At 44.5% G+C, this 57,671-nt stretch carries 52 protein-coding genes, 1 pseudogene and 1 other annotated feature (1 of these 54 cut by a window edge); of the genes and pseudogenes, 43 read left to right on the forward strand and 10 right to left on the reverse strand.

Annotation, left to right across the window (positions count from 1 at the left end):
• Positions 1 to 146 precede the first annotated feature (146 nt).
• The 6 genes and pseudogenes from purE to FY534_RS04445 all read left to right on the forward strand — a co-directional run bounded on the left by purE (position 147) and on the right by FY534_RS04445 (position 6,310).
• Positions 147 to 647, forward strand: coding sequence for a 5-(carboxyamino)imidazole ribonucleotide mutase (gene purE, locus FY534_RS04420; protein WP_203115294.1), 501 nt, complete (start codon positions 147 to 149; stop codon positions 645 to 647).
• On the forward strand, positions 631 to 1,809 hold the full coding sequence (gene purK / locus FY534_RS04425) for a 5-(carboxyamino)imidazole ribonucleotide synthase (RefSeq protein WP_203115295.1): 1,179 nt from the start codon (positions 631 to 633) through the stop codon (positions 1,807 to 1,809). The genes purE and purK overlap by 17 nt, the downstream gene beginning before the upstream one ends.
• Before the next feature lie 16 nt (positions 1,810 to 1,825).
• Positions 1,826 to 2,872, forward strand: a complete 1,047-nt coding sequence (gene pheS / locus FY534_RS04430) for a phenylalanine--tRNA ligase subunit alpha (RefSeq protein WP_203115527.1) — start codon at positions 1,826 to 1,828, stop codon at positions 2,870 to 2,872.
• 23 nt (positions 2,873 to 2,895) lie between these two features.
• Positions 2,896 to 5,364, forward strand: coding sequence for a phenylalanine--tRNA ligase subunit beta (gene pheT / locus FY534_RS04435; RefSeq protein WP_203115296.1), 2,469 nt, complete (start codon positions 2,896 to 2,898; stop codon positions 5,362 to 5,364).
• Between the two features lie 162 nt (positions 5,365 to 5,526).
• Positions 5,527 to 5,753 (forward strand): annotated as a pseudogene (locus tag FY534_RS04440) (cell division protein ZapA).
• Positions 5,754 to 5,785: 32 nt separating this feature from the next.
• Positions 5,786 to 6,310 (forward strand): CvpA family protein, encoded by a 525-nt coding sequence (locus tag FY534_RS04445; protein ID WP_203115297.1) that lies wholly within the window; start codon positions 5,786 to 5,788, stop codon positions 6,308 to 6,310.
• Positions 6,311 to 6,447: 137 nt separating this feature from the next.
• On the opposite strand, the gene FY534_RS04450 is transcribed toward FY534_RS04445, so the two are convergent.
• Positions 6,448 to 6,798: a phage holin family protein gene (locus tag FY534_RS04450; protein WP_072872699.1), complete on the reverse strand. Its 351-nt coding sequence runs from the start codon at positions 6,796 to 6,798 to the stop codon at positions 6,448 to 6,450.
• A 225-nt stretch (positions 6,799 to 7,023) separates the two neighbouring features.
• Between FY534_RS04450 and FY534_RS04455 the strand changes: the two genes are divergently transcribed.
• Positions 7,024 to 9,378, forward strand: coding sequence for an endonuclease MutS2 (locus FY534_RS04455; protein WP_203115298.1), 2,355 nt, complete (start codon positions 7,024 to 7,026; stop codon positions 9,376 to 9,378).
• On the opposite strand, the gene FY534_RS04460 is transcribed toward FY534_RS04455, so the two are convergent.
• A complete protein-coding gene (locus FY534_RS04460) occupies positions 9,353 to 11,611 on the reverse strand; it encodes a transglycosylase domain-containing protein (RefSeq protein ID WP_203115299.1) in 2,259 nt (752 codons plus the stop codon). The genes FY534_RS04455 and FY534_RS04460 overlap by 26 nt on opposite strands.
• Before the next feature lie 108 nt (positions 11,612 to 11,719).
• Positions 11,720 to 11,950 (forward strand) — a binding site (T-box leader).
• Between the two features lie 72 nt (positions 11,951 to 12,022).
• On the opposite strand from FY534_RS04460, the gene tyrS reads away from it, so the two are divergent.
• From tyrS to yajC, 17 genes are all read left to right on the forward strand, one after another.
• Positions 12,023 to 13,261, forward strand: coding sequence for a tyrosine--tRNA ligase (gene tyrS / locus FY534_RS04465; protein ID WP_203115528.1), 1,239 nt, complete (start codon positions 12,023 to 12,025; stop codon positions 13,259 to 13,261).
• Between the two features lie 44 nt (positions 13,262 to 13,305).
• Positions 13,306 to 14,052, forward strand: a complete 747-nt coding sequence (locus FY534_RS04470; protein WP_072872695.1) for a sporulation protein YunB — start codon at positions 13,306 to 13,308, stop codon at positions 14,050 to 14,052.
• 73 nt (positions 14,053 to 14,125) lie between these two features.
• Positions 14,126 to 15,925 carry a methyl-accepting chemotaxis protein gene (locus FY534_RS04475; RefSeq protein WP_203115300.1) on the forward strand — a complete coding sequence of 600 codons (1,800 nt, stop codon included), beginning with the start codon at positions 14,126 to 14,128 and terminating at the stop codon, positions 15,923 to 15,925.
• Positions 15,926 to 16,026: 101 nt separating this feature from the next.
• Positions 16,027 to 16,602 carry a LysM peptidoglycan-binding domain-containing protein gene (locus FY534_RS04480; protein WP_203115301.1) on the forward strand — a complete coding sequence of 192 codons (576 nt, stop codon included), beginning with the start codon at positions 16,027 to 16,029 and terminating at the stop codon, positions 16,600 to 16,602.
• A gap of 101 nt (positions 16,603 to 16,703) precedes the next feature.
• On the forward strand, positions 16,704 to 17,687 hold the full coding sequence (locus tag FY534_RS04485; protein WP_203115302.1) for an aminoglycoside phosphotransferase family protein: 984 nt from the start codon (positions 16,704 to 16,706) through the stop codon (positions 17,685 to 17,687).
• Between the two features lie 102 nt (positions 17,688 to 17,789).
• Positions 17,790 to 18,695 carry a nitrilase-related carbon-nitrogen hydrolase gene (locus tag FY534_RS04490; protein ID WP_238413659.1) on the forward strand — a complete coding sequence of 302 codons (906 nt, stop codon included), beginning with the start codon at positions 17,790 to 17,792 and terminating at the stop codon, positions 18,693 to 18,695.
• Positions 18,692 to 19,543 carry an NAD+ synthase gene (locus tag FY534_RS04495; RefSeq protein ID WP_072872690.1) on the forward strand — a complete coding sequence of 284 codons (852 nt, stop codon included), beginning with the start codon at positions 18,692 to 18,694 and terminating at the stop codon, positions 19,541 to 19,543. The genes FY534_RS04490 and FY534_RS04495 overlap by 4 nt, the downstream gene beginning before the upstream one ends.
• A 3-nt stretch (positions 19,544 to 19,546) precedes the next feature.
• Positions 19,547 to 20,272: a YebC/PmpR family DNA-binding transcriptional regulator gene (locus tag FY534_RS04500; RefSeq protein ID WP_203115303.1), complete on the forward strand. Its 726-nt coding sequence runs from the start codon at positions 19,547 to 19,549 to the stop codon at positions 20,270 to 20,272.
• Positions 20,273 to 20,350: 78 nt separating this feature from the next.
• Entirely contained in the window at positions 20,351 to 20,728 is a 378-nt protein-coding gene (locus FY534_RS04505) for a hypothetical protein (protein WP_203115304.1), read from the forward strand.
• A gap of 116 nt (positions 20,729 to 20,844) precedes the next feature.
• Positions 20,845 to 21,369 (forward strand): crossover junction endodeoxyribonuclease RuvC, encoded by a 525-nt coding sequence (ruvC, locus tag FY534_RS04510; protein ID WP_072872766.1) that lies wholly within the window; start codon positions 20,845 to 20,847, stop codon positions 21,367 to 21,369.
• Positions 21,366 to 21,968 carry a Holliday junction branch migration protein RuvA gene (gene ruvA / locus FY534_RS04515; protein ID WP_072872687.1) on the forward strand — a complete coding sequence of 201 codons (603 nt, stop codon included), beginning with the start codon at positions 21,366 to 21,368 and terminating at the stop codon, positions 21,966 to 21,968. The genes ruvC and ruvA overlap by 4 nt, the downstream gene beginning before the upstream one ends.
• 71 nt (positions 21,969 to 22,039) lie before the next feature.
• Positions 22,040 to 23,071 carry a Holliday junction branch migration DNA helicase RuvB gene (ruvB, locus tag FY534_RS04520; RefSeq protein WP_203115306.1) on the forward strand — a complete coding sequence of 344 codons (1,032 nt, stop codon included), beginning with the start codon at positions 22,040 to 22,042 and terminating at the stop codon, positions 23,069 to 23,071.
• 46 nt (positions 23,072 to 23,117) lie between these two features.
• Complete coding sequence (gene sigI / locus FY534_RS04525; RefSeq protein ID WP_238413660.1) at positions 23,118 to 23,900, forward strand: RNA polymerase sigma-I factor; 783 nt, start codon at positions 23,118 to 23,120, stop codon at positions 23,898 to 23,900.
• A gap of 14 nt (positions 23,901 to 23,914) precedes the next feature.
• Positions 23,915 to 25,195, forward strand: coding sequence for an anti-sigma factor domain-containing protein (locus FY534_RS04530; protein WP_203115307.1), 1,281 nt, complete (start codon positions 23,915 to 23,917; stop codon positions 25,193 to 25,195).
• A gap of 114 nt (positions 25,196 to 25,309) precedes the next feature.
• Positions 25,310 to 26,377: a tRNA preQ1(34) S-adenosylmethionine ribosyltransferase-isomerase QueA gene (gene queA, locus FY534_RS04535; protein WP_072872684.1), complete on the forward strand. Its 1,068-nt coding sequence runs from the start codon at positions 25,310 to 25,312 to the stop codon at positions 26,375 to 26,377.
• Positions 26,374 to 27,510, forward strand: a complete 1,137-nt coding sequence (gene tgt / locus FY534_RS04540) for a tRNA guanosine(34) transglycosylase Tgt (protein ID WP_072872683.1) — start codon at positions 26,374 to 26,376, stop codon at positions 27,508 to 27,510. The genes queA and tgt overlap by 4 nt, the downstream gene beginning before the upstream one ends.
• A gap of 74 nt (positions 27,511 to 27,584) precedes the next feature.
• The gene (gene yajC / locus FY534_RS04545) at positions 27,585 to 27,986 is read left to right on the forward strand and encodes a preprotein translocase subunit YajC (RefSeq protein ID WP_165611915.1); all 402 of its coding nucleotides are present in this window, start codon (positions 27,585 to 27,587) and stop codon (positions 27,984 to 27,986) included.
• Between the two features lie 94 nt (positions 27,987 to 28,080).
• On the opposite strand, the gene FY534_RS04550 is transcribed toward yajC, so the two are convergent.
• Positions 28,081 to 28,497, reverse strand: coding sequence for a TIGR04086 family membrane protein (locus FY534_RS04550; RefSeq protein WP_203115308.1), 417 nt, complete (start codon positions 28,495 to 28,497; stop codon positions 28,081 to 28,083).
• 200 nt (positions 28,498 to 28,697) lie between these two features.
• On the opposite strand from FY534_RS04550, the gene FY534_RS04555 reads away from it, so the two are divergent.
• Both FY534_RS04555 and FY534_RS04560 read left to right on the forward strand, forming a co-directional pair.
• Complete coding sequence (locus FY534_RS04555) at positions 28,698 to 30,878, forward strand: sensor domain-containing diguanylate cyclase (protein WP_203115309.1); 2,181 nt, start codon at positions 28,698 to 28,700, stop codon at positions 30,876 to 30,878.
• 87 nt (positions 30,879 to 30,965) lie between these two features.
• Positions 30,966 to 31,697: a DUF421 domain-containing protein gene (locus FY534_RS04560; RefSeq protein ID WP_238413723.1), complete on the forward strand. Its 732-nt coding sequence runs from the start codon at positions 30,966 to 30,968 to the stop codon at positions 31,695 to 31,697.
• Here FY534_RS04560 and spoVB read toward each other — a convergent pair.
• Positions 31,659 to 33,242 (reverse strand): stage V sporulation protein B, encoded by a 1,584-nt coding sequence (gene spoVB, locus FY534_RS04565; protein WP_203115310.1) that lies wholly within the window; start codon positions 33,240 to 33,242, stop codon positions 31,659 to 31,661. The genes FY534_RS04560 and spoVB overlap by 39 nt on opposite strands.
• Positions 33,243 to 33,434: 192 nt before the next feature.
• On the opposite strand from spoVB, the gene FY534_RS04570 reads away from it, so the two are divergent.
• The 9 genes from FY534_RS04570 to FY534_RS04610 all read left to right on the forward strand — a co-directional run bounded on the left by FY534_RS04570 (position 33,435) and on the right by FY534_RS04610 (position 43,019).
• Positions 33,435 to 33,725 carry a post-transcriptional regulator gene (locus tag FY534_RS04570; RefSeq protein ID WP_165611914.1) on the forward strand — a complete coding sequence of 97 codons (291 nt, stop codon included), beginning with the start codon at positions 33,435 to 33,437 and terminating at the stop codon, positions 33,723 to 33,725.
• A 66-nt stretch (positions 33,726 to 33,791) separates the two neighbouring features.
• Complete coding sequence (gene secD / locus FY534_RS04575) at positions 33,792 to 35,054, forward strand: protein translocase subunit SecD (protein ID WP_072872679.1); 1,263 nt, start codon at positions 33,792 to 33,794, stop codon at positions 35,052 to 35,054.
• Positions 35,051 to 35,959, forward strand: a complete 909-nt coding sequence (gene secF / locus FY534_RS04580) for a protein translocase subunit SecF (protein ID WP_203115311.1) — start codon at positions 35,051 to 35,053, stop codon at positions 35,957 to 35,959. Before secD ends, secF begins: the two co-directional genes overlap by 4 nt.
• On the forward strand, positions 35,956 to 36,867 hold the full coding sequence (locus tag FY534_RS04585) for a cation diffusion facilitator family transporter (RefSeq protein WP_238413661.1): 912 nt from the start codon (positions 35,956 to 35,958) through the stop codon (positions 36,865 to 36,867). The genes secF and FY534_RS04585 overlap by 4 nt, the downstream gene beginning before the upstream one ends.
• Positions 36,848 to 38,866 (forward strand): single-stranded-DNA-specific exonuclease RecJ, encoded by a 2,019-nt coding sequence (gene recJ / locus FY534_RS04590; protein WP_203115312.1) that lies wholly within the window; start codon positions 36,848 to 36,850, stop codon positions 38,864 to 38,866. The genes FY534_RS04585 and recJ overlap by 20 nt, the downstream gene beginning before the upstream one ends.
• A gap of 46 nt (positions 38,867 to 38,912) precedes the next feature.
• Positions 38,913 to 39,440 (forward strand): adenine phosphoribosyltransferase, encoded by a 528-nt coding sequence (locus FY534_RS04595; RefSeq protein ID WP_072872761.1) that lies wholly within the window; start codon positions 38,913 to 38,915, stop codon positions 39,438 to 39,440.
• Between the two features lie 57 nt (positions 39,441 to 39,497).
• Positions 39,498 to 41,666: a RelA/SpoT family protein gene (locus FY534_RS04600; protein ID WP_203115313.1), complete on the forward strand. Its 2,169-nt coding sequence runs from the start codon at positions 39,498 to 39,500 to the stop codon at positions 41,664 to 41,666.
• A 27-nt stretch (positions 41,667 to 41,693) separates the two neighbouring features.
• Positions 41,694 to 42,143, forward strand: a complete 450-nt coding sequence (gene dtd / locus FY534_RS04605; RefSeq protein ID WP_203115314.1) for a D-aminoacyl-tRNA deacylase — start codon at positions 41,694 to 41,696, stop codon at positions 42,141 to 42,143.
• A gap of 300 nt (positions 42,144 to 42,443) precedes the next feature.
• Entirely contained in the window at positions 42,444 to 43,019 is a 576-nt protein-coding gene (locus tag FY534_RS04610; protein WP_072872673.1) for an NYN domain-containing protein, read from the forward strand.
• A 16-nt stretch (positions 43,020 to 43,035) separates the two neighbouring features.
• Here FY534_RS04610 and FY534_RS04615 read toward each other — a convergent pair whose 3' ends face one another.
• Complete coding sequence (locus tag FY534_RS04615) at positions 43,036 to 43,680, reverse strand: DedA family protein (protein ID WP_203115315.1); 645 nt, start codon at positions 43,678 to 43,680, stop codon at positions 43,036 to 43,038.
• 173 nt (positions 43,681 to 43,853) lie between these two features.
• On the opposite strand from FY534_RS04615, the gene lgt reads away from it, so the two are divergent.
• Together lgt and FY534_RS04625 are read left to right on the forward strand one after the other, a co-directional pair.
• Positions 43,854 to 44,654 carry a prolipoprotein diacylglyceryl transferase gene (gene lgt, locus FY534_RS04620; protein WP_072872671.1) on the forward strand — a complete coding sequence of 267 codons (801 nt, stop codon included), beginning with the start codon at positions 43,854 to 43,856 and terminating at the stop codon, positions 44,652 to 44,654.
• A gap of 36 nt (positions 44,655 to 44,690) precedes the next feature.
• On the forward strand, positions 44,691 to 45,845 hold the full coding sequence (locus FY534_RS04625) for a sensor domain-containing diguanylate cyclase (protein WP_203115316.1): 1,155 nt from the start codon (positions 44,691 to 44,693) through the stop codon (positions 45,843 to 45,845).
• Between the two features lie 29 nt (positions 45,846 to 45,874).
• Here FY534_RS04625 and FY534_RS04630 read toward each other — a convergent pair whose 3' ends face one another.
• The 3 genes from FY534_RS04630 to FY534_RS04640 form a co-directional block, all read right to left on the reverse strand.
• Entirely contained in the window at positions 45,875 to 46,111 is a 237-nt protein-coding gene (locus FY534_RS04630) for a hypothetical protein (RefSeq protein WP_083573966.1), read from the reverse strand.
• A 151-nt stretch (positions 46,112 to 46,262) separates the two neighbouring features.
• On the reverse strand, positions 46,263 to 47,456 hold the full coding sequence (locus FY534_RS04635; RefSeq protein WP_203115317.1) for a cation:proton antiporter: 1,194 nt from the start codon (positions 47,454 to 47,456) through the stop codon (positions 46,263 to 46,265).
• Between the two features lie 146 nt (positions 47,457 to 47,602).
• A complete protein-coding gene (locus FY534_RS04640; RefSeq protein WP_238413662.1) occupies positions 47,603 to 48,376 on the reverse strand; it encodes a TSUP family transporter in 774 nt (257 codons plus the stop codon).
• A gap of 124 nt (positions 48,377 to 48,500) precedes the next feature.
• On the opposite strand from FY534_RS04640, the gene FY534_RS04645 reads away from it, so the two are divergent.
• The 4 genes from FY534_RS04645 to FY534_RS04660 all read left to right on the forward strand — a co-directional run bounded on the left by FY534_RS04645 (position 48,501) and on the right by FY534_RS04660 (position 52,438).
• Positions 48,501 to 49,070 carry a GNAT family N-acetyltransferase gene (locus FY534_RS04645; protein ID WP_203115318.1) on the forward strand — a complete coding sequence of 190 codons (570 nt, stop codon included), beginning with the start codon at positions 48,501 to 48,503 and terminating at the stop codon, positions 49,068 to 49,070.
• Positions 49,071 to 49,143: 73 nt separating this feature from the next.
• Complete coding sequence (locus tag FY534_RS04650; protein ID WP_238413663.1) at positions 49,144 to 50,112, forward strand: AAA family ATPase; 969 nt, start codon at positions 49,144 to 49,146, stop codon at positions 50,110 to 50,112.
• 9 nt (positions 50,113 to 50,121) lie between these two features.
• Positions 50,122 to 51,216, forward strand: coding sequence for a DUF58 domain-containing protein (locus FY534_RS04655; RefSeq protein WP_203115319.1), 1,095 nt, complete (start codon positions 50,122 to 50,124; stop codon positions 51,214 to 51,216).
• 25 nt (positions 51,217 to 51,241) lie between these two features.
• On the forward strand, positions 51,242 to 52,438 hold the full coding sequence (locus tag FY534_RS04660) for a hypothetical protein (RefSeq protein WP_203115320.1): 1,197 nt from the start codon (positions 51,242 to 51,244) through the stop codon (positions 52,436 to 52,438).
• On the opposite strand, the gene FY534_RS04665 is transcribed toward FY534_RS04660, so the two are convergent.
• Complete coding sequence (locus FY534_RS04665) at positions 52,372 to 52,908, reverse strand: methylated-DNA--[protein]-cysteine S-methyltransferase (RefSeq protein WP_203115321.1); 537 nt, start codon at positions 52,906 to 52,908, stop codon at positions 52,372 to 52,374. The two genes, FY534_RS04660 and FY534_RS04665, sit on opposite strands and share 67 nt — an antisense overlap.
• Positions 52,905 to 54,542: a hypothetical protein gene (locus FY534_RS04670; protein WP_203115322.1), complete on the reverse strand. Its 1,638-nt coding sequence runs from the start codon at positions 54,540 to 54,542 to the stop codon at positions 52,905 to 52,907. The genes FY534_RS04665 and FY534_RS04670 overlap by 4 nt, the downstream gene beginning before the upstream one ends.
• A 241-nt stretch (positions 54,543 to 54,783) precedes the next feature.
• Between FY534_RS04670 and FY534_RS04675 the strand changes: the two genes are divergently transcribed.
• Both FY534_RS04675 and ltrA read left to right on the forward strand, forming a co-directional pair.
• Positions 54,784 to 55,941, forward strand: coding sequence for a C40 family peptidase (locus tag FY534_RS04675; protein ID WP_238413724.1), 1,158 nt, complete (start codon positions 54,784 to 54,786; stop codon positions 55,939 to 55,941).
• Positions 55,942 to 56,441: 500 nt separating this feature from the next.
• Positions 56,442 to 57,671 carry the 5' portion of a group II intron reverse transcriptase/maturase gene (gene ltrA, locus FY534_RS04680; protein WP_203115324.1) on the forward strand. 186 nt of this gene lie beyond the right edge of the window, so 1,230 of the gene's 1,416 nt are visible here — the first part of the coding sequence; its start codon is at positions 56,442 to 56,444; its stop codon lies off the right edge, out of view.

Genomic DNA, 57,671 nt, shown 5'->3' on the forward strand with positions numbered 1-57,671 from the left:
GCGCCTGATCGCCACAGCGACAGGCTTTTTTTATAGACGGAAAGCTATTCTTTGCCTAAAAAAGATACCGTTTGTTTGGTATGATACACTGTAGAGCAGTCGAGGATGATAAAGAACGAAACAGGTTGTGGAGGAAGATTATACATATGGCACAGCCATGGGTTGGAGTGATTATGGGAAGCCAGTCTGACTGGGAGACCATGGAACATACTTGTAAATATCTGGGCGATCTCGATATTCCCTATGAGGCCAAGGTTGTCTCTGCCCACCGTACGCCGGATGAAATGTTTCAATATGCTGAAACTGCCGCAGAGCGCGGTCTGCAGATTATCATAGCCGGTGCAGGCGGTGCTGCGCATTTGCCGGGAATGGTAGCTGCTAAGACCGATTTGCCGGTCATTGGTGTACCTGTGCAATCCAAAGCATTGAATGGGTTGGATTCCTTGCTCAGCATTGTTCAGATGCCTGGTGGCGTCCCGGTTGCTACGATGGCCATTGGCAAAGCAGGTGCCCAAAACGCAGCCCTCTTTGCTGCACGCATCTTAGCGGTACATCATCCAGAGTTGGCTGAAAAATTGGTCACTCGCAGAGAACTCATCCGGCAAAGCGTGGTGGAAGGAGGTCTTCCCCATGTCCAGCGCGGCTAAACATGTGATATTGCCAGGTCAAACCATTGGTATACTGGGTGGCGGTCAACTGGGACGCATGATGGCATTGGCTGGACGAGCTATGGGCTACCGATTTGTGGTGCTCGATCCTGCTCCTGATTCTCCTGCTGCCCAAGTAGCCGATGCACAGGTTGAGGCAGATTACAGCGATGTGAAGGCAGCTCGCCAGTTGGCTAAAGAGGCTGACATTATTACGTATGAGTTTGAGAATGTTGATGCGCAAGTGGCTTCCATTCTTAGCGATGAGGCGTATATGCCGCAGGGTAGCCATCTGCTCTTTATCACCCAGCATCGCATTCGTGAAAAACAGACGATGGAGAAGGCTGGCGTACCAGTGGCAAAGTGGCGTGCTGTTTTCACATTCAATGACTTAAAAACCGTCTTTCAAGAATCGGGACAGCGCGGAATATTGAAAACAACTCGCGGCGGTTATGATGGTAAAGGACAGTGGAGAATTGTACCAGAAAGTCGGTTGGAGGATATTTGGAATGAATGCCAGCCGTATTTGCAGGTGCATGGACAAGATGAAGCTGGCCCTTTAATTTATGAGTGGCTGGTACCGTTTGTGCGTGAAATATCAGTCATTGTTACGCGAGGAGTCCAGGGGGAACAATCGCTTTTTCCTGTCATTGAAAATCACCACCAAAACGGCATTTTGTACATGTCTATCGTTCCCGCTCGTATTCCTGAAGAGGCTGTTCGTTTGGCTCAACAAGCTGCGGTGAAAATAGCTGATCAATTGCAATTGGTAGGAACACTCGCTGTGGAAATGTTTCTCACGGAGAGCGGTGAGGTGTTGGTGAATGAGTTAGCCCCGCGTCCTCACAATAGCGGCCATTTAACCATCGAAGCTTGTGCTACTTCACAATTTGAACAGCATATCCGAGCCATTTGCGGACTGCCTTTGGCGGAGAATCGATTGCTTACACCAGCAGTTATGGTCAATGTGCTTGGTCAACATCTTCATCCTTTGCTTGAGCAAATCGACCGTTTTCCGCGTAATGTAAAACTGCATCTTTACGGGAAACGCGAGCCTAAAGTTCATCGTAAAATGGGGCATCTCACATGTCTTGGAGATATCGATACAGCTTTGCAGTTTATCGGATCGTCCAAAATATGGGCAACCGATTCTGAAAGGTGAGGAAAATTGCATGGATATGGATAAGCTACAGCGCGACATTCCCGACTTGCGGAGCAAGGCGCTGGCCGAACTGTCAAGCCCTGAAGACCGCCGGACTTTAGATGCTTGGCGTGTAGAGTATTTAGGCAAGAAAAGTGAGATTGCACAGTGGATGAAAATGCTTGGCAATCTTAGTCCAGACGACCGACGTATGGCAGGGCAGCAAATTCACACGCTTCGACAGACTTTGGAATCCGCGTTTACTGAACGTATGCGGGAAATGGATGAATTAGAAATCGAGCGGAAGCTGCGAGAAGAGACACTGGATATTACTTTGCCAGGCACACCCCAGGCCATTGGCCATTTGCATCCTATTACTCGAATCTTAATGGAGATTGAAGATATTTTTGTCAAAATGGGATTCGCGGTTGTAGAAGGTCCGGAAGTTGAAACGGACGCCTATAATTTTGAGATGCTGAATGTCCCTAAAGATCATCCAGCTAGAGACATGCAAGACACTTTTTATTTGTCGGAAGAATTGTTGTTGCGCACGCATACATCGCCTATGCAAGTGCGTGTAATGGAGCAGATGCGGCCCAATATTCCAGTTAAAGTGATTGTTCCAGGGCGTGTTTATCGACGCGACGAAGATGATGCTACCCACTCGCATGCTTTTCATCAAGTGGAAGGACTGGTTGTAGATAAAAATATTCGCATGAGTGACTTGAAAGGGACGCTTGAAGAGTTTGCCAAAGCTTTATTCGGTCCGGAACAAGCTGTGCGATTGCGACCCAGTTTCTTCCCATTTACAGAACCTAGTGCTGAGGTTGACGTGCGTTGCATTCATTGCAAGGGCCAGGGATGTCGTGTTTGCAAGCAAACAGGCTGGATTGAAATACTTGGTGCAGGCATGGTGCATCCGAATGTTTTGGCCGCCGCTGGCTACTCGCCCGATGCTTATACCGGATTCGCGTTTGGCATGGGTCCAGAAAGAATTGCCATGCTAAAATATGGAATCTCCGATATTCGTTTACTCTATCAAAACGATCTGCGTTTTTTGCGGCAATTTTCGCAGTTGCGTTGATGGCCTGGAGAGGATGATGGGTTTTGCGGGTTTCTTATCAATGGTTATCTGAATATGTCGATTTAAATGATGTCACACCTGAGCGTCTGGCTGAACTTTTAACTTCCGGTGGCTTGACGGTCGATGCTGTAACGACGCGCAATCAAGGTGTAGAAGGTGTAGTTGTGGGAGCGGTTCTTGCTTGTGAGCAACACAGCAATGCTGACCGTTTGAAAGTATGCCAAGTGGATGCGGGTACAGGTGAAATTCTGCAGATTGTATGCGGCGCAGCAAACGTACGCGCTGGTGTTCGTGTTCCCGTCGCTTTGGTTGGCGCCAAGCTTCCTGGTGGCGTGGAGATCAAGCGCGCTAAATTGCGCGGGGTAGAATCGAGTGGTATGCTCTGCTCCGCAAAGGAATTGGGTCTTGAGGTTCGACTTTTGCCCACCGAACAAACCAGTGGGCTGTTTCTCTTGCCAGAGGATACTCCGATTGGGCAATCGATTGTAGATGTACTGCATTTGGATGACGCTGTGCTCGATCTCGATTTGACGCCCAATCGTGGTGATTGCCTTTCCATGCGTGGTCTGGCCTATGAAGTGGCTGCTTTACTGGGTCGCCGTTCTCATTTTGAGGAGAAGGCAGAGGGGCATCATCTCGATGTAAGTGATACACCGCAAGTGCGTGTGCGCATTGAAAGTTCAGGTTGCCACGCTTATGCAGGACAAGTGCTTCAACTCACAGGCAACCATCAACCTTCTCCGCTATGGATGCAAATGCGGCTGCTTGCTGCAGGCATCCGTCCCATCGATGCGATTGTCGATGTTACCAATTATGTCATGTTGGAGTGGGGTCAACCACTTCATGCTTTTGACTTTGCCACAGTTGAAGCTGGACAGATTATTGTGCGTGATGCTGAGCAAGGAGAACTGATAGAAACGCTGGATGGGCAAAAACGTGTTTTAGCTGAGGGCATGACATTAATTGCTGATCCGAAAAAAGCATTGGGCATAGCGGGAGTGATGGGCGGTGCCAACAGCGAAATCAGCGTGGGTAGTCGCTCCGTATTGCTCGAATCTGCCTTATTTGAGAGAAGCCATGTACGCAGAACGGGTCAGAAACTAGGTTTACGTTCAGAGGCTCAGCAACGTTTTGAACGTGGTGTAGATCCGGCAGTACAAATTCCTGCACTGAAACGTGCAGTTGCACTCTTGCAACAAATTGTTGGCGCAACGCCACAGGGAGGCGTATGTCAAGTCACGTCAGACAGCATGCCAAGCATGCTGGCGCATGAAGTCTGTTTTTCGCCCGCACGATGCAATCAAGTGCTTGGCACAAGTTTTCAGGCCAGTGAAATGAGAAATGTTTTTTCCCGGCTAGGATTTACGGTTATTGGTCAGGGAGAGACAGAAAATTGGCGAATTATGGTTCCTTCAAGACGAGCGGATATTCAATTGGAGGCGGATTTGGTTGAAGAAGTAGCTCGTCTCTGTGGTTACGATGCTATTCCTGCTACCTTGCCGATGCTGGCCAATGCTCCAGGGCGTGTCGGAGAAAGTTATAAGTTGCAGAAGATGACACGCAGTCTTTTCACGAATTGTGGTATGGACGAAGTGGTGACCTACGCATTTGGTCATCCAGAATCGATATCCTGTTTGCGATTGCCTGAAAATCATTCTTTGCGACAGAGCATTCCACTTCTGTTGCCTATGTCGGAAGAACGTTCCCATTTGCGCCGACATCTTTTGCCTAGTTTAGCGCAAGTTGCTCTTTACAATTTGAATCATGGTGTGAAGGGCGGAGCCATTTTCGAAATTTCTCGTGTTTTTCACCCATACCAGTTGCCACTTGTTCAGCAACCGGAAGAAAGACACTCGCTCGGGGCTCTTTGGTTTGGACATACGGATATAGAACTGGGGCGTCCGACGCGCGCCTATACATTTTTTGATGCAAAAGGCGTGTTGGAATATTGGCTGATGATTCTGGGACTACAAGAAAACTTGCAATTTACGCGTTCTCATTTGCCATGGTTACATCCAGGACGAAGTGCGGATATCCTTGTGAATGGCGTCACGATAGGCTCATTGGGTGAGTTACATCCGGAGAGCGCTTTACAGTTAGAGTTGCCGCGGGCTATTTGGGCCGAGATCGACCTGACAACAGTAGCGTCGTTACCTGTACACGCTTGGCAGGTTCATCCTGTATCCCGTCAACCATGGTCATATCGGGATTTAGCTGTTCTGGTAGACCATGAAGTACCGGCCGAGTCTTTGCTTATTCAAGTTCGGAAAAATGCATTGGCCGTCATGCCTCATTTACAGTTGACAGCAAAAATCTTTGATGTGTACAGTGGCAAGGGTATACCTGTGGGCAAAAAAAGCGTCGGTATTTCCATTTCTTTGGGTCTTGAAGACGCAACTTTAGATGACGACTCTATTCAGCGGATTATGGATGCTATTCTTCATGGCTTGCGTTTGGAATATGGAGCGGAATTGCGTGGGCAGGATTCTTAAAGTCAGACGAGAACATTCTTAACATACAGGTTGGCATCATTTTGTAGAGAAGGCGCTCGAAAACGGGGGGATAAAGACATGGAAGACGCGCATCACAATCGAGTGAAGGTTGAAATTTTCGGAACAGAATATACGTTGCGCGGTGATGCTTCCAGTCAACATATGCGGCAGGTGGCTCAGCGTGTTGATCGGTTGATGGCTGCAATTTCCAGTGCTATCCCCATCTGGACGAGCGCAGAGTGGCGGTTCTTTCTGCAGTTAATATGGCTGATGAATTGATTCAAACTGAAAATAAGTTAGAGCAATTACAGGCGCAGTATGAAAAATTAGAAAAGGAACATAGAGAACTTTTAGAATTGCTGGATGAGCAAACGAGACAGAGCAACTGATAGCAAGTCAATCTTGCTGGACGGGAAATGTGGTGAACAGTTTGGACGCGTTAGATATCATCATGCTGCTGGTGTTGTTGCTTGGGGCATGGAACGGTTATCGGACAGGTTTCATTCGCCAGGTAACGCGGCTTTTTGGTGGAATTATCGCTTATGCGGTTTCTTATTGGTTGCGCCCATATGTTGCTCCAGTCATTGAAAAATGGCATATCTTGCCGAATATACCGCAAGGTTTTGCTACTGAGATTTTTGGGAACTTATCGGGTGCTGTCGCTTTCCTGCTGATTTTTGTAGTGACTTATATAATTTTGCGATACGCAGCAGGGTTGCTGGAAACTCTCTTTTCTCTGCCTGTGCTTTCGTTTATTAATCGTCTGGCTGGATTGGCAGCTGGGATATTATTGACGTTGCTCTTTCTGTATATTGCTGTGCTGGTACTTCATTACATTCATAATCCAGCCTTACAAGCCCAGTTGCGCCATTCCCAGTTTGCTGCTTGGCTAAGTGGCAAATCGTTGGAAGAAGCGCATTCCATTACCATAGATTTTCACACGTAATGGATAAAAGTTGCCAATCTGTCCGCATAGGATGTGGAAGGGTTACTGATGAATTTGGCGCGGCTCAAAAAGCCGCGCCCCAACTTTGTGGGTATGTTATAGAAGAATTTTTAAATGTATATGCTTTGTCTCTTTTGTCAATCGTGTAATCGGCTGCGCCGAAACTCAGTAGGTACAAACAGATCGATAATGCCAATGACCAGGGAGGCCAGCAATGCTCCAAGAATTGTCACTCGCATACCTGGTACAAATAATTGGGCAATGTAGAGGACGACTGCGCCAGAAATAAAACCAACGACGCCTCTTCCATAGGGAGAGATGTGGTGCCCAAAAATAGCTTCAATGACCATTCCCAATAGGGCAATGACCACAGCAGCAACAAGAGCCCAACCAAAAGAAGCCACAGCGAATCCTGGTACAATGAAGCCTACAAACATAAGAACAAGTGCGGAAACAATAAAACGAACAATCGTGCCGATCCAATTCATGCGTATGCCTCCTCGTCGCAAAAAAGTTAAGTCTTAGGGTGCAAAACTAGAGCAAAGTGGTTCCTTACAGTTCGTTATGCGGTCGGTTGACGAACCTGTCCTCAGTTTGCCCGATATGACCTGAATCCTATCCGTCCACTGGGTTTTTTCTTTCTCCATAGGATTATGTTACATTGATTGAAGTTTATTTGTTGATTTCTGGGGCTGCGAAACGAGGGATTACATGTGTTGGAAAAATCGCTAGCCACGCTCGAATTTTTCAAAGTTAGAGCGCAAATAGCGAAATTTGCCGCTTCTGCTTTAGGACAAAATCGATTGGAAGAACTTTCTCCTTATACCCTGTGTACAGAAGCAGAGCAGGAACTCGAAGCTGTAGATGAGGCGTTTGTGTGCATACAGCGTTTCGGTCAACCTGCTTTTGGGGGTATCAGTGATATTCGAGATGCCTTGAAAAGAGCACAGTTAGGAAGCGTGCTCAATATTGAACAACTATTGGCGATTCGTCGTTGTATTGAAGGTACAGCGAATCTCAAGCAATATATCAGAAATGCAGTTGGGCAATACGAGACAGCAGAAGGTTTGGGAACATCCAATATCTTTCCTCACGTCCGTGAATTGAGTGAAGCGCTGTTTGACGCACGGAGATTGGAAGTGGAAATTGCCAGGATTATCTTGGATGATGCCACGATTTCCGATCACGCTAGTCCAGAACTGCGTCAGTTACGCATTGAAAGGCGCACGGCAGAAGCTAGAGCCCGCAAAATATTAGAAGATTTGTTGCGCAAAGAAGCGCGTCACTTGCAAGAGCCAGTGATTGCTCTACGCGGACAATCTCTCTGTTTGCCAGTTCGGGTGGATGCCAAACACCAGATACCTGGAATTGTGAGAGATACGTCTGCTAGCGGATCGACCGTATATGTTGAACCGCAAGCTGTACTCGAGCAGGGAGAAAAAGTACGGGAATTGCTGGTTCGTGAAGAACGGGAAATTGAAAAAATTTTACAACAACTGAGCGCTTTGGTAGCTGAAGTAGCGGACGAATTGCGAGAAAACTGTCAGCTTCTCAGTAACTTAGACGCCTGGTTTGCCAAAGCTCGCTATGCATTGAAGCATCATTGCAGCAAACCGAAATTGAATTCGGATGGATACTGGTTATTGCGTAGTGCCCGTCACCCACTTCTTGATGAGAAACAAGCGGTCCCAATTGATCTGGAATTAGGCCGCGAATATCGCATGCTTATGATTACCGGTCCCAACACTGGGGGCAAAACGGTCACTCTCAAAACTATGGGTTTGCTAACGCTTATGGCTATGGCGGGCTGTTTTATTCACGCGAATGAAAATAGTGAAATCGCTTTTTGCCGAACTATTTTTGCGGATATTGGTGATGAGCAAAGTATTGAACAAAGTCTTTCCACCTTCTCCTCACATTTAAAAAATATAATTCACATGCTTCAACAGGTTCATGAGCAGGATTTAGTGCTGCTGGACGAACTGGGGGCAGGGACTGACCCGGGAGAAGGGGCAGCGCTTGCCGTCGCTATTTTAGAAACATTAGCCGAATGTGGAGCGCGCGTTGTAGCTACCACTCACCATGCAGAGCTTAAAGCGTTTGCTTTTCGAGAACCGGCCGCCATCAATGCTAGCATGGAATTTGACGTGCAAAGTTTACAGCCAACGTATCGATTGTTAATTGGTGTACCTGGTCGATCCAACGCTTTTGCGATTGCTCGACGTCTCGGTTTACCGGAAAAAATTATAGAACGAGCGTCCCGCTATATTTCCAATGAACAGGAAGAAATGGATCGGTTGATTGGTGAAATGGAAAAAGCTCGCAAACAACATTTGGAGGCCTTGGCGGCAGCTGAAGAAGCGCGAAACAAAGCGCAGTCTTTGGAAGAACAGTACCAACGCGCTTTGGTCGAATGGGAAGAAGCATCTTCCAGAAAAGAAGAAGAGCTTCTTCAGGAAGCGGAACGTGTACTGGTAAACGCTCGCCAAACTGCGGAACGCGTTATTCAAGAATTACGCAGGGAACGAAAGGACTGGAAAGATCACGAGTTTGTCGAGTTGCGTAAATCTTTAGAAGAGGCACTGCCAACACGAAAAAACATTCAGAGAGCCAAGAGTGGCAACAAAAAAGCTATTGCTGTCGGACAAGCCGTGCGCGTGCTTTCGCTTGGACAAAAAGCGGAAGTGATTGAGCTATCTGGCCAATATGCGACTGTCCAAATGGGGCCATTGCGAAGCAAAATTGATGTAAGAGATTTGGAGCCTATTGAAGGCGCAAGTAAGCCAACCGTTCAAGGCGTTCGTGTGAAAGGCGGCGAGAGCATACGTATGGAAATCGATGTACGCGGCGAAACAGTCGAAGATGCCTTGTTACGTATCGATCGTCACCTAGATGCAGCAATGCTACAAGGTCTAGGTCGTATTGTAATTATTCACGGTAAAGGTACAGGTGCTTTGCGTACCGCCATTCGCCAACATTTAAAGCACCATAAAGCTGTTAAGTCGTTTGCTTCCGGAAGCCTTGGCGAAGGCGGCGATGGGGTTACGGTTGTGTCAGTCCAGGTATGAGGTCCGGTGGTTGTGATGCTTCAGGCCATAAATCATCAGGTAAAGGAACTGGCAAATTCGACGGAATTTGCTTGGATTGAGTCTGTATAGGCGAATGTATGCGAGAACAAATTTTGTCTGGCACGCTGCCACGCTCAAAATACTCCTTGACTGCTCGATGAGTCATAAGGCATTGTAGATTGGCTAATTCTCCAGTATCTTTGCATATTAAGGCGCTGGTCACAGTTTCTGGTACTGGAAAATTTGCTTGTGCGTTCAAAAGAGGTTTCATCATTGCTTCCCAAAGTTTCATTTTCGTCTGATAAACTCGCATGGGAATGGATTGGTTGTGATTGTAGCCAGTCCACACTCCCAATGTGTAATCAGGCGTATAACCAATAAACCAGCCATTTTCCTCATTGTCTGTGGTGCCTGTTTTTCCGGCTATATTAATATGTGGGTAAGTTTGATGAATATGCCATCCAGTTCCCCGCTTCACTACATCTTCAAGCATAGAAGTGACAATAAACGCTGTGGAGGGACGGAAAACTCGACGTGATACAGGTTTCGCTTGATATAGCAGATGTCCATTGGCATCCGTGATTTTTTCTATGAGATAAGCTTGCCGCCAAATCCCTTGATTGGCGAGCGCGGTGTAGGCGTCCGTCAGTTGTGTGACAGAAAGACCATGTGTCATACCGCCAATGGCGCTGGCTAGTTGCACATCCTTTTCCACCAAGCTGGAGCCACCAGTCAAAGTCTGCGCGCCAATAGGTAGACCTAGACGCTCAAGATAGGCAAAACCTAATTGTGGAGAGATTTTTTGCAATGTTTCGACGGCAGGTACATTGAACGAATGAATCAGCGCTTCGCGAACAGAGACGTCGCCACGAAATTTTCCATCATCATCTTTTGGAGCAAATAAAGGTTTTTTGGAAAAGATCGTAGGTCGGTCAGAAAGAATGCTGGCTGCTGTAAGCTGACCACAATCGATAGCTGGCGCATAATCAAGAATTGGCTTGATGGCCGATCCCGGTTGACGGGCCAAGTTTGCATGGTCAATTTGATCGTCACGGTAGTCGCGTCCTCCACTCATAGCCAGGATGCCTCCAGAATGGTTGTCAATCAGCGTCATACCGGCTTCCAGTAAATCGTATTGTTGTGGATGTACAGGATTTGGCAAATTACAATTGGATAAACTCGGGTTATTTGCAAGAATGTCTTCTAAACGATTTTGCAGATGTGCATCCACCGTAGTATAAATTCGTAATCCAGAGAATGGCAGTGCGTTGATGGCGGATTCTCTATTGGCATATAAACCGTGATCGACCAATAACTGAGCGACAAGTGGCTGAATGTCATCGAGCATTAAGTAAGGGTGATTGCCAAACAGAGGCATGTTGGGGTGCTTCAATTCTTTTAAAATCGGCTCATTCAGCGCCTGTTGATATTCTGCTTTGGAAAGTGTGCCGCAACGGTACATTTCCCCTAGAATCCAATGACAGCGAGTCAAAGTGGCGTGCGGATGTTGAATTGGATGAAACTCGCTTGGATTGTTCGGGATTGTTGCCAAAAAGGCTGCTTCTGCAGGTGTCAAGTTTTGCAAGGATTTACCTAACATAATGTGTGCAGCTGCCTTGACACCATAAATTTGTTTACCATCATACTTGCCGAAATACACATGGTTTAAGTAATCAATTAAAATTTCTTGTTTGCTAAGAAAATGATTGGCTTCTATGGCCAGAACCGCTTCTTCTAATTTGCGCTCTAGTGTGCGTTGTTGCTCTGGAAAATAGACTAGTTTAATGGTTTGTTGGGTAATCGTACTTGCTCCGCTGACAATATGATGCCATACGACGTCTTGATAACAGGCGCGCAATAGTGAAAGCGGTGCAATCCCTGGATTTTTAAAAAAAGTTTTATCTTCAGCGTCTACATACGCTTGCACCAGTAAGGGCGACACTTCTTGAAGAGAATGAATGCTTTCAAAATCTTCGCTGCGGGCAAAATTGCCAAGCCATTTTCCGTTTCTGTCGTATACTTCTGTAATGTGTGGCTGTGATGCCAGGCGATTGACATCAAGCGTTGGCAAATGGTGGGCTGCTACATAGCTGTAACCGCCAGCTGCGCCAATCAGAAAGAGAGCGGTACTGACACAGACACCTGCTACAATTGAACTGACAAAGCGCATTCCTTTTTGCCAGCGAACCACTTTGGAACGGCGTTTTTGGCGATGCTTGTATCTCTTTGTCATGACCGCAGGTCTCCTCTCTTTCTATACATCATGCATCAAACTATGGACAGTTATGAGAGCCATTGACAGCAGATTGGCTTCTGTTATAGATTGAATCAAAATCATTGTTTCATGCTGTTGACGCAGAATCAGTAGGCAGGAAGAATAAAAAGGTCCAGAGAGTCGGCGGTTGCTGCGAGCCGAACCTGCTTCCAGGCTGAACTTACAACTGCTGAGGTTGTGTTTGCACTTTTGCAAAGACACGGATGGGTCCGTTATCGCCTGGAGTGGCTGAAGTGTTTTGAATGGATTCTTCAGCAATTCAGGTGGTACCGCGGGGAATAACACCTCGTCCTGTAGTAGGATGAGGTGTTTTTTATGATTCCTGGGAGGTATAACTTCCCATTTTATTTGATGGAGGTCGATCTCGATATGACGGCTGCGCATGTGCCGGTTGAAATTGAAAAAGAAGTGGAAAGACAGTTTGCCATGATTGCTCAAGGTACGGCGGAAATCGTTCCCGAAACAGAATTGAAAGACAAGTTGCGCAAATGTCTGATGGAGAACCGTCCTTTGCGTTTGAAATTGGGAATGGATCCTACAGCTCCTGATATTCATCTTGGTCATGCCGTTGTTTTGCAAAAAATACGGCAAATGCAGGAATTCGGCCATCAAGTTCATTTGGTGATTGGTGACTTTACTGGCCAAGTGGGCGACCCTACAGGAAAGTCGGAAACACGCACACAACTGAGCAGAGAACAAGTTCAAGAAAACGCCAAAACTTATGTCACTCAGGTTTTTAAAATTCTCGATCCGAAACGGACAGAGATTGTCTACAATTCAAGCTGGCTTTCAGCGCTGACATTTGCGGATGTGGTTCGCTTGGCTTCCTACGTGACGGTGGCACGCATGTTGGAACGGGACGATTTTCATAAACGTTATGTAGAAAATAGACCTATTCACATTCATGAGTTTTTTTACCCGCTCATGCAGGCTTATGACTCAGTTGCATTACAAACCGATATTGAATTTGGCGGTACGGACCAAAAATTCAACCTTCTCATGGGGCGCACCTTGCAGAAAGAGTTTCAACAGGACATGCAAGTTGTTTTGATGATGCCGCTTCTCGAAGGGTTGGACGGCGTGCACAAAATGTCCAAAAGTCTCGGCAATTATGTAGGTGTTAATGAAGATTTACACACCATGTTCGGCAAATTAATGTCGATTCCAGATGAATTGTTGCCAAAGTATTACCTTCTGCTTCTCACTCCAAATCAAACGGAATATGAGAACTGGCTCCAAAGTTTAAAAAATGGCACTCTTCATCCCCGTGATGCCAAAATGCAAGTGGCTGCTGAACTAGTAAGACGTTTTCACGGTGACGACGCAGTACAAAAAGCGATTGAACATTGGCAACAGGTGTTTCAAAAGCGAGAACTGCCATCCGATATTCCAGACGTATCCGTGTCTGAATCTCTGATCTGGGTGGTGAAAGCTCTGACAGAATTAGGGCTTGCCAAGAGCAATGGAGAGGCTCGCCGGCTGATTGAGGGCGGTGCGGTTCGTTGGAATGGAGAAAAAATTGACAATGTAGACGCTGAGTTGAATTTTTCTGATGGGGATATTTTGCAAGTGGGCAAGCGGCAATTTGTGCGCATTCGCCTGTCCTAGTTTTATTTTTCGATGCATACAAGAAGCATGGGGGGTGCGCATCCATGCTGCGTCGAAAATTTCACGCGCGCCGCTCTGCCCGCTCTTCCTCCGTGGAAGTGCAGGCAGGCGCAAAATTTTTTTTGCGGCTCAGATTACCGATGGTTATCCTTTTATTTACTGCTGCACTAGTATCTATGATGTTTTCTGCAGAACGACGTCTTCAACCCGTCATGGTTAGCCTGGCTGCTACAGAGGCGCGTCATGTTGCTTCAGAGGCGTTGACACAGGCACTCGATACTGAACTGCTCAAAATTTCAGATGCTGATGAACTTGTCAGTCTCTCTCCAGCGCCGGGACAGAGTAATTTAACAGTTGCTCGGTTCCATCTGCACGCTCTCACAGAAATTCAAGCAGATGCTACTCAAAGAGCTAAACAGCTAATCAATCAGGTTAATCACACTACAATCTCTGTACCGATTGGCCAAGCCATTGGTGGACCGCTTTTCTCTTTGGCTCGCATGAGCGTACCTGTACACCTTATTTTACTTGGAAATGTTCATTCCACTTTGTATATCGATTCAAGTAATACAGGACTTAACCAAGCCGTCCATGTTTTAAAATTGCGTTTAGTAGCAGATGTCAACGTGATCGCTCCATTTGTCTCTTTGCCTCTTAGTGTACAGTCCGACGCACCTCTGGCTGTCATTGTTATGTCAGGTCCGGTTCCTGGGGCTTACGCTGCTGGCGGGTGGAACAATTATAGCCATTCAAACGGACAAAGTTCGACAAAATTTTCCGCTCCCCGATAGGAAAACTCATGCTGGAAGTCGAATTCATCTCTGTCATTTTGACTAGGGTATAGGAGATGGGGGCGAAGTTCAGTTGAGTTTGGAACCACAATTACAAAATTCAGAGCTGCCCAATCGCAGTTCGTCACCACTACACAAAGTACGAGATTGGTACAGGAAAAAAGTTCCTTTTTTATCCATTCAAATTAAAATTGGTGGAACATTTGGCATCATTTTACTGAGTATTATCGTGATTGGCGTGGTCAGTACGGTGCAATTGTTAAACATGCGCAGTCAAATACAGACGGTAGCCACAAAAGATGTAGAAATCTTGCAGGACGGGCACCGACTACAGGAAGATCTGCTATCTATGGATTCAACCATGCACAGCTATCTTATGACGAATAACCAAAATCTATTGAACAATGGCTTTTACGATAAATCGGGCGATTTTATAAACACTTACCATGTACTCGAAAACTTGCTGGCCGATAATCCAAAGAGCCTTGCAGAACTTGAGAATGCCAAAGCTCAATTTGTCAATTATTCTACCGAAGCGAATGAATTGGTAACGTATATGATGGACGATGAAGGGAAACAAGCATTGCAGTTGGTTGCAGAGGGCAAAGGCACACAAAGATTAGCCAATGCTTCTGACTCCATCAATGAATTTTTAAATACGGTGCAAACTTCCGCCAATCGTTCTGCTTTACACCTCAAACAAACTGTCAATGTTACTTTTGTAGTATTGGGAGTCCTTATTTTATTCACTATTCTCATTGGCCTTATTTTTGGAATTCCTGCAACGTTTCAAACTCCCCGCAATATTAGACGAGTTACGCGAATTCTCGATCAAATTGCCAGTGCAGATGGGGATTTGCGCCGACGTATTGAAGGGGTGCACAGCCGTGATGAGATTGAAAAATTAGCTGAAGCCACCAATCGGGTGTTAGCCTCGGTTGCTGATTTAGTGCGCAAAGTTGTGCAGACAGCCAATACGTTGGCGTCCAATGCACAAGATTTGACAGCTTCCACGGATGAGACAGCCCATGCTGTCAATGAAATTGCTGAAACGGCTGGCGAATTTGCACTTTTAAGTGAAAAGGCCGTTCTCTCCTTGAGTGACATGAAAGAAGGAATGGCACGCGTGGAGGAACAGGGGAACGCTACTGCTAGCCGTGTACAGCACGTGCTTCAAGCTGTGGATGAAGTGGTGAAAGCGACGGAACAGGGAGAGGCAGCTGTCGTACAAGCAGAAAGTACCATGCAAACTGTCGCTGAAATTGCTGCTAAAACCAATGAGGAAGTTTCTCGCTTGGCTTCATCATCAAAAGAGATTAACCGTATTCTGGATACCATCCGTGACTTGGCTGATCAGACAAACCTTCTTGCGCTCAATGCTGCGATTGAGGCTGCACGTGCTGGTGAAGCAGGACGCGGCTTTGCGGTTGTTGCTCAAGAAGTGCGCGCATTAGCGGAACAAAGTCGCTCTGCGACCTTGGAAATCGACGAGATTGTTCGGCAAAACGCCGAACTCACTGAACGGGTTACCGAAGTGATGCAAGAAGGTGTAGTTTCTGTTGAGGCCGGTAAGGCAGCAAGCGTGCAAACCAAATCTGTACTGAATGGTATTTTGCAGGCTGTGAAACAAGTGGTTCCCACAACAGACAGTATCGCAGAAAGTGTAGAAAAAACCCGTGCAGTTGTACAAAGTTGTCTGAGTGTCATTCAAACTTTAAATGCTTATATGGAACAAGTGGCTGCCGGTTCACAAGCTAACGCCGCTAGTACAGAAGAAAGTTTGGCAACGGTTGAAGAAATATCCGCAGCCTCACACGAATTATCTCATTTAGCCCAGGAACTGCAATCCTTAGTGGGTACTTTCAAAGTCTAAATTTCCTTTCATTCTTCTCTGACATTCGACTGGGCGCCTGCATATACTGCCGCAGACCGTGCGCGGAAAGTCTGACTTTCGCGCAGAGGAGGGAATCGGTAGTGAAAAAATATGTTGTGCGCCCAGGAGACAGTCTTTACAGTATCGCCAAGAAAACTGGCGTACGAATTCCACTCATCCTAGCAGCCAATCCAGAAATAACATCTCCAGCCAAACTTATTCCTGGCATGACACTCAGTATCCCGGAACTTGGTAAATCATCTGCCGGTGGGCAGAAAAAAAGTAAAACCAGTAAAGCAACCGTGAAAGTGCCCAGTTATTTTGGGTTTGTTTGGCCGCATGTGGTGCAAGAAGGTGAAAACGTAGAATCGCTTTCTGAACTCTACAACGTTTCAGTTTTAGAACTTTGTCATTTAAACGGAATGAGCCCAAGCGATACACTGGATCCCGGACGTGTGGTCTACATTCCCAGTGCTGCACCTCCCAAGAACATGATGAAAGATAAAACGGTGATGCCAACCGGATCGGAAGAAAATATAAACGACTGGGAAGGCCCCCACACACATACAGGAGGATTGCGCAAAGATATAGGCAGTCCAGCGGCTGCTGAAAGCAGTTATGATTTGTCTTCTTGGTCTGATATTTTGACAGATACGCGGGGCAATCAGAAACAGTAGCCTTCAACAATGATTTGCCTGCATCCGGCAAGACTCCTGTGGGTGGATTAGATGATGAGGGATGGTCAGATACCATTACCTATGACAAGGGTTGACTACACATGGCTCTGCTAGCAGAGGGTGCTATTCGTGAAATCGCATCCTATTACAGGCTCAATGTTATTGCCAGTATAGAAAGACGAACTGTGACAGGTTTGATTACCGCAGATGGGCAGAACTATGTCTGGAAATTTGCAGAGGAGAAAGACAGTGAGAAACGTTTAGCAGCGTTGTCGAAAGTCTCTCAACTTTTGCAGGAAAAAGGTATACGTTTTGCTGTAGCTTTGCCTAATCAGAATCATGTATATTTAACCAGACTTCACACCATTCCATCTCTCGGCTATTTGCAACCTTGGTTACCTGGACGGCATTTGAATCTTGGTTTGCCGAATGAACGAATGGCGGCTATCCATGCGCTGGCCCAGCTTCATCAAATTCCAGTCCAGCGCATGGACGCCTCTGTTCTTTCTCACCATACGCCATTGCAGCAGAGAATATTTCTCAAGGCAAGAGCACTCTCCGGTGTCTGGAAGGATGCTTGCGAACGCTGTCCGCCACTTGAACCTTTCTCGGTTGGTGTGCTGAAGCAGGTTGCCCAGGTGCTGGAAGAGCCGGCTCCGTTTTATCGTCAGCTTGTAGAATTTCGCCAGCTATCCTTCTGCCACCGCGATTTAGCTCCCCATAATCTTCTTTTTGGACCAGCGCAGGAGGTACAGTTGATTGATTTTGACCAGTCAGGTTTGGACGATCCGCTTTATGACGTGGCTCAAATAGCTAACCACAGTTTATTTCTTGGGAATCTTCAAGCTGGCGATTGGCGGAAGATGATGGATGCTTATGTGGAGGCTGCGCATTTGTCGCCTTTGCGAGAACGACTTCTTTGGCGGATTTTGGCTTGGCCGGATATTCTGGCTCGGTCTCTTGTGGAATGGGCGAAACGAGGCTATCCGGCTGACGATTGGGCGCGTGTGCATTACGCACTCAAATGTGAATCAAAAAGGCGTCAACTTCTATACAGTGACAGTCCTTATCCGATTCGCATGTAGTTCTCAGCTTGCATTCGTCAGGTGCCTAGGTATACTAAGCCTAGGATTAAGCAGACGAAAGCAGGTCTGTATAGGACAGTAATAGATAGGAGAGTTGCGATCGTGGATCGCCTACAAGTGGTTCTTGCCCAGTTGAGTCCAAGACTGGGCGACTTTGAATGGAATCTGGACAAGCATCATGAGTGGATTAGGGAAGCTCGGGCGCGTGGGGCGCAGTTAATTATTTTTCCTGAATTAGGATTGACAGGTTATCAAGTGCAGGATATGACACTGGACATTGCCAGACCTCTCGTTCATCCGCAAATACAATCTTTAATAGAGGCTAGCCGCGAAATCGATATTGTCTTTTCTTTTGTTGAAGAAACATCACACCATTTGTTCCATGTCAGTGCTGTTTACGCATCTGAAGGAAAAGTACGAGCTGTTCACCGCAAAGTATACCTACCCACTTATGGGATGTTTGATGAGCGAAGGTATTTTGCGCCAGGAACACGTTTTCAAACATTTTCTGGTACGCCTGCTGGGTCTGCTGGAATGCTTCTCTGTGAGGATGCCTGGCATGTCACCAGTCCATATTTGTTGGCTTTAGGCGGTGCAAATTTCATGATTGTTACAGCTTCTTCTCCAGCTCGTGATGTGACAGACGCTCATTATTTTGGCTCACAACGTTTTTGGCGTGAACTTTTACGAGTATATGCACAAACGTATGGCTGTCCTATCGCTTTTGTGAATCGAGTAGGTGTGGAAGATGGTATTTCCTTTTTTGGGGGCAGCGGTGCAGTCAGTCCTGAGGGTGATTGGCTGTTTACTGCTCCTACGGTGGAAGAGGGAATGTTCTCAATTCAACTCGATTTGCGATCGGTACGGCGAGCTCGCTTCAGTACGCCTATCTTACGAGATGAAAGACCCTTGTTGGTTCAGCGCGAGCTGGAGAGAATTTTGCGTCAACGAGAAGAAACTCAGTGTGATTGGGCGCCAAACAGTCAGCCAGAGGGGGAGCGAACATGAAACCTGAAGTTGCCAATCGACTGCGTCTGAATGAGGATTTAACACTGGCGCTGCTAGAACGATTTATTCGAGATGAAGTCGATAAGTCAGGGTTTCAACGAGTGGTCTTTGGTCTCTCTGGCGGCATCGATTCGGCGTTGGTTGCTTATCTTGCAGTTCGCGCGCTTGGTCGTGATCGGACGCATGCCGTTTTAATGCCTTATGAGACGAGTAGCCCAGCCTCTTTGACGGATGCGTTTGCGGTTGTCCATGATTTACAAATGCCGCATACGGTCGTTCCTATTACAGCGCCAGTAGACGCTTATTTTGCTCAGGTTGATGCTCTGCTTGGCAGTCCAGCGACACCGCTCAGGAAAGGCAACCGTATGGCGCGCGAGCGCATGTGTACACTCTTTGACTTTTCAGCCCATTTAGCTGCACTTGTTCTTGGGACAAGTAACAAGACAGAGTTGCTGCTTGGCTATGGCACTCAATTTGGCGATATGGCTTCAGCGCTGAATCCCATTGGTGATTTATACAAGTGTCAGGTGCGTCAACTATCCAACGCTGTTGGTGTGCCACGGTCGATTTTAGAGAAAGCGCCAAGCGCTGATTTGTGGGAAAATCAGACAGATGAACAGGAACTTGGATTTACATACGATGACGCTGATGAAGTACTTTATTACTTGGTAGATGAACGGTATTCATTGGACGAGACCGTGGCGCTCGGCTATTCGGAGGCTCTTGTTTCGCGGGTGATTCAACGGGTAAGGCGCAATCAGTACAAGCGCAAACCACCTGTGATTGCCAAAATATCGCCGCGTACGGTTGGTATTGACTTCCGATATTTGCGAGATTGGGGGAATTGAAAGATGTCAGGCCACTCTAAATGGCATAACATACAGCGTCGCAAAGGCAGGCAAGATGCCATTCGGGGGCAGTTGTTTACGAAACTGTCCAAGGATATTTATCATGCAGCTAAAGAAGGCGGCGGCAATCCGGATACCAATTTTCGTTTAAAAGTGGCAATTGAAAGAGCGAAACGAGAAAATTTGCCAGCAGACAGCATTGCTCGTACAATTGCTAAAGCTACCGGATCGTTGCAAGGAGCACATTATGAGGAAGTACTCTACGAAGGATATGGTCCAGGCGGAGTAGCCATCTTACTGGATATTGTCACAGACAATCGCAATCGAACAGCAGCGGATATTCGTCATATCTTTAAAAAACGAGGCGGCAATCTTGGTGAAAGCGGAAGTGTTGCCTGGATGTTCCGGCGGATTGGCCGTATCACGCTCAAAAAAGATACGCTTTCTTTGAATGTTGACGAACTGATGCTTCAGGCTTTGGATGCTGGTGCAGACGATTTACGTGAAGATGAAGATGAATGGGAAATTGTCACTTCACCTGAAAACTTTACAAGTGTTCGAGATCATCTGGAAAAACAGGGCTTGACTTTAGAAGATGCAGAATATACTTACGAAGCGGTAACACCCATGGAAGTTGATCCAAGTCTGACAGAAGAAGTGCTCGATTTATTGGAGTCATTAGAAGCGCACGATGATGTGCAGAGTGTCTATACTAACGCTGAACTATAAAATACAGAGTCTTATCGGCGGTTTTGCATAAGAACTGCCTTCCTTGGCATGATAAGAGTGACTTGGAGAACAGTTTTTATGGCAAATGAGGTGATTTTCATGCATTGGCGTTTATCTATCGCTGCTGTCTTTGCGCTGCTTTTTTGCACCACAGAAGTCATGTCTACAGTGCAGTGTAAAGCTGCAACTCATATATCTCAGAATGATTTTCAGCAAGTGAAAGAAAAATCGGGTCATTCAGCAACACGCGCTAAGCGTTTGGCTCTTTATTGGACAGTGGACGATCGCGGTCAACAGACGTTGCAAATGGCTTCGATGGGCGATGGAAGTGTCAGTGCTTTTGCAAACAATGCTTCCGATTGGAAGTTTAATCCATTGCTTTGCGGCTTTTTTGGCGTACCAGTTTTTGAGCGTCATTTGCAGGCATCTGGTACAGCAGAGTCAGAATCCGTTTAATGACTGTTTTTGTCAAGTAGGAAAACGTGTGTACTATGGCGAACCTCTTTTATGGACACGAGTCTGTCTCGTTCACAGTCTCGCGATTTATAAAGGAGGCTTTTCTTTTGTCATCCTTGCGCGTTATGGGGATAGACCCTGGACTTGCTCGTATGGGGTATGGCATCCTTGATTCTTATGGAAATCAGCTACGCGCAGTCGTTTTTGGCTGTTTGGAAACACCAGCCAATACTCCTTTGGCAAAGCGTTTATCCATTTTGTTTCATGGTTTGCAAACGTTATTGGAGCAATATCAACCTCAGGTCATGGCGGTAGAAGAATTGTTTTTTAACCGCAATACCACTACAGCATTTACAGTGGGTCAAGCTAGAGGTGTAGCGATTTTGGCCGGTTATGAGCATCAGGTTCAACTAGCAGAGTACACGCCTATGCAAGTGAAACTTGCCGTCACTGGATATGGCCGCGCGGATAAAGTCCAAGTGCAGACGATGGTTAAAACTTTACTCAGTCTCCCAACCGTCCCTAAACCAGACGATACAGCAGATGCTCTTGCTGTTGCTATAACGCATGCTCATATGGCACCCTTTGTGGCGCAGGAAGAACGGATTCGTCGCGCGCTTTCTGGAGGTACAACGCCATGATTGTGTTTTTGCGCGGCAATGTTTTTGCTATTCATGAAAATGCGGTCGATCTCGATGTCAATGGAGTAGGTTATCGCGTCTTTGTGGCCGAACGTGTTCTTCATGCGCTCAGTCTGCATAAATCGGCTTTTCTTTATACTTATCAACATTTGCGTGAAGATACACAGGAATTGTATGGATTTTTACAGGATGAGGAACGCGGTTTATTTCTGAAGCTATTGGCCATATCTGGTGTTGGTCCCAAAAGCGCTTTGGCCATGGTGGGCAGTACGGATGCAGAGACATTCATCCGTTGGATTGAGTCGGAAGATGTTGATACCTTGTGCCGTTTACCGGGGATTGGGAAAAAAACAGCTTCTCGATTGATTCTGGAGTTGAAGGGAAAATTGGTCGTTCCCATCAGTCCGTCAGCCAATGTGTCGACTCCAACAACTATTTCTTTACCTGCCATGGATAAAGAAGTAGTGGAGGCACTCATTTCTTTGGGATACAGTGAGAGAGAGAGTCTCGATGCCCTAGCCAGTGCTAGGGCAGAATTGCCTGACGCCTCTGTAGAGACATTGCTCAAAGCAGCACTCCAAAAATCTTTTCGTGCTTAACATCAAGAAGTTGAGCGTTTCGATATAGTTATGCAAGACTCTAGCAGTTTTAAGAAGAGGGGGACACAGGTGTGGAACATCGAGTGGTTTCAAGTGAATGGGCCCCAGAAGACCCTGCGCTTGACAGTGTTCGCCCGCGGTTTTTGGAAGATTATATTGGTCAGGATGGCGTTAAAGAAAATTTGCGCATTTTCATTCAAGCTGCCAAAGATAGAGGAGAATCGCTCGATCACGTATTGCTGTATGGCCCTCCAGGTTTGGGTAAGACTTCTTTATCAATGATTATTGCGAATGAGCTTGGCGTCAATATTCGCATTACATCAGGCCCAGCTATAGAACGTCCAGCGGATTTGGCTGCTCTCTTGACCAATTTACAAACAGGTGACGTTCTTTTTATTGACGAAATTCACCGTCTTTCACGTTCGGTTGAAGAAGTACTTTATCCGGCTATGGAAGATTTTTCGCTGGATATTATGATTGGCAAAGGGCCGAGTGCACGCAGCGTTCGACTGGATTTACCTCCTTTTACGCTGGTTGGTGCAACGACCAGGGCAGGTTTGCTTTCTTCACCTTTACGTGATCGGTTCGGAGTGATACTCCATCTTGATTATTATTCGATAGATGATTTAGCTCAGATTGTCACTCGTACCAGCCGAATTTTACGCCTTGTAGTGGACGATGAAGCAGCTAGAGAAATCGCCAGGCGTTCACGCGGTACGCCGCGTATCGCCAATCGTATTTTGAAACGGGTTCGGGATATCGCTCAAGTACAAAAGGCGTCTGTGGTGACCGAAGATATTGCTCGACAAGCGTTGAGTCAGTTGCAGGTAGACAGACTTGGTCTGGATCAGACAGATGTTCGCTTGTTAAAAACCATCATTGAAAAATTTTCCGGCGGTCCCGTAGGACTGGATACACTTGCTGCTGCTATAGGAGAGGAAGCTGGAACAATAGAAGAAGTTTATGAACCATTTCTTTTGCAGCAAGCACTTATTCAGCGGACACCGCGGGGGCGCATAGTAACACCTTTGGCTTATCAGCACTTTGGATATCCATTGCCAAGCAGTGCATCAGAACGTTCCATAGAAGAATTACCGCTATAATTGACAGACGCCAACCCCTGAAAACGTCTGGACATGAGCGAATCTTATGAGCAGAGAGGTGGAACGTGTGGGCCTATTGCCAACGCGGCGTCGGAAAGCAGCCGATACGCGTGACCTGACCACATTGCTCCACGCTGCCAAGGCAGGAGATACAGAGGCGCGTGAGCGAATGCTTCATGAGTACACTCCGTATATCCTGAAAATTGCTTCCCAGGCAGCGCATCGGTACATCGACCGCCAGACGGATGATGAGTTTAGTATTGCCTTGTCTGCTTTTAACGAAGCTATCGACAGTTACGATCCTGAACGCAGCAATGGTTTTTTGGCGTTGGCTGAAACCATTATTAAACGCCGTCTGATTGATGAGCATCGCAGACAGCAACGTTCCGTGCAAGGAAATCCATGGAGTGATTTTGAAGTTTCTGATGAAGAAAACAATGTCATGAACTATGTGGAAATCCGATCCTCCTTGGAAGACTACGCAAAGGAACAGGAAGCAGCAGCGCGTTCGTACGAAATTGAAGAATACGAGCGTGAACTGCAGGTGTTTAAGTTATCTTTTTCTGCTTTGATAAAAGTTTGTCCCAAACATGAAGATGCTCGGCAAAATGCTATTGCGGTAGCTAAAATGATTGTTCGTGATGATCATTTGCTTTCCTATGTACGGCAAAAGAAATCCTTGCCTATGAAAGAGCTCGAGCAGTTGACAACTGTCTCGCGGAAAACGCTTGAACGACAGCGTAAATATATCTTGGCTGTTGTACTCTTGTTGGCTGGAGATTATCCATACTTGCAATCCTATGTAGCAGGGGTATCGGATGGCGACTGAAGGAGGTGTGGCCAGTGAAGGTTGAAAAAGTAAGAGGAGTGGTGTTGAAAAAAAGACGCCGCTCAGCCTTGGTGCTTACACAAAATGGTCAATTTGCACGCGTTTCGCTTCAAAAGGAAATGCGACTCGGGCAAGAAGTATATGCTGAATTATTACCTCGCTTCCCACTCCTTCAAATTTGGTCTGAGTGGTTCACTGGCACTCGGTCACTCTATCCGAAAAAGGTTTTGTTGATTGGCCTTGCTGCATTGCTTGTTCTTGGTGTAGGTGTCGGTCGCGTGGTCTATCGGCTGAGTCCTTACGCTCAAGCGGAAGCGTACGTTGCCCTTGGGGCAGCTCCTAACTTGATTTTGACTGTGGACAATACGGGTCATGTAAGGTCTTGGCAGGTTGTGGGTAATACAACCTATCCTTGGCTTTCCAAAATACAATTGAACGGACGTTCTATAGATACAGTTTTGCCTGAAATTATGCAGTATGCCGTGGTGTCTGCACCCAATACGCCCTATCGTCAATGCGATGTAATGGTAGTCACAACAGCTCCTGTAGGAAAAAACCACAATATACATTATATCACAGAACGAACCATGCACGATTTGCAAAAGGAAACCAAAATAGATGGCAAACCATTGCTTATCATGAATTTGCCAATGACCACAAGTTCTTGGCAGCAAGCTATACAAGCTAAAGTATCGCCTGTACAATTGGCTGTGGTGATGGCCCTTACAGAAATTCGTCAAAAACAGCCTAATATTCCCGGTTCCTTAGATCTTTTGGCGAAAATGTCCAGTCATAGTTCTGGAGTAGACGTCAAAGTTACGCAAGCACTTTTACATCCTAGTCCACAGATTCTTCAAGCAGCGATAAAAAAATTGGAGAAGGGCTATTCGGTAAAGAAAATGTTGCCTATGCCGATCCATGTTCCGGCTCTGAATCCTGAGGATCAACCTCGACCGCCTCATTCTTTGCCTTTGAATGCAAATCCCAGGCAACAAAGTAACAACATTCATCCTGAGATTGCAGGTCTTCATCATGCGCAACAGCATCTTGTACCTTCGCTTCCGGAAAAAAACGACAGTCATCAACACCGTCCCGCTATCCTTCCGTCTGCAAAAGGTCTCCCTGCCATGCACATACCGTCGCAGATAAAAAAAATACCTAAAAAAGTGATTCAATTGCCTGCCCATGCGCTTCACGCATTGCATCAATTGCCCCGTTGGATACACCATTCATTGAGAATTCCTCAGGGACAAATTCAAAAGATCGTAGCTCCGATCCAAAAGTGGTTGCCCTGATCATATCTACTTGAACATTCGCTTGTCTTGTTTTGACCCAATTCTGGACAACCTTTATAATCGTTAAAGATGTAGCGCTATAAAGGCAAGATGGTCCGGAAATGAGGTTTTTACATGCGAGTGGACGAATTTGATTACCAACTTCCTTCTCATTTGATTGCTCAACATCCTATTGAAAATCGTTCAGAAAGCCGTCTCATGGTGGTTGATCCCGTCACGAAGACGTGGCAACATCGGCGTTTTGCACAGATTGTCGAGGAGTTGCAGTCGGGAGATGTCCTGGTTGTTAATGATTCCCGAGTTTTACCGGCTCGTCTGGTGGGTGAAAAATGCGATACGGGTGGGCGCTTTGAACTGCTCCTCTTGCAGCCTACGGGTGAAGATACATACACAGCTTTAGCCCGGCCAGCCAAACGTTTGCGCCAAGGGTCTACATTGCAGTTTTATCCAAAAGGTGATCTGTCTCAACCGCTGGTTGGCGAAGCCGAAGTTTTGAAGGAATTGCCGGACGGGGTTAGAGAAATACGATTTACTCAGATGAGTTCTTCTGATACGTTGCATGCTTATATTGAAAAAATTGGCGTCATGCCGTTGCCTCCCTATATACGGGCACCACTGAAAGATGAAGAACGGTATCAAACAGTTTATGCGCGTGTGACAGGCTCAGTAGCTGCTCCAACTGCGGGGTTGCATTTTACCCAAGAACTGTTGGAAGAGTTACGCAGTCAGGGTGTTTTGATTGCTCCGGTTACTCTACATGTAGGATTAGGTACTTTCCGTCCGGTTCAAGTGGAAGAAGTATCTGCTCATCAGATGCACAGTGAGTGGTATGAAGTGCCAAAAGAAACGGCTGATATTGTGAATCAGGCTCATGCAAATGGCAAACGTGTGGTGGCTGTTGGCACAACAGCTTTGCGTACTTTGGAGAGCGCTGGATCGAGTGGTGTTTTGCAAGCAACTTCTGGCGAAACAGATATCTTTATATATCCAGGTTATCGCTTTCGAATGGCAGATGCCTTGATTACCAATTTTCATCTGCCTAAATCTACTTTATTTATGCTCGTTTCAGCCTGGATGGGACGTGAGTTTGCCTTGCAGGTATATGAAGCTGCCATTGCTGAGGAATATCGATTTTTTTCCTTTGGTGATGCCATGTTTTTAAAACGAAGAGGTGAAGCATGACCAGTTCTATACAATTTAAGATTCTCAGCACAAGTTCAAATACGAACGCTAGGCGTGGTCGATTGATTACTCCTCATGGAACCATCGATACGCCTGTTTTCATGCCGGTTGGCACTCAGGCTACCGTCAAGACACTTTCACCTTTTGAATTACGTGAGATGGGCGCGGGCATCATTTTGTCCAATACTTACCACTTGCATCTTCGTCCCGGAGAAGATTTGGTGGATGAGGCAGGCGGGTTGCACCAATTCATGCGCTGGCCAGGTGCTGTATTGACTGATAGCGGTGGATTTCAAGTGTTCAGTTTGGCCAAATTGCGCAAAATCACCGATGAGGGCGTGACCTTTCGCTCGCATATTGATGGTAGTCCGCGTTTTTTTTCTCCCGAAACGGTTATGGAAATTGAAAACAAGCTAGGAGCCGACATTATTATGGCATTCGACGAATGTCCTCCTTATCCGGCTACCCGAGAATACATTGAGACTTCTTTAAAACGAACGCTGGCTTGGGCTAAGCGTTGTAAGGCGAGTCACCAGCGATCGGATCAACAAGCTTTGTTTGGCATAGTCCAGGGTGGCATGTATGCAGATTTACGCCGAGAAGCGGCACTTTCGCTGGTCGATCTCGATTTTCCAGGTTACGCGATAGGTGGATTGAGCGTAGGCGAGCCGAAGCCGATGATGAATGAAGTTTTGGCGGATGTTGTGTGCCACCTGCCAGTAGATAAACCGCGCTATCTGATGGGGGTGGGCTCTCCAGACGATTTGTTTGAAGGTGTGGAGCGAGGCGTGGATATGTTTGACTGCGTTTTGCCAACGCGCATTGCCCGCAATGGCACAGTCATGACAAGTCGGGGCAAAGTAGTTTTGAAAAACGCTCAATACTCCCGAGATTTCGGACCGCTTGATGAGAACTGCGATTGTCAAGTATGTAAAGTTTATACACGGGCGTATCTTCGTCATTTGCTCAAGGCTGGTGAAGTGCTTGGTATTCGCCTTACGTCCTATCATAATGTATACTTTTTACTGGACATGATGAAGAAAATTCGCAAATCAATTGAAGAAGATAGGTTTTTAGCCTTTAAACGCGAATTTTATGAGTCTTACGGTTTTGCCAGCAATGACTCGGAATAAACAAGATTAGGTTTTGAGGTATTGTTCTAAATGCAGTAGGCTCACAGAGTAAATCCAAAAATGAGGTGAATTTTTTGAAACCATCCGCTCTTCTTATTATTGTTGTATTTATTGCGGTATTTTATTTTCTCACAGTCTTGCCGCAGCGTCGCCAGCAAAAAGCTCGCCAGGCTATGATGAATCAATTGCAACCAGGCATGCGCGTTGTGACAGTGGGAGGCATTTATGCGACTGTGGTGCGTGCAGCCGACTCTATGGTAGAAGCTGAAATTTCTAATGGTGTAGTGATTGAGATCGACCAGCGTGCCATAGCGCGTGTGGTAGAAGATAGTCTATCTCGTACCCCAGTTGAACAAGAACAACCTACATGGCAAACGTCAGAGGAGGCAGAAGAGGAGACAAACGCTGCTCCCGTTTTGGCCGAACACTCTGACAGTGAAGTGACCCAGGGCAAAGAAGAGAAAGACGAAGAGTAAACCTAAGGGATTGTAGGATAGAGTAAGCAAGAAAACCGAAGCGGCCAGAGTGCAAATCTGTTTCGCTTCGGTTTTTTATGCTATGAAACATCTATCAGTATTTTTCCAAATGACGATGAGTGCCGATAATGCCGACGAAAGATCCAGCCAAGGTCATTAAGAGTATGCGAAGTACTCCACCTGCGTCAAGGGTAAATGTATGAAAAGACCAAAACCCAATCCCTGTCATGATTAACGAGAAGAAAAATCCTGTCATGCCGCCCACATACCAACCGGGTTTGGATACTGTGTGTCTACTTGCTGCGTAGGCGCCGCATACAGTAGCGAGAGCATGTACGATATAACTGCTCGTAATCATCATACCGTCGTCCCACTCATAGGATTCGGCCAACCACAAGGAAATGAGAATTCCTGCTATGGAGAGGACAATAGCCACAGAAATACCCAAAAGGACTGGATAGGTCTTTTGATCAGACGGCTCCCACGCATTGAAAGCGGGCAAGTCGTTCACCTCCAGAGTTCACCTACTTGTCAGGGTTGTTCTTTCGTGATGTTTCACATGTATTCAATGATTATGTTTTCTATGCAAAAATACTTGTTACATTTTTCTGTATATATAGTACAATAACGTCAATCCCTAATATATTTTCAATCTTACATGTCAAATGTTCTGTTGTAAGATTTGATGGATAGAAAGCAGGTGAATCATCCATGATTCACAAATCACTCAAGCTATTTTCCAGTCTAGCTTGGTTAGTGGGTATAGTGGGTATTCTGATGGCTATTCTTATGAGCGGTAATCTATTCAGGGTAGATCCTCTGCCTTTTTTGGTACTTGTGCTACTCTCTGTTTTTTTGGAGATGTGGCCAGTACAAATGGGAGATGTTCTCTCTTCGTTAATTATGGCTGTACCTCTTGGTATGGTTGCAGCTTTTAACGGGAGTTACGCCATCTGGATACCTGCAGTAGCTTTTTTCATTTCTGCTGTAGCCGTGCAACGACGTTCATCGAGTTGGCACGTGATTGTCTTTAATGTAGGGCAATATTGTCTCTCCAGTCTTGCGCTCGTGAAAGTGTTTCATGCCCTCATGCAAACCAATGAAGCGCCGCGTTCGCTTAATCTTCATGTTGCGTATGCTATGGCCATAGCTGGTATTGTGTTTATTCTGGTGAATCATCTTTTGCTCAATTTGTTGAGCAGCGCGATTCGTAAATTTTCTATTCGTTCAGCTTTGAAAATCATTGGAATTGATATCTTAAATTTAGCATTTGTGTATCCGTTTTCTATTTTTATGGTGCTGCTTCGTCCGCTGGGTAGCTGGCTTACAGTTGTCGCATTGATTCCTCTCGTGGTATTAGCTTATACACTTCGTACCCTGCGCATTTTAAAAGATATGCAAATGGTTCATGAGACAACCATACGTTTGACCAGCGAATTTGACTTGACAGAAATCGGTAAAGAAACTGCCCGCGTCATCAAAAAATTATGTAACGCAGATGAAGTCGTTGTGTTTCAACTCAACATGCAGACGAATGTATTGGTTCCGATTGCGGTAAATCCAGAGCATCGCTTTCACAATTATATTGCTGTGGAGGAAAGTTCAACTGGCATCCCGCAAAGTTCTGGTGGTTTGATTTGGAGTGTACTGAATAGCCGTCAGCCTGTTTATGTACCTGATACTCGTAAAGATCAGCGTGTTCGCTGGATTGGTAATGATGGGCAACAGTTATTGAGTATGCTGGTGGTTCCTTTACATAGTCATGGCAAAGCACAGGGCGCTATTGTTCTTTATTCTAAAAGAACGTTCGCCTTTAAAAGTTCAATGGATTATGCTACGGCTCTCGGTGCACAGGTGTCGGTATTGATGGAGAACGCTCGCCTCTATCAAGAATTGAATGAGCGCTCAATTCATGACGAAGCCACTGGGCTTTATAACTACAGATATTTTTATCAACAACTCGAAATACGTATGGCGTATGCTGTCAGTTCAAAAACTCCTCTATGTGTTTCTATATTAGATATTGATTTCTTTAAAAAATTTAATGATACTTACGGTCATTTGGCTGGAGATGTTGTGCTGCGTGAAGTAGGAAAGAAAATCGAAGAAATTGTTGGAGAATCCGCGCTTGTAGCCAGATATGGAGGCGAAGAATTTGCGCTTGTTTTACCTATGCCTTTGGCCGAAGCTTTTGAACTCATAGAGAAGATTCGTCGCGCTGTTGCAGGAATTGTTGTTGAGTATGGTGATTTTCAATTACAAGGGATTACCGTTTCCATTGGGTTGGCAGCCTATCCGGAACATAGTTCGTACGATCGCGATTTGTTGAGCAAAGCGGATTCAGCGATGTACTGGGGTGCAAAAAAGCGCGGTCGGAATCGTTCAGCTATTTATCTTCCTGAATTTGATAATCCGAATAATATCGATGGTTTAACGGGGCTTTATAAACATCATTTTATCAATATGCGTGTCAGTGAAATGATTGCGCAAGGAATTGTCCGCTGGGGCTTAGTTTGCATTGACATTAAAGATTTTAACTCGGTCAATACTCGGTTTGGATTTTCCACAGGAAATCAGGTACTCTATGACTTTGCTCAAAGGTTGCGCGATACTGTCCGCCACGGGGAATTGGCTTGTCGTTATGGCGGGGATGAATTTCTTCTATTGGTTCCAGACGCACAAATGAATGAAATGGAATCAATTGCTAACCGATTGGAAAATGTATTAACTCACGCTACTTTTGATGTTGCAGGCAATGTGGCTCTTCGATTGAAAATTAGTATGGCTTACCAATATATGAGTTCTCTTCATGAGTCCACTGAATTATTTGACGAAGTGGGTAGACAGTTTGCACTCATCAGCAGTCATCTTCCTCTGGTGGGAGAGAGGTAAAATCGATTCGATCCCATAAAATCGTTCAGTCTTGCCATGAACTTACCCTTTCTCGGTCATACTAAAGGCTGGGGGTAGTTTTTTGTGATGATAATGCCGATTTGGTTACTCATTGTACGAGTGGTCATTCTTTATTTTTTTGTTATGATTGCGCTTCGCATTATGGGTAAGCGTGAGATTGGTCAACTTTCAGTTTTTGATTTTGTTGTTTCGGTGATGATTGCTGAAGCATCCACATTGCCTATTGAAGACGGGAAAATTCCTTTATGGCACAGTCTCTTTGCAATTGCCCTTTTGGTGGCTTTGCAAATATCTGTTGCTTTTTTGCAATTATATAGTCATCGGTTTCGGCATTGGGTTGATGGAGAGCCTGCCATATTAATTAAACGTGGAGAAATTAATGATCAAGAAATGAAAAAAACAAGGTATACCATGCACGATTTACTCACACAACTGCGACAAAAAGGATATTTTAGCCCTTCGGATGTAGAGTTTGCCATTCTAGAAACTTCAGGAGAATTATCCGTTTATCCTAAACCGCATGCTCGACCAGTCACTCCAGCGGATTTGAAGGTTATAGGAGCAGAAGGCGGTGTACCTGTACCACTTGTAGTGGATGGACAAATAGTGGATAAGTCTTTGCAAACCTTATGTGTTGATGCCTCATGGGTGAAACAGGAATTAAAAAAAAGGGGTTTTTCGAAATTGGAAGAAGTCTTTTTTGCTGAGATTATGCAAGATGGCACTTGGTATATTGATGCTGCTTATTCCCAGGTCCCCTTAGATAGAAAAGGGAACCCAGGAGACTATCGTAGCTAATAATTGACCGATTTTTGGCAAACGTTTTACATTGTCGGTAGTGACAACACGCATGCCGCAAAGTAGAAGAAAATAGAGCAAAAATCCAGCAAATATCGCTAGCCAGAGCTTTCCGCCGACAGCGGTAGTGGTTCTTTTAGTGATGATTTCTAAGAATCCGTAAATGATCAACGAAGCGAAAATGGTTTTGAGCAAACTTTCTAGTCGCACTGGAAAACCAATTCTCCTGCCGACGCTGATCATATGCAGAATGGTGGTTACTACAATGGAAATGGTAACTGCGTATGCAACACCCATAATATTGAGATGGGGTTGACGAGCTAGAAAATAGATCATTCCGAGCCGTAAAATGCCCCCTATAATCGAGTTTCGCATAGCAATTCCAGCGTGATCGAGACCTTGTAAAATTCCGGTTAAGGGGGCTTGTAGATACAAAAAGAATCCAGCTGGTGCCATGACAACAAGAATTTTTCCAACTTCTGCTTGGTGATAGATAGAAGCGCATAATGGTGTTGCAAACAACGCCAGCATGACAGAAGACGGAAAACCAACAATAGCAGTGGCTAAGAAACTTTGTGAAAGGCGCACGCGAACTCGTCTTAAATTTGAACCAGCAATAGCTTCGGAGACATTGGGGACTAAATTGGTTGCCAATGACCAAGTGAATACGGTAGGAAATAACAAGAGTGGAATAGCCATTCCGCTGTATTCCCCATATGCTGAGGTTGCTGCATGTGTTGTCATGCCTGCTTTCAAGAGTGCCCGGGTTACCAAAATAGGTTCCAAGGCAAAGATTGCCGAGGAAATGAGTCGACTTAATGTGACAGGAGCGGCAATTGCCGCCAATGAGCGCAGTGTTTGACGGACAGTCTCGCTGCTTCTGGCAGGAGCGTTTGGTAAAATTTGATTGATTCTTGCTCTTTTTTTCTGCTGAAAGATGAGATAGAGCAATCCTGACAATTCTCCGAACACCATTCCCATCATGGCTGCTGCAGCAGCAAATGGCAGGGAGAAACGAATAAAATAAGCAGCCAGTCCCCAAATGGTTAAAATACGAACAGTTTGTTCAATGATGGAGGCTACTGCAGTAGGAGTCATATCTTGAATTCCCTGGAAGTAACCGCGATAGATCGTTGCTATAGCAATGATGCTGACAATAGGAATCATGGCTAAATAAGATGGGTAAGCACGTGGGTCGGATAGCCAATGATGGAGTATGAAGTGTCTGGCAAACCACATGATGGCAGTAAAAATAACAGCCAGCACACCGATAACCCAGTAACTGACACGAATGATGCGTAAAATCCGAACGCGATCGCCCGCTGCTACAGCTTCAGCAACAAGTTTGGAAATGGCTATGGGCAAACCAGCGGTTACAAAGGTAAGGACCAGATTAAGCAACGGAAAAACGAGCTGAAAGAGGCCCATTCCAGATGCACCAATGAGACGCGTAAGAAAGATTCGATAGACGAATCCCATAATACGTGTCACCAAACTAGCTGCCATAAGCACGAGTGCGCCGTGCACAAATGTTTGGCGTTTCATGTTGTCGGCCTCCTTTGGCCTGCCCATGGAACGGTCGTTCATAGACAGAATATCGATACAAGCGTATGCCTGTCTGTTGACGGTTAGTCCAAGTGAATGTTCAGATGATTTGTTTGGTAGGAAATTTCACGGGAACGGAGAATCTAGCTGTGTGATAGCCTTTAGAAAATGGTCAGGATGGAGGTACAATGGGTGAATGAACAGGATGTGGATAGAGATGATTTTACAGCAGAAATTCAGTCCATTTGTCAAGTGAAGGTAGAGGAATTTACAGCCCTTGGCTATGAAAGTGTAAAAGTCAGAGATATTTGGCGTTGTGCAAAATGGCTGACGCGAGGAACGAATCGTCTGTATGCCTTGGTAGATGCTATTTTATCTATGCGCATAGACCAATTTATGAATTTTCAAATGGCGAATGCCTATCGAGGCATGTTGGATGAAAATGACGAAGAACACAACGAATCAAATAAACCGATGGTTTGACGATATTTAACAACCGCCATTATACTAAGGTCTGGAACTTTTGGCTCATCGCGAGGAGGACAAGCAATGAAATGGAGCCGTTTTGGCTCGTTTCTGCTGATTGCTGTAATAATTATTGGCCTGGCAGCAGGAACAACCATGAAACTGTGGCGGCAGATTCCACTTGGACTTGATTTAAAAGGTGGCATCAGTCTGCTCTATAAGATTGAACCTGTCAATAATGAACCACTGACACAAGCAGGTATTGAAGCAGCTTTACAAGCGGTGGAAACGAGAGTGAATTCTCTCGGTGTCAGTTCACCGCAAATTAATCTGGAAAACGGCAATGAAATTAGTGTCCAATTGGCGGGAGCTTTCAACCAGGCTCAGGCTGAGCAAATTATTGGCGAGACAGCAGTTTTGCAGATTTATGGAAACATTAAAATGGGCAAGGACAATAAGCCTGTTCCGGTGCCGGGGACGTTGCTCATCACTGGTAGAGATATGGAAAGCAATGCTACAGCCGGATTGGATAGCACAACAGGTCAACCTGTTGTAGACGTAACCTTTAAAAATAAAGCGTTATGGGCTAAAATTACTAAAGAATATCTTGGAAAAACAGTTTATACTTTCTTGAACGGAAACTTGATACAATCGGCAACCGTACAGAGTGTCATTGAAAACGGTCAAACACAAATTTCTGGTGTTGGAAGTATGCAACAAGCGCAACAATTGGCTAAAGAATTAAATGCAGGTTCACTTCCATATCCCTTAAAACAGATTGCCTCAACAAATGTGGGACCGCAATTGGGGGCTGCCTCTTTACGAGCAACCTTATATGCAGGCTTAGTTGCTATTGTCCTTATCTTCCTCTTCATGATTGCGATTTACCGGTTGGCTGGTCTGATTGCTGACATTGCGATTATTGCTTACGCTTATCTGACTTTACTTGTATTTGCTGGATTCCCAATTACTTTGACGCTACCCGGACTCGCGGCGTTGATACTTGGGATGGGTATTGCAGTCGACGCCAATATTATTACGTATGAGCGGATTAAAGATGAAGTGAGAAATGGTAGAAGTTTACAATCGGCTACCATTGCGGGTAGCAAGCGTGCTTTACGGACCATTCTCGACTCCAATGCAACAACTTTCATAGCAGGTCTTGTGATGTTCTGGTTCGGTCAAGGAGATGTTCGTGGTTTTGCCATTGCCTTAATGGTCAGTATCATTGTATCGCTATTAACGGCTGTTTTCTTGTCACGTACCATGTTGTTGCAATTGACAAAATCCAACCTCTTTAGAAACCCTGCTTGGTACGGCGCGCGCAAAGGAGGCGCTGGAAAATGAATGTGAAGTTTGATATTGTCCGCCGGCGCGCTTGGTTTTTTACGCTTTCTTCGTTGATTACAGTTGCAGGACTGATTGTGTTTCTCGTCTCTGGATTTAATCTTGGCACGGATTTTAAAGCTGGCTCACAGGTGCAAATTCAATTGAATGAAAAAGTTCATACGGCAAAAGTGGATGAATGGCTGTCAGATGCTGGTCTACCGGTCGCTTCAAGCAATGTTACTGTAGCTGGCTTAAATGGAGAAACAGCGATTATTCGTTTTCCAGAGGTACTGACAAACCAGCAAATTAATACTCTTACGAATGACGTCACAAAAGTTTTTCCCAATGCTTTGCAGCCCCAAGTGAATACAGTCGATCCGTTTGTTGCCAATCAAACCTCTCGAAAAGCTGTTTGGGCTGTTTTACTGGCCTCGCTCTTTATAGTCATATATGTTGCGATTCGCTTTGAATATCGTTTTGCTCTTGCTGGAATTGTAGCTTTGCTGCATGATGCTTTTATAGTCATGTCAGTCTTTGCTTTATTTCGCGTAGAAGTTAATTTGACTTTTGTAGCGGCAGTTTTAACCATTGTTGGATATTCGATTAATGATACCATCGTTATCTTCGACCGAATCCGTGAGAACATGAAATTAACTCCACCTAAAAGCTACGAAGAATTACAAGGTCTGGTTAATCAAAGCCTATGGCAGACTATGACTCGTTCGATTAATACGGTAACGACTGTCTTAATAGCAGCGCTCATGTTGTTCTTCTTTGGTGGGCAGTCGATTCATGATTTTACGCTCGCGTTAATCGTAGGCTTGATAAGTGGTGCCTATAGCTCCATCTTTATTGCTGCACCACTTTGGGTCGTATGGCGAGGACGGAGTTATATTCGTAAGACACAGGTGGAATCTGCTTGAGTGGGACTACAGCAAGAATAGCGTGGATCAATACCCTGCTCAATATCTTGTTGACCTTTGGTAAAGGTATAGTTGGAGTCATTACAGGTAATGAAGCCATCATCGCCGACGCTGTTCATTCAGGTGCAGATGTAGTTGGCAGTGTAGCAGTCGTAGTAGGCTTGCGAATTGCTCGTAAACCGCCCGATGATGATCATCCGTATGGTCACGGAAAAGCGGAGTTAATTGCAGCTTCCATTGTTGCGGGCTTTTTGATAGCCGCTGCTTTGGAGGTTGCCTACTCCTCTTTGCGTTCCCTCTTTTTCCCTCCTATTCAACCAGATTGGTTAGCTGCTTGGACAGCGTTTATCTCCATGCTCGTTAAAGAAGCGATGTTCCAAGTCAATATCCGTATAGCTAAGAAAAAACGAAGTCAAAGTCTGATGGCAAGCGCTTATGACAATCGCTCCGATGTTTATTCATCTCTGGCCGCTCTGTTGGGTATTCTCCTTTCACTGTTGGGCCGCTATCTTCATTGGGTCTGGCTGATGCAAATGGATGGAGTGGCAGGAGCAGTTGTCGCGATTTTAGTTGTCAAAATGGCTTTGAAAATCGCTCGTGACTCCTTACAACCTTTAATGGATCGCGTGGTTCTTGAGGATGCCGATTTAACACCTTATCGGGAGTCGATAGAAAATTCAAGTGGGGTCTGCCATATTGACGATTTGCGTGTGCGCGATCACGGTTCATATGTGGTTGTAGATGTTGAGATTAGCGTGGATGCAAATCTCACAGTGGCTGAAGGGCATCAAATTGCCGCCAGTTTGCGTCAATCTATGAAAGCAAATTTTCCACGTATTTTGGATGTATTTGTCCATGTGAACCCGTATGTGGAAGGAGAAGAGGAACATGGACAGACTCATGATTGATGTTTATCAAGAAGTGAATGACAGAGAAGACAAGCTACTTTGGGTCAATAGCTCTGCTGATTCTGAAGAAATAGACAGGATTGCAGAACATTTTTCTGTACCGCATTTGCTCGTCGAACTATTGTGGAAACGTGGATTTCATACTTTATCGGAAATAGCTGAATTTCTTGCTGAATCTCCTTCCTACTCACCACCGGATGATTTTCTGGACATGAATTTAGCTTGTCAAATCATTGCTGAATGTATATCTAGTCATCAACCCATTGTGGTGGTTGGAGATTACGATGTGGACGGCGTAACAGCCTCGACTATACTGACCGACGCTCTAGAACGTCTTGGCGCAAAAGTGGTTTGTTGGATTCCGCATCGTGTAGAAGATGGATACGGTTTGCAAGTTAAGCATGTAGAGAAAGCTGTGCAATTGGAGGCATCGCTGCTTATTACTGTAGACAATGGAATAAGAGCAATAGAAGCTGTGAAAACAGCGAGATTATTTCACTTGCCAGTCATTGTTACGGATCATCACGAACACGGTGAGGAACTACCCATAGCTCATGCTATAGTGCATTATATCCGGCATAGAAATGCCATAGTTGCCAAACGATTATCAGGAGCAGGTGTAGCATTAAAATTAGCTGCTGCATTACACAACGGCCATATCGAAAACAAATGGATCGCTTTAGCTTCACTCGGCGCACTTGCGGATGTAATGCCAATGCTTGGAGAGAACCGACGATTGATAAAGGATGGCTTACAGGTACTCTCTCAATGGTCTCATGCGGGTTGGCGTGCACTTCTGCATGTTGCAGGATTACCTGAAGGTGAGTCAATCACTCTCCAACAATTGCTTTGGCGAATGATTCCTCGTCTCAATGCAGCAGGTAGAATGGATTCAGCCGATATTGCATTTCGTTTGTTGCATCGACCAAGTTCAGAAGAAGCGAAGTCACTGGCGGAAACCATAGAGTCATTAAACCGAGAACGAAAGTCTTGGACAGAGATAGCTACCGCTGCGGCCATTGAGCAATACCAAAACCAACTGGAAAATGCTCGGGGCATTGTTGTGTGGGGAGAATGGCCGCTTGGAGTGGTAGGGATTGTGGCTGCTCGTCTTGCGGAAAAATTCCAATCACCAGCTATTGTATTTGCCAATAACGGCCAACATCTCTTGCGCGGATCCGGTCGTTCTTATGGAAATGATTCGCTGCTTGCCATTCTGGAATCCTGTCAGGAAACATTGCACCATTTTGGGGGACATGACTACGCTGTAGGTTGTGCTGTAGAACGCCATCAATTAGAGGCATTTCGGAGACAGTTTCAATCAACTGTAAAAAACCAGGCAAAAGATAAACATGATGTGCATGTCCCACTGACTAGTGATGGAAATCTTATGTTTCGTGAAGCAACGCCTGAACTTGCGCATTGGTTAACAAGGCTCCAACCCTATGGAAACGGTTTTAAATCTTTTTGTTTTTATATGGGACCAGTAGAGTTAATCGACATGCAGTGGATTGGTAAAGAACAGAATCATTTAAGATTTACAGTCCGTGATGAGGAAGCGACAATCGGTCAATGGATTTGGTTTCAAGCTCCTAAAATTTGCAATTCATGGCATCCTGGTGATTGTCTGGGGGCTATCGTTGAAATTGTGGAAAATCAATGGCAAGGACAGAAGCGGGTACAAATACACGTTAAAAATGCTTGGCGTCATTTGCACCCTCTTCGTCGACAAGAAATCTCAAAATATTATCATTGGTTTTCTCAACAGTCTCAGATTGACAAGCAAAATCTGCATCATTGGCAAAAAAAATTACCGCGCCTAAATCTTCTTATGTCTATCTTTTGCGAATTGGGATTTGCTGTTGAGGATGCGACTGCGTATTATAAGGTGCAAGTAGAGTCTGCTCGAAAAATCCGCGACTCGTTCATTTACCAACAACATCTCATCGAAAATATGGAGATTGTTGCTGATACAAGTAGTCTTTCATCTGCTAGATAATCAGGAAGACATTCGTTACCAAGTTTATGATTTTGGAGAGGGTATTATGCGATTTCGTGAAATGATTCGGGACATCCCTGATTTTCCAAAAAAAGGTATATTGTTTCGGGATATTACGCCTCTATTGGCTAATGGTTTGTTATATCAACAATCGATACAAACTCTGGCTGAGTTTTGCAACCAGTGTCAAGCGCAAATGGTTGTAGGTCCGGAGGCTCGAGGCTATGTCATAGGAGCTCCCCTTGCCGTCGTAACTGGTTGTGGATTTGCGCCTGTAAGAAAAAAAGGGAAATTGCCATATAAAACGAGATCGGCCAGTTATGCACTTGAATATGGAGAGGATACTTTGGAAATTCATGAAGATGCCATCATGCAGGGTCAACGCGTTTTAGTAGCGGATGACTTGTTGGCCACTGGTGGGACAATGAGCGCAACTATTGATTTGGTTCAACAATTAGGCGGTATTGTGGTTGGAGCGGCGTTTTTGATAGAACTAAAAGAACTTGGTGGACGGCAAGTTCTTTTGGACAAAATTCCTCAGTTGCCTATTCAGACATTGGTTCAGTACGATTGAAAGGGACAAATGGCAACGAGTCACCTATAGACTCGCAAAGCGAGGAGGTTTCGGTGGATGGTAAGCGAAGAACGTTCACTGGACGATCTCTGTCATATTGTGTCGGCGTATAGTGAGGCGGATGAAGTTGAGACGATTCGTCGCGCTTACGAATTAGCGCGTAAAGCCCATGAAGGACAATTTCGCAAATCAGGAGAACCTTACATCACGCACCCGTTGGCGGTTGCAAACATATTAGCTGATTTAAAATTGGACGCAACTACAATTGTGGCGGGCCTGCTTCATGATGTCGTGGAAGACACACAAGTAACAGATGCAGATTTAGTGCAGCATTTTGGTGCGGACGTTGCAGCGCTAGTTGACGGTGTTACGAAACTGAAGCGGATTAAATTTGATTCTCGTGAAGAACAGCAGGCAGAGAATTTACGCAAGATGTTTCTAGCTATGGCACGTGATATTCGTGTACTGATTATTAAATTAGCCGATCGATTGCATAACATGCGCACACTTAAATATCAACCTCCAGACAAACAGCTGCGTACAGCTCGTGAAACTTTAGAAATTTTTGCACCTCTTGCTCATAGATTGGGGATTTACACGGTTAAATGGGAACTTGAAGATATTGCTTTTCGATATTTAAATCCAGAGCAGTATTACAATATCGTGGAACTGATGGCGCAAAAACGTCAAGAGCGCGAACGATTTATTAATGAAGTGATAGACGTATTAAAACATAAGTTGGACGATCTCGATTTGAATGCTGAAGTTTCCGGACGGGCAAAACATATTTATAGTATCTATCGAAAAATGATTACCCAGAATAAAGAGTTTAACGAGATTTATGATCTGTTTGCTGTACGAGTAACGGTGGAAAGTATCAAGGATTGTTACGGCGTCTTGGGGCTGGTTCACACAATGTGGAAGCCAATGCCAGGCCGTTTTAAAGATTATATTGCCATGCCGAAAGCGAATATGTACCAAAGCCTTCATACAACGGTGATTGGTCCTCGGGGAGAACCGTTGGAAATTCAGATTCGCACATGGGAAATGCATCAGACAGCTGAGTATGGAATTGCGGCTCACTGGGTTTATAAAGAAGGGAGCGCAAGAGCGGAAGGCAAATTTGCTCAAAAATTAGCGTGGTTTCGTGAAGTGTTGGAGTGGCAGCAAGATTTTCGGGATGCTCAAGAATTTATGGAGACCCTTAAGATTGACTTGTTTGCTGACGAAGTGTTTGTTTTTACTCCTAAAGGGGACGTGTTTGATTTACCAGCTGGAAGTGTACCTATTGATTTTGCCTATCGTGTTCATACGGATATTGGCAATCGATGCATTGGAGCGCGTGTTAATGGGAAAATGGTTCCTCTTGACTATCGATTGCGTACTGGTGATATTGTAGAAATTTTGACCGCTAAAACAGGCTATGGTCCGAGCAGAGACTGGCTAAAAATCGTCAAATCTTCACAGGCGAAAAGTAAAATCCGGCAATGGTTCAAACGTGAGAAACGTGAAGAAAATATTGCTCGCGGGCGTGAAGCGATTGAGCGTGAATTAATTCGTCAGAGATTGGACGTCTCCTTATTAAATGGCTCATATTTAACGGATATCCTGCAAAAATTTTCATTTACTCGTGAGGAAGATCTCTATGCCGCAGTAGGCTATGGCGGACTGAGTGCAGGACATGTAGTTTCTCGCATCCTTGAGAAATTTCGTCGTGAACAACAGAGTAAAGATGTGGATTCTCTCACATTGGAGCGAAAAAATCGTGAACTTGTGAGTGAAATGGGAGTTCGAGTTAAAGGAATTGACAATTTGCTGATTCGCTTTGCAAGATGTTGTCATCCTGTACCGGGCGATGAAATTGTCGGTTTTATCACACGTGGTCGCGGAGTATCGGTACATCGTAAAGATTGTCCTAATGTACAACCGTTAGTTGCAGATGGTAATCGCATGCTCGAAGTCGAATGGGCATCAAGCCGAGATTGGTTTTATCATGTAGAACTTGAAGTCACGGCTATGGACAGGCATGGCTTGATTAATGAAATGATGAATGCTATAGCAGAAACCAAAACGGATATTATGGGCGTGAATGCTCGTGTAGACAAGAAAAAAATTGCTCATGTACATTTGGATTTAAGAATACGCAATCTTGATCATTTGCGTTCTGTTTCGGAACGTTTGAAAAGACTCAAAGATACGCTCTCTGTTGAACGTGTTACTCAGTAGAGAATTCAGGCAGGTGAGGAAAATTCAATGCGCATAGTCGTTCAAAGAAGTCGGGAAGCATGGGTGGATGTAAATAAAAATACAGTGGGGAGAATTCCTTTTGGCTTGGTTTTGTTAGTGGGTATTAAATCTGGAGATAGTGCTAAGGATGCAGGCTATTTAGCTGAAAAAATTGTACATTTGCGCATATTTGAAGATGATGAGGGAAAAATGAATCGCAGTGTTTTAGATGTGGGCGGCGCTATTTTATCTGTATCACAGTTCACACTCTTTGGTGATGTTCGTAAAGGAAGACGCCCGAATTTTATGGCAGCGGCACAGCCGGATGAAGCCCAATCACTCTGGTTTTATTTTAACGAATTGCTGAAAGAATATGGGCTGCTCGTGGAAACGGGGCAATTCGGAGCCATGATGGATGTGCATCTTTGTAATGACGGTCCTGTCACTTTGTTGCTTGATAGTGAAAAATTATTTTAAAGAAGAGGCTAGGCTGTTGGTTTGTTTGAAAGTATCCATGTATCGGGTTGATTTGGGTAAATGATGTCAAACAATTTCCACAACTTCGCCAAGCGTTGACAAGATTCGACTTTGTTCCATATAATAGAGCCATGATAACCTCTACAGTTCAGCAGGGGTAGCTCTAAAATTTGAGCTGCACCTTGTGGGGACTGTAGATTTTATTTTTTTAAGAAGGTATGATGAAGTCACTTTGATTATCATTGTTTTTTTATATTAATGATGGGATGTACCAAGGGTGGATAGGAAGGTTGGCGAAAGATGAATCGTTGCGCCGTATTTATGGATGGTGGCTATATTGACAGTATACATAAGGGACTTGGCAGCCCGCAGATTGATTTTGTGCAACTGATTGAACGGACAACAGAAGATTGTCAATTATTAAGAGTTTACTATTATAACTGTTTACCCTATCAAACTCAAAATCCGAGTCCAGCAGAAAAGAGTCTCGTCTCAAGTAAGCAAAGATTTTTTGCTGCTGTCAGCAAGCTTCCCTATTTCACAGTCCGTGAAGGAAAACTTGCTTATCGTGGGCAAGATAAAGACGGTCATCCCATACTTGAACAGAAGCGTGTGGATGTGATGTTGGCCACTGATTTGGTCATGCATTCAACGAAACATTTAATTACACATGCTATTTTAATCGCTGGTGACAGTGACTTTATACCTGCAGTTGAAATTGCCAAAAACGAAGGTGTGAGTATTCACTTATTTTCTGTTGGTGGTGTAAGCGCTCGCCCCCATGATGAATTGATTATGGCTTGTGATCGCCATACCATCTTGGCAAAGGAAGAGTATCTATCATTTGAGCGTCAGTCAGGTATTAAAAGTTGCTAGCTAGGGAACAGCTTTGCTATTCTTCCAAGCTCTGAGATTTTTCATTTGTATCAGATTGAACGTGTAGTGATGATTCAATTTTCTTATGAATCAGTCGATAACCATAAATACCTATTCCTATCACAATCAGGGCTGGCAATAAATAAATTTTCCAGTGTAACCGAACCAGATTCCACAAGAAATCAATAACACTTCCGGCGGCTAGAAATGTGGTCGTCCAAACAATGGATGTAAGAAGAACCGCTGGAATAAAAACTCGCAGGCGAACTTTTTGAATACCAGCAATATAAGGTATAATATCACGCGCCACAGCAATAAAGCGTGATAGGATCAGAGTTGGCAACGTATAACGGCGAAACAGTGCTTCACTTTGCTCAAATCGTTTGGGGGTGATGAAGACATATTTTCCGTATTTCAAAATGACGGGTCTGCCCAGTATTCTGCCAATAGCGTAGGCAATCATCGATCCGCTGAATGTGCCCATTGTGGCTGCTACAATCATCCAGGGCAACTGTAAATGCAGAGCTCCGCTTTTCCATAAGGCACCGCTTGTAGTTAAAGTGGTCTCACCAGGAATAATCAATACCAAATATTCGAGCAACAACATGACGTAAAGAGCAAAGTAGCCGTTTGTGTGAAGAAGATAAATAATTTCATGCAAAAGAATAAAACCGCCTCTCAGGGTGATTCAAGAGCTTTCTATCTCAGTATAGGATGGTTAAGAGATACTCACAATGCGTAAAATCAACAGTTTATAGACAACACGATAGTTGGACGCTTTCACTCAATATAGTATCATGAGGTAAAGATAATTGTTCGAAAGGAGCTATTTCTTTGCATTCTTATTGGTTCCATATAGGTGCTTTTCCGGTACGCTCTTACAGTACCATTTTTGCTGCAGCATTTTTGCTTGGATTCGGCGTGACATTGTATTTTGTCAAAGCTAAAGGCGAACCGGGTGATGTGGAACATTGGTGGAATCTTGCACCGATTTGTTTGTTGGGCGGAATTATTGGTGCTCGTTTTTGGCAAGTCTTTTTCTTTGATTTCCCGTATTATGCTGCTCATCCTGGACAAATTCCACTTATCTGGCATGGGGGACTGTCGATTCAGGGCGGTATTGTAGGTGCTGTTCTTGCCGCCATGGTTTATCTGAAAAGATATCGATTGAATTTCTGGCGATTTGCCGATCTCGCTGCGCCGGGTATTCTTCTTGGACAGAGCATCGGTCGTGACGCTGATTTTATGAACGGGAGTGCCTATGGGGCACCAACTCACCAAGGATTTGGCATCGTTTTTCCACCTGGAACTTTAGCTCACGATCAGTATGGAGCTCAGCCTCTCTGGCCGGCTGTTATATGGGAAGGACAAGCTGATATTTTCCTTTTTGCCATTTTGTTGATTCTCTGGCAACGTAAAAAAGGGTGGCCACAGGGATTCTCGATTGCTTATTATTTGGTTACCTATAATATTGTACGCTTTTTTATGGAAATGTTGCGTGGTGATTCTCCAAGATATGCTCTTCATTGGGATGCGGCGCAATATACAGCCATACCCATGGTGGCCATTGGGTTAGCCATTTGGATTTACGGATTTATGAAAAATCGCAAGCAGAAACAAAATGTCGAAGTCTAGAGTTGAAGTTTGAGTGTGGAGGAGGGCCTGAATTTTATGGATGCTTCGACCCAGCCAAGTGGAGAACATTTGGATATCGTGAAAGATGAGCGCTATGTGTTCATGCTGTTGGAGGAACTGAAAAATTATGAATGGCTGGAGCGCTGTACACAAGTCGCTCTGGAAAGTAAGAGTATTATCGATATGATGCAACGTATCAAGGACTTGTTTTTTGAAAGATTTGAGTTTGACCGGTTTGGTATATTACTAGGGGCATTTCATCATCGTTATTGCGTCATCCATGAAGTGGTAACAAGAAACGGTTTACAAGCTCTTCCCTCGGGCTCGCTCATGATAGTGAAAAACACAGGATTAGAATGGGTTTATCAACAAAAGAAATTGCATTATAACCCAGATTTAATGGAGAATCAACAATTTATTGAAGATGAAACAATGTACAAATTAGGATTGCGGAGTATGGTCCGTATTCCCCTCATGTTTCAACAAGAAGTTTTTGGTGTCATGACCTTAAAAATTCAGTATCCCAACTTTTACTCACCCACAGAGTTGACATTAATGAACAAAGTAGCCCAACGTTTGAGTGGTATTTTATATTCAGCGCAACTTTATTACCAGATCCGTCGACAAGCTTACACTGATGCACTAACAGGATGTTATAATCGGCATTTTCTTACAGAACTTGAAACCTATACGACTCAACCACTCAATTCAAATGAAATTACTGATTACCTGGAAGAAAAAGTTGGAGTGGTGTTTCCTCCTTCAGAAAAACTGTCGCTTCTATTCATGGATGTCGATAGATTTAAAGATTATAATGACCGATTTGGGCACGCGGCGGGGGATGAATTATTGCGCCATCTTATCAGTGCCGTAAATCATTGGCTTGCCGATCGCGGTTTTACGATTCGTTTTGGTGGAGACGAATTTTTAGTTCTGCTACCTGGTTTAAATTTGGAGGATGTTTTGGATGATATTTCACGTTTACAGGAGAATATTAACAATATAAGATGCATTCCAGATCTTCCCCTGCATGCTCAGCAAACGTCTCTTTCCATTGGCGGTACAGAAGGGGAATGGATGCGTTTAAAAGATTTAGTCAATGAAGCCGATCAACATATGTATGAACAGAAAAAAATCTCTCACAGGAATTTTCGTGATGAAAATATGGACGTTAATTGGGAATCACTATAAAAAATTTTTCAATGTCAAAGTACATGACCTTATAGTGATTCCTCTAATTTATGCTTTGCTTTAAATTGATTAACTGCTCCGCATTCTGGGCATTGTAATTGTACACCTATTGGCAGATAGCCCTGTTCATCCAGATCTCCCGCAACTGTGAGGGTGGCGTGAATATCACGACCATGCCCTACGGTCCACTCACCACACAAATTCCCTACCCAGGCAATTGGATGCCTGCAAACATAGCAGGTGTGAAATGCGTGAATATCTCTCACTGTTTGTGATTCTCCTTCTCCTGATTTAATTTGTATCCTATTGCATCTGAATCCAATAAGGGATGCAATGTATGGACTTCAAGGCAACTTTATAGGCTAATTTGCCCTACTAGGGGCAGAGATTATACCTTTTTTTTAACATGCAGGTATCTTACACTTTGGATTCAATTCGATTTTGCATGGTGCTCACAAATATCACAGGTGAAATTAATGCTGTAATGGCTGCAACAAGCACAATAGAATCAGCCACAGCGTGTGTGAGTTGATGGACAGTCACACCAATTTGTGCTGCTGCTGCAATCAGAGAGAGCCTAGCACAAAGCAGGCTTCCACCAGCTATCATATTGCGCCAGCCATAAGGTTTAACTAACCAAAGAGCAGGAATAATTTTGCTGGAAAATGCTAGAAAAAGAAGTAGGGGCAAGAAAAGTAGTGCTGAAGAAGAATGGAACGTATCGAGATCAAAATCTAAACCTACGGATAAAAAAAATATAGGAATTAAAAAACCGTATCCAATACCGTGACTGTAGTCACGAATTTTGTCTTTATCACGACTTGGAAGAGCAGATACAAGCATCCCTACAAGAAAACTCGCCAATATAGGTTCTGCTCCTGTGGCTGTAGCAATAATACAAAGCAGGGCAAGTATTGCGAGTATTGCGCGTAAGCGATTTTTGGCATCACCAGCATATTTTCGAATATATGGTAGGCGTTGAATAACACGTAGTATTAGATACATCACCAAAGTCATGGGGAGTATAGCAAGCGTCATGAGGGTAGAAAATGCTCCATCTCCGGATAGTCTGCCAAGATATAAGGAAAGAATGACCATGGTCAGAAAGTCGGACAAGAGTGCACTCATGAGAATCGATTGTCCGAAATCTGTGTGAATCAGTTCACTTTCTTCCAAGATGGGCAATATGATACCTAGCGAAGTTGTTGAAAATAATAGGCAGAGAAAGTATGGATTGGCATTCATATGAAACCACTGAACCATACTTAAACACAACAAGTAAGAAAGTAACAAAGTTGAACAATAGATGAGGATTCCTAATAGCATTGGATTGTTTTTTTGATTGTCCACTTTTGAGGGGAATTGCAAAAGACGCATATCCACTTCCATACCAGAGATATACATCAGAAACAATAAACCAAAGTCGGCTAAATGATTGAGCCATTGCACATCATCTTCTGAGAGTGGTATCCATTGCGTTTGTAAAATAATCCCGAATATTAAATAAGATACAGTTACGGGAATGCGTAGTATGGGTAAACGACTGCTCAGCTGACTGAAGAGATAAGCAAAAAGTAAAATAATCAGAAATGAGTATAGTGTATGGTTCATAACTTGCCTCCTCAAGGAACAAGTTGAGAAAATCTATTCTCAATTCGGGTTCCATTATAGAGGTATGACAAGCTTTCTCATTTCATCACGAAGAAAATTTTACAAATGGTATGGGTGGGATGATCAGTTATTTAAAACTCTGTTTTTTATGAGTGAGGATGAGACAAGATACTCCATAGTTGTTGAACAATCATGCTACAAGTCATGAGAATAAATACAGGTCGAATGTATTTTACACCGTAACGGATGGCGATTTGAGAACCTGTCAGAGCACCGGCGATCATGCCTATACCTAATAAAAGCCCCCAACTATAAACAACAGTATGGGCATATGAAAAAAAAGCGAGAGCACCAGCATTGGAAGCAAGGTTAACTGATTTCGCATTTCCGGAGGCAGGCACATATTGAAACCCAAGTAAGACAAAACTAAGGATAAGAAAAGAACCGGTTCCCGGTCCAAAAAAGCCATCATAGGCGCCAATGATTAGAGAAGCGAGACATGCACCAAGAAAAGCGAATTTCTTTCCGTCTATATAGCTGTGAATGGAGCCAGCTTGGGGTTTGAAAAGAGTGTAAAGTGTTACAGCAATTAAAAGGATAATGACAAGTGGTCGTAAAAAATGTGGAGATATTTGATGTATAGCTGCAGCACCAAGCAGTGATCCAACAAATCCAAGAGGCATGAGCCACCGGACAAGTCTGAAATGGATATTACCGGTACGGGCATAATTACTAAAGCTGGTAATTGATGATAAAGTGCCAGCCAATTTATTTGTGCCAAGCGCTAAAGTAGGCGGCAATCCCAACACAATCAATGCAGGTAAGGAAATAAGTCCGCCTCCTCCGACTGAGGAGTCGATGAATGCGGCACAAAAACCGGCAAAGAGTAGTAACAGCGCATGAAAAAGAAAAAGATGCAAGGCCATCCTTCCTTCTTGTCGATTAACTTCAATTTTCTTTTATATCCTCTTTATTCTACTGACCTTGTCAATCTGTTGTGTAAAATAGCGTATGATTAAATTAAACGGAAAGGATTGATGTTGAATGGGAAAAGATTGGTATTCAATGCTTGCGAGTTATTTTCCAGATGAAGAAATGAAGAAGAGAGCTCAATTTGAAGATTTGCTTGCTGAACACGATGCGTATTTTAAAAAGGAAACAGATGAGTACGTAGTTATATACGCTGAATTTAGAGATTTTATCTTTATCGATTATTTACTGGTTAAACCAAATATTCGTAGTAAGGGAGTGGGCAGTAAAGTTTTACAGGCATTTAAAAAGAAGCAGAAAATGATTTTACTTGAAGTGGAGCCTGAGAATGCAGAAGATGCTGACACGCTTAAACGAATACGGTTTTATGAAAAAAATGGTTTTCAAAAAGCAGAAAATATCGAGTATGTAAGAGAAACGGCAGATGGTAAAGCCTTATATATGGATATCTATTATTGGAGTCCAGAATCACTTGACGAAAGAGAAATTCTTAATGCTATGACACGAATTTACAAGGAAATTCATAATTTCAAGTCCCACAAATACCAGCGTCGACCACAATTGGATTCTTCCGATGTATTGATCTGGAAAGAAGAAAATGGTTCGGAAATCCAGAAAAATTAGTTTTCTTAATCTTTTTGCTCTATAATATTTAAGATAGAACAAGGATTTCGTTTGAACGGGGGCGCTGGTTGCTTTGGCGGAATCAGAATTAACCATGCAGGAGACAAACCAAGCAGCTGCTGTTATTGACGCAGTTTGCAAACGAATTATAGGTCAGAAGCAAGTTGTCAAGGAAGCTTTTGCAGCCATTTTGGTCTCAGGTCATATTTTATTCGAAGATATACCTGGTACAGGAAAAACCACTTTAGCTAATACAATTGCCCGCGTTCTTGGTCTTTCTTTTCAGAGAATCCAGGGAACACCTGATTTGCTTCCCAGTGATATTACGGGAACATTGGTACTCAACCCAACCCAAGGTGATTTTAGTTTTCGTAAGGGGCCAATTTTTACACAACTATTGCTGATGGATGAAATTAATCGCGCAACCCCGCGGACGCAATCTGCGTTACTAGAAGCTATGGCAGAAAGACAGGTTTCTGTGGATGGAGTGACCTATACATTAGAGGCTCCTTTTTGCGTAATGGCTACAGCCAATCCGATTGAGTCACAAGGTGTTTTCCCTCTTCCAGAAGCTCAATTAGACAGATTTTTAGTTCAACTCAAACTTGGTTACGTAACTGCGGATGAAGAATTGGAAATGGTATTCCGTCATACTGTCCCACCTGTCATGCCTGAACCCATTCTATCAGCTATGGATTTACTAGAACTGCAAAATAAAGTTCAGAAAGTGAAAATTCACAGTGATGTACTTACTTATTTAGTTCATCTTTGTCGAGCAACACGGGAAGATTCTGAGGTGCTGCTTGGTGCCAGTCCGCGAGCAATTGTAGCGCTTTCGCATTTTGTGCGAGCTATGGCTTGGATAGAGGGCAGGGATTTTGTTACTCCAGATGATGTTCAAACTGCGATTAAGCCTATCCTTCGTCACCGGATTGTGTTTCGAAATTGGTCTTCCACAGATTCCGAAGAGCAATTCCAACAGTTTATCGACCGCATTGTCGACCATGTGCCTGTACCTACAGAATGGGAATATTCGGAGTGAGGTGGAGGGATGGTTTGGTATTGGATTCTTCCCATTCTTTTGCTCATTGCGCCATTGGTATGGCCTGGAATATGGTTTCGCAGGGTGCAATCCTCAATAGAATCCACTGCATCCATTACAAAGCGAGAATGTGCTGTAGGCGATTTTGTCCAGTTAGAAATCTGTATCCAACAACATCGAGGTTTACCGATTCCTTATTTGCACCTTACCTTACATGCACCAGAAGGAACGGCTTTTAATAAAGAAGGGGATTTGCGGTATTTAGAATGGACTTCTTACCTTTTGCCAGGTCAACAGATCTCTTTTGTCTGCCAGCTGTATGCTATGCGACGAGGTCCTAAATCGTTACGAGATATCTGTTCTATAGAAATACATGAAGGTTTTGGACTGCGAAGATTTCGTTTGTCGCCCCATTTCCCGGAACAGCTTGGCGTATATCCTGATGCTGCTTCATCGCAGACGCTTCATTCCATATGGCAGGCGATCACTGGAACTCGTATGACGCAGCGCTGGATACTGCCTGACGAGTCCCTGTTTAAAGATGTTCGTCCCTATGTTGCGGGTGATCCGCCCAAGTACTTTGCTTGGAAAACCATTGCTCGTACTGGAGATTGGTGGGTAAAGCAGTTTGAAACCACAACTTCAGAAGAATGGGTGGTTATCTTAAATGCTCAAATGCAGAATCCATATTGGATGGAGGCAGATACTCCTACCTTTGATAGGCTCTGTGCATTATTGCTTGCAACTGTCTCTCAATGGCAGAGAGGAGAGCGTGGAAATTCTCTATTCTTCGCAAGTAATGCACTTCTGTCAAATTACCCTCAAAAACATTGGTATGGTTCTGTGACATTTGGTCGATTACGCAGTCTGTTAGCTGTTCTTGAATCTTATCCTACCTGTTCCTTGATAGACGTTCTTCAGGAAGCTCGACGATTTTCAACTTCTCCGCGCACGCCTTGGCTGATTGTGGGTGCTTTTTTTTCTGCCGAACAGGAGCAATGGATGGAGGCTGAAAAGCGTCGCGGACGCCCCATCGAAATTATTAAATTACCAAGATGGAAAGAAGAGGTGGAAAGTGATACGCCCATCACTGCGGAAAGATAGAATAGAGCAAAGAGGGAATGATTGTTTGCGAGAATCGAAGCAGGATCGATTGTCACAAGATCCATTTCGTTTTTCATGGTATTGGTGTTTGGTTTCTTTTATATTCCCAGCTATTTTAATTTATGTGATTTCTGAACAGTTTCATCATCAAGATTTGATCTTGTCATCCACTTTGTGGTTGTTTGGATTTTTATTGGTACTCGCTTGGACTAAGTTTTTGGCACCTCGTTCTATGCTGCCGATATTTTTAGTATTTGTTCTCGTTACTTGCTTGATAGCTATTGTCAAAGATGTCTGGCTATCAACTGTATGGAATATTCTCCTGTTCTCTTTAGCTATTTTACGTTATCGCCTTTCCATGACTACACGAGATTTACTTCGTCATAATCTTATACAGTATTGGATAGATGCTGTGGCTAGCTTTTCAGTGCTTATATATGGGTTGTCATTCCTCTCTTCTGTGTGGGCTATTCGCTGGCTGACGGCCATGATTGTTTTTCTTTTGCTGATGCGGTTAGTTCTTTCATGGAAATTGGCAGGGAGTTACTCAGAGAAACGATTTTTCATGTTAAAAACACTACTGCTCCTTGTTGTGGGTTGTGTATTCGTAATGGTTGTATTACCTTTTGCGTTCCTTTTTGTGATTGGCGGTTTGGGAGAAGCGACGCTCTATCTGCTGAGTCCATTATTAGAATCATTATTAGGAAAAATCTTCGAGATTTTTGGATTATTGGATCGTTTGAAAAGACATGCGTCTGTTTCGGAGCAGAACGCTCATCAAGCAAATAGCGTGATACATCCAACAGCTGCTTCTCCGTTATCGGAATGGACAGGAATTCTACTGCTTCTTCTTATTGCTATTTTTGTAATATGGCAGATTCGTAGATTTCTTCGTAAGCGTAAAGTTCCTCGTGAAAAAGTGGTTCCTGGTATGGTAATTACCAGAAGCTTGATTGACAAAGAGCGCCATCCCATGCCACGCTTTCTGTCTACACAAGATAAACTCAGACTAGAACTTCAAAAGGCTATGAAATTGTATTTGCGCAAAAAGAGAAGATTTTCTTATTCTTGGACAGCGGCAAATTGGTATAAGGTACTCGGTGAAAGTGAAGAAAATTTTCAACTGCCCGATTTACAAGCTTACGAAAAACAACGCTATGATACTACTGGCGAGCCTTCCAATGAAAGCAAAAACCGTTTTACTTCCAATCCTCCGCTGTAACCGCCAAGTTTACCTTGAGCAGTGATGACGCGGTGACAGGGAATGAAGATAGGCAATGGATTCGCTCCATTTGCTCTGCCGACTGCTCTATAGGCGCGAGGATGACCAATATTATGGGCAAGTTTTTGATAGGACCAAGTGTGACCATAAGGAATTTTCAGAAGGGTTTGCCATACTGAATTTTGAAAAAGAGTACCGTGCAAATCGTAATCGAGATCGAACACTACTCTTTTTTTATTAAAGTATTCTTTTAATTGTGTTTTGTATTTGTCAATAGGAAGACTATCATGTACCCATTCTGTTTTCCCCCAAATTTTTTCACAATACTCGTGAGCAGTGCTTTCTGTATCGGCTGGCAGGCATACGTAGCATAGTCCCTGTTGGGTAGCGTAGAGACGTATATCTCCTATGGGCGTATCAACGGTATCCCAATATATGGTGGTCTCCTTGGAACTCATGATGTTATTCACCTTTTTTGCTCTCCTTTCTGGGCAATCGATTCAGAAGCCATCAATATCGTTCGATAGACTTTATACCATTGTAAAAATAGAAAAGAAATCAAACTTGTTACGATGAACAAAATAATGGAAAAAAGAATGATTCTCTGAAATTGGCTTCCTGATAGTTGCAATGAGGTAATCAATAAAATATAACGCTCAGCAAACAGTAAAAGGGGAAGAATGGCTGATCCGCTTAGAAAATAAAGCGCCAACTTTCTCTGAACTTGGGGATAAAGGTGACTGAGTCTATCAAGTGCTAAACTGCCACTCACAACTAGCCGTATCCAGTAAGCGAACAATAATAACATGGCTGCCAGTCCAAGATAGAATGGCCATAGTGAAAGGTGGAGTGGTGAACGCTGTGAAAATGTTGAATCGTTCCATTTAGATAAATCGAGCACAAATGTATCTGGATTCGGATTTCCTAAGCCTTGACCAGGTCTCCATCTTGCATCTTTAAAGGCAGTATTTTTTACGGATATAGATGAAAAAGCGTGAGGGTCTTGAAGTGCTAGGTGATAGAGCAACGCATTGGCGTTTTTGGGCAAGTGGCGACCAGTATTTTCAACGTGTGCTGCATCGGCTAAAGCAAAGAGAGCTGCAAAAGTTGGCGTAGCCAACGATGTTCCTTCAACTCCCCCTAAAAAACCCCGTGAATCCGAGAGAATGACACCCGGGTTACCACCGAACCACACAACATCCGGTGTTTGTCGATACAGAAAAGGTTGTTTTGCAGCTTCTCGTTGCAAAGAGGATGCAAATGCAGTCCAAACTGCTGGACCAGCACCCTCCCAAGGTGCTACTTGCCATGTATGGTGTACAAACTGACTAGCGCCGACAATGACCATTTGTGGCGCAAAAACAGTTTCTGAAACATGTCCCGGCTGATCTCCAGAAGCTTGAAAAAACGGATAATGACTAGCGATCCATTGTAATACTTGTCGACTGCCAAATGTCCTTTCTTGAAGCAACGGGTTATGCGTCATCAGAGGCTGTAATCCCTGTTCTATAGATGAACTCACTACAGTCACATGTAACTTTTTAAATAAACTCTGCATAGTTGACAAGGTGAGTGGATGTTGAATGCCGGACTGGTGAATATCTACGATAAGTAATCGAGCTTTGGGGGCTACAACATGAGCCCATTCCGTATCTAAAAGTGTCTCTGCATTTGGGCGGATAATTTGTGATGAACGGTTTAAGTGAAGGAGCTTTCCATCTGTCCAAACATCAATCTGATTAGGGTATAGCAAGGATGGATCGGTAGAAGCAAAACTTTTACAGAAAGAGAGGTAAGAAGGCATGCTGAAATAACCATTGGTTTCAAATAAGGCAATGGTTTCACCTTTTCCAAAGTTACCAAGTTGCTGTGCCTTCTTCAAATGAACCAGTTGTATCCATTCGCTTGGTGTTAGACTGTTTTCATAAAATTGATTATGCTTCGCACCAGCAGCAGTTGGATAAGAAGGTGCTGCACTTACCCCTGTCCCTCCGCCGAAAACGCTTGGATTCCATAAATTGAGTCCATCGCCAAGAGCGCTGAAAATCCCAAAGCAAATCAGTACAACCAGATAAAATACACGCCATCGAGGAAACTTTCTCATTTCCGCCCTCCTGGGTCTGTTTCCTAAACTTTGTCCCAGCTTACTTCTCTATATTATAGCGTATCCAGAAGGTAGCTCAGGTTAGTCCATATTCATGACTTTTTCCATCTTGCAGAAGTGAAAGGATTACTTTTTTGCGGATTAAGGTAGGAAATACGCGTTTTATGTCGAATTAGGCGTGCAGACCAAAAGGTCAGGAAGATATGAAGAGAAGATAGGAGTTGTGGTGTGTTTGCGTCGAGTGTCTCGCATTCTCTGCTCGGCGGTGGCAGTTCTGGCAATGTCCTTTTCAGCGCAAAAAATTGCCCAGGCTTCCTCGTTGACGCAGGAAAAAACGTTGTTGCAGGAGCTTCAGCAGCAATCCAATCAAACCTATCAACAAATTGCAAAGGAGAAAGTGAAAGAAACCGTACTCCAAAATAAACTCAGTGAATACAAAGATTCGTTACAGAATGTCCAGCAGGCTATTCTTCTCAATCAGCAGCAAATGAAAGATTTGCAGACAGAATTAATCAGTTTACAAAAACAAATCCATCAGAATGATATCAAGCTGAATACGTTTAAAAGCGACTTATACGCTAGATTGCGTTTGATGTATGAGAATGGCAACGTTCAGTATTTATCCGTTCTTTTACATGCAACAAGTTTTCAAGATCTGTTAAATCGATTACATGGATTAGAAGTAATTTCTCAAGAAAACCATGTGCTTTTGCAAGAAGTACAGACGATTGAAGCACGCTTGGCTGCCCAAAACGTTCAAAAATCTGAGAAACTCCACCAGTTAGTTCACAAACATGATGAATTGCTGACTCTGCAGCATACAGACGCGGTTCTTGCAGCAGATGAATCCACACTGTTGCATCAGACACAGAACCAAGTTCAGCAAGAAGAACAACAGCGAGGCTTGCTGGAGAGCCAGATTCATCTTACCCAGTCGCAAATTCAGCAGATTGAATTGCAAACAGAGGAAGCCAATCTGCTCATGCAAAATAAAAGTTATATTAATACAACCATTTCTAATATGCCTACGGGCAATGCAAGTGCGATTATTTCTTTTGCTGAACAGTTTTTAGGTGTCCCCTATGTATGGGGAGGCACTTCGCCAAGTGGCTTTGATTGTTCTGGATTTACTCAATATGTGTTGGCTCATTTTGGCATTCAAATAGAGCGCACTTCTGAAGAACAGTTTGCTGAAGGTATTCCGGTTTCTGAAAATAATTTGCAACCTGGAGACTTGGTGTTTTTTAGCACATATGCCCCTGGTGCCTCGCATGTAGGCATTTATATCGGCAACGGGTTGATGATTGATGCTCAAGATATGGGTGTTAGTATTGATAGTGTATTTAATTCCTATTGGGGACCCAAGTATCTTGGTGCCCGACAAATGTTTAAGTCATAGATTCAACCTTCAAAATAAGTATCAGCAACTTGTGTCCTCTATAATGATTAGACGAAGCAGCGGGAGAAAATGTTACATTCTCCCGCTTGCTTTTGTGCGCCCGGCATGGGCGTTGTCTCTACGGTGAGAGTCCGGAATGGTGAAGGTAGCAGTAGCCATTAGCTTAAGCCAAGGGTGTCCACCGTGAGGTGGAATCTGAAGGAAGGCGGCGGCAAACCTCCGACCCGAGGTTCACGAACTCCAATCGAGGCTAGCGACAGTTGGGTGAGTCTGCAAAACAAGACAAAGCCCTTGCTACCGAAGGCTGTCGAGAGTAAATGGAGCGGGTAGATGGAGGGAAAGACAACGTTCTTACCCGGGGAGGTCTGTCCGGCACGCCAGCGATGCTGGTAAGCGTTTCTGAAAGGAAACGTTGAACGGACAGAAGTCAGCAGAGGTCATACTACCTGCAAGGGGACGCCCAAGCAGGGAAGGACTGAACATGATTGTGAGGGTTGTTCATGGCAAGTTCGAGAGAGAAGCAAAGACAGCCGAATATCCCACGAGGGAGCTATCCTCAGGAGGAAGTGGTGAATCCACGGGGGACTGAGGAAGCGCCGAGTTTCTCTCCGGCACGACCCAATGAACCAGCCCGCGAGGAAAGTTGTATTGACCTGATGGAACAGGTAGTAGAGCGGGAAAACCTACTCTCAGCGCTACGCCGTGTGGAGAAGAATAAGGGAGCTGCCGGTGTCGATGGAATGGAGATAAAATCCCTTCGTCCATTCCTGATGGAAAACTGGGGGCGTATCCGAAGCGAACTCCTTCATGGAACCTACCAACCATTGCCCGTACGTCGAGTCGAAATCCCGAAGCCAGACGGTGGCGGCAAAAGGATGTTGGGAATACCAGCGGTGCTAGATCGCCTGATCCAACAGGCACTTCTGCAAGTATTGACGCCCATCTTTGACCCAGAATTCTCATGGTACAGTTATGGTTTCCGCCAGGGGCGCAATGCCCACCAAGCGGTCAATCAGGCACAGATGTACATTGCCCAAGGCTACCGCTTTGTTGTGGACATGGACTTAGCTCAGTTCTTTGACCGGGTGAACCACGACATGCTTATGGCACGAGTGGCTCGCAAGGCAAGAGACAAGCGAGTTCTGAAACTGATTCGTGGATACCTAAACGCAGGTGTCATGGAACACGGCGTATGTGTCACTACCGAAGAGGGCGTTCCACAAGGCGGTCCACTCAGTCCATTACTCGCCAACATTATGTTGGATGACGTGGACAAAGAACTGACGCGACGCGGACACCGCTTCGTCAGATATGCCGATGACTGCAACGTGTACGTGAAGAGTCGCCATGCAGGAGAAAGGGTCATGGAAAGTGTGCGCAGATTTGTGGAAGAGCGACTCAAGCTTAAAGTCAATGTGGATAAGAGTGCAGTAGACCGACCGTGGAAACGCAAGTTTCTTGGGTTCTCATTCACACCTAACAAAGTGCCGCGAATTCGAATAGCACCAAAGTCACTGAAGCGATTCAAGGACAAGGTCAGACAACTTACCTCGCGAAGTCGGGGACAGTGCATGGAACAAAGACTCGATTGGCTCAACGCATATCTAAGAGGGTGGGCAGGCTACTACCGCCACGCTCAGACCCGTAGTGTGTTCGAGGACTTAGACAAGTGGATACGTCACCGATTGAGAATGTGCTTCCTTAAGCAATGGAAGAAACCTAAGACAAAG

The sequence above is a fragment of the Alicyclobacillus sp. TC genome, assembly GCF_016804365.1.
GTDB lineage: Bacteria > Bacillota > Bacilli > Alicyclobacillales > Alicyclobacillaceae > Alicyclobacillus_I > Alicyclobacillus_I tolerans.

Excerpts from the sequence above, each read along its gene's own strand:
- FY534_RS04560 (WP_238413723.1), top strand. The coding sequence starts at position 30,966 with ATGATAATGCCGATTTGGTTACTCATTGTACGAGTGGTCATTCTTTAT.
- FY534_RS04450 (WP_072872699.1), bottom strand. The coding sequence starts at position 6,798 with ATGAATTGGATCGGCACGATTGTTCGTTTTATTGTTTCCGCACTTGTT.
- FY534_RS04610 (WP_072872673.1), top strand. The coding sequence starts at position 42,444 with ATGAATCGTTGCGCCGTATTTATGGATGGTGGCTATATTGACAGTATA.
- FY534_RS04555 (WP_203115309.1), top strand. The coding sequence starts at position 28,698 with ATGATTCACAAATCACTCAAGCTATTTTCCAGTCTAGCTTGGTTAGTG.
- sigI (WP_238413660.1), top strand. The coding sequence starts at position 23,118 with ATGAGCAGAGAGGTGGAACGTGTGGGCCTATTGCCAACGCGGCGTCGG.
- FY534_RS04600 (WP_203115313.1), top strand. The coding sequence starts at position 39,498 with ATGGTAAGCGAAGAACGTTCACTGGACGATCTCTGTCATATTGTGTCG.
- queA (WP_072872684.1), top strand. The coding sequence starts at position 25,310 with ATGCGAGTGGACGAATTTGATTACCAACTTCCTTCTCATTTGATTGCT.
- spoVB (WP_203115310.1), bottom strand. The coding sequence starts at position 33,242 with ATGAAACGCCAAACATTTGTGCACGGCGCACTCGTGCTTATGGCAGCT.
- tyrS (WP_203115528.1), top strand. The coding sequence starts at position 12,023 with ATGACGGCTGCGCATGTGCCGGTTGAAATTGAAAAAGAAGTGGAAAGA.
- FY534_RS04485 (WP_203115302.1), top strand. The coding sequence starts at position 16,704 with ATGGCTCTGCTAGCAGAGGGTGCTATTCGTGAAATCGCATCCTATTAC.
- tgt (WP_072872683.1), top strand. The coding sequence starts at position 26,374 with ATGACCAGTTCTATACAATTTAAGATTCTCAGCACAAGTTCAAATACG.
- pheS (WP_203115527.1), top strand. The coding sequence starts at position 1,826 with ATGGATAAGCTACAGCGCGACATTCCCGACTTGCGGAGCAAGGCGCTG.
- FY534_RS04460 (WP_203115299.1), bottom strand. The coding sequence starts at position 11,611 with ATGACAAAGAGATACAAGCATCGCCAAAAACGCCGTTCCAAAGTGGTT.
- FY534_RS04505 (WP_203115304.1), top strand. The coding sequence starts at position 20,351 with ATGGCAAATGAGGTGATTTTCATGCATTGGCGTTTATCTATCGCTGCT.
- FY534_RS04495 (WP_072872690.1), top strand. The coding sequence starts at position 18,692 with ATGAAACCTGAAGTTGCCAATCGACTGCGTCTGAATGAGGATTTAACA.
- secD (WP_072872679.1), top strand. The coding sequence starts at position 33,792 with ATGAAATGGAGCCGTTTTGGCTCGTTTCTGCTGATTGCTGTAATAATT.
- FY534_RS04670 (WP_203115322.1), bottom strand. The coding sequence starts at position 54,542 with ATGAGAAAGTTTCCTCGATGGCGTGTATTTTATCTGGTTGTACTGATT.
- ruvA (WP_072872687.1), top strand. The coding sequence starts at position 21,366 with ATGATTGTGTTTTTGCGCGGCAATGTTTTTGCTATTCATGAAAATGCG.
- FY534_RS04595 (WP_072872761.1), top strand. The coding sequence starts at position 38,913 with ATGCGATTTCGTGAAATGATTCGGGACATCCCTGATTTTCCAAAAAAA.
- FY534_RS04470 (WP_072872695.1), top strand. The coding sequence starts at position 13,306 with ATGCTGCGTCGAAAATTTCACGCGCGCCGCTCTGCCCGCTCTTCCTCC.
- FY534_RS04625 (WP_203115316.1), top strand. The coding sequence starts at position 44,691 with ATGGATGCTTCGACCCAGCCAAGTGGAGAACATTTGGATATCGTGAAA.
- FY534_RS04635 (WP_203115317.1), bottom strand. The coding sequence starts at position 47,456 with ATGAACCATACACTATACTCATTTCTGATTATTTTACTTTTTGCTTAT.
- FY534_RS04655 (WP_203115319.1), top strand. The coding sequence starts at position 50,122 with ATGGTTTGGTATTGGATTCTTCCCATTCTTTTGCTCATTGCGCCATTG.
- dtd (WP_203115314.1), top strand. The coding sequence starts at position 41,694 with ATGCGCATAGTCGTTCAAAGAAGTCGGGAAGCATGGGTGGATGTAAAT.
- secF (WP_203115311.1), top strand. The coding sequence starts at position 35,051 with ATGAATGTGAAGTTTGATATTGTCCGCCGGCGCGCTTGGTTTTTTACG.
- FY534_RS04645 (WP_203115318.1), top strand. The coding sequence starts at position 48,501 with ATGGGAAAAGATTGGTATTCAATGCTTGCGAGTTATTTTCCAGATGAA.
- purE (WP_203115294.1), top strand. The coding sequence starts at position 147 with ATGGCACAGCCATGGGTTGGAGTGATTATGGGAAGCCAGTCTGACTGG.
- FY534_RS04500 (WP_203115303.1), top strand. The coding sequence starts at position 19,547 with ATGTCAGGCCACTCTAAATGGCATAACATACAGCGTCGCAAAGGCAGG.
- recJ (WP_203115312.1), top strand. The coding sequence starts at position 36,848 with ATGGACAGACTCATGATTGATGTTTATCAAGAAGTGAATGACAGAGAA.
- purK (WP_203115295.1), top strand. The coding sequence starts at position 631 with ATGTCCAGCGCGGCTAAACATGTGATATTGCCAGGTCAAACCATTGGT.